We start from the raw sequence: 44353 nt of genomic DNA on the forward strand, positions 1-44353 counted from the left end.
GTGGCGGCGGCGCGGGTCCGCGTGGTCGTGGAACGCGTCGCGGCCGGGCGGCTGGCGGCCGTCCGGGTCGTCGTCGCGCGGGTGGCGGTGGCGCGAGTCGCGGTGCCGGCGGTCGCGCGCTTCACAGCGGTGGCCTTCGGCAGCTTCTTCGAACCACTGATGACGTCCTTGAAGGTCGTGCCGGCGCGGAACGCGGGCACGTTGGTCTTCTTGACGCGAACGGTCTCACCGGTGCGCGGGTTCCGCGCGGTGCGGGCGGCGCGGGCGCGCTTCTCGAACACACCGAAGCCGGTGATGTTCACCTTCTCGCCCTTGTTGACCGTCCGGATGATGATGTCGACAAGGCCATCGACGGCCTCCGACGCGACCTTCTTGTCGCCCAGGCGCTCCGACAGCGCCTCGATCAGCTGGGCCTTGTTGGCCATTCCAGTCCTCCAAGAAGAACTACTTGTACACGGCCCCGTCGGCCGACTTAGCGCACACGGTATTACCAATGCAGCACAAATTCCAAACGACGCGCGGAAATTTCCCTTGTCTCGGGGGCTGTTCCGCCTCCCGAGGGACCCCTTGAGGGCCTCCGGAGGTGCCGTTCGGTGTGGTTTCGGGGCTGTGCCGAGGACTCCCGGCCAGGGTGCGGATTCCCTGCTCAGCAAGGGAATCCGCCCCCTTTGACCTGCCCTAGGAGGAGGCTGCCGGGAGGGTCACCGGCTTCCAGGAGGGGCGCCCGGTCTCGAAAGTGTCGATCTCATCCGCGTGGCGGAGTGTCAGGGCGATGTCGTCGAGCCCTTCGAGGAGCCGCCAGCGGGTGTAGTCGTCGATCTGGAAGGGCGCGGTGAAGTCCTTGGCCCGTACCGTCTTCGACTCGAGGTCCACCGTGACCTCCGTGCCGGGCTCGTTTTCGAGCAGCTTCCACAGCAGTTCGACGTCCGCCTGCTCGACCTGAGCGGCGACAAGGCCCTGCTTGCCCGAGTTGCCGCGGAAGATGTCCGCGAACCGGGAGGAGATCACGACCCGGAAGCCGTAGTCCATCAAGGCCCACACCGCGTGCTCACGGGAAGAACCGGTGCCGAAGTCCGGGCCCGCGACCAGGACCGACCCGCTCTTGAAGGGCTCTTGGTTGAGGATGAACGACTCGTCGGACCGCCAGGCGGCGAAGAGCCCGTCCTCGAAGCCGGTGCGGCTCACGCGCTTGAGGTAGACCGCCGGGATGATCTGGTCAGTGTCCACGTTGGACCTGCGCAGCGGGACCCCGACGCCGGTGTGGTGGGTGAACGCGTCCATGTTGGGAACTCCTTCGCGGATGTCAGCGATGTCAGTGCCGTCAGCGAGCGGCGGCGGGCTGGAGGTCTTCGGGGCTGGACAGCGTTCCCCGCACGGCCGTGGCGGCCGCCACGAGCGGCGACACCAGATGCGTCCGGCCGCCCTTGCCCTGCCTGCCTTCGAAGTTGCGGTTCGAGGTCGACGCGCTGCGCTCGCCCGGCTTGAGCTGGTCCGGGTTCATGCCGAGGCACATCGAGCAGCCCGCTTGACGCCATTCCGCGCCCGCTTCGGTGAAGACCCGGTCCAGCCCTTCGGCTTCCGCCGCCTGGCGGACCCGCATCGAGCCGGGGACCACGAGCATCCGCACCGAATCGGCGACCTTGTGGCCGCGCAGGACGCCCGCGGCGGCCCGCAGATCCTCGATCCGGCCGTTCGTGCACGAGCCGAGGAAGACGGTGTCCACCGCGATCTCGCGCAGCGGCGTGCCCGGCTTCAGGTCCATATAGGACAGGGCCTTTTCAGCGGCGATGCGCTCGTTCTCGTCGCCGATGCGCTCCGGGTCGGGCACCTCGGCGCCCAGCGGGAGCCCCTGGCCCGGGTTCGTGCCCCAGGTCACGAAAGGCGTGAGCTCGTCGGCGTTCAGGCGCACCTCGGCGTCGAAGACGGCGTCGTCGTCCGTGCGGAGTTCGCGCCAGTTCTCGACGGCGGCGTCCCAATCGGCGCCCTGCGGCGCGTGCGGACGGCCCTTCAGATACGCGAACGTCGTCTCGTCCGGCGCGATGAGCCCGGCGCGCGCGCCGGCTTCGATGGACATGTTGCACACCGTCATCCGGGCTTCCATCGACAGCTTTTCGATGGCCTCACCGCGGTACTCGAGGACGTAGCCCTGCCCGCCGCCGGTGCCGATCTTCGCGATCACCGCGAGGATGATGTCCTTCGCCGTGACACCGGGCCGCAGTTGCCCGTCGACCGTGATCGCCATCGTCTTGAATGGACGGAGCGGCAGGGTCTGCGTGGCCATCACGTGTTCGACCTCGGAGGTGCCGATGCCGAACGCCATGGCGCCGAAGGCACCGTGCGTCGAAGTGTGACTGTCACCGCACACCACGGTCATCCCGGGCTGGGTCAGGCCCAGCTGCGGGCCGATGACGTGCACGATGCCCTGCTCGGCGTCGCCCATCGGGTGCAGCCGGACGCCGAACTCCTTGCAGTTGGCGCGAAGGGTGTCGACCTGGGTGCGGGAAACGGGATCCGCGATCGGCAGCTCGATGTCGATCGTCGGGACGTTGTGGTCCTCGGTGGCGATGGTGAGGTCGGGGCGGCGCAGTTTCCGGCCGGCCAGGCGGAGTCCGTCGAACGCCTGGGGGCTGGTGACCTCGTGCAGCAGGTGGAGATCGATGTAGAGCAGGTCGGGCTCGGCCCCCTCGCCGCGCCGCACCAGGTGCGACTCCCACACTTTCTCGGCCAGTGTCCGGGGCATTTCCGGCTCCTCACATGCGATGGAATAGGTGCTTCCCACCATCTGGACATCTCAAACTTCGGGAAGATAGTATCGGCTTGTGGGACAGCATAGCGGTATCGGAGTACTCGACAAGGCCGTGGCCGTGCTTCAGGCCGTGGCCGAAGATCCTTGTGGCCTGGCGGAACTGTGCACGCGGACCGGTTTGCCGCGCGCGACGGCGCATCGGCTCGCGGTCGGCCTCGAAGTGCATCGCCTGTTGCGGCGCGGCCCCGACGGCCGCTGGCGCCCGGGTACCGCACTCGCGGAACTGGCGGGCGGTTCGACCGACCCGCTGCTCGACGCGGCGAGTTCGGTGCTGCCGAAACTGCGCGACATCACCGGCGAAAGCGTTCAGCTGTACCGCCGCGACGGCGTCCAGCGCGTCTGCGTTTCGACGGCGGAACCGCCGAGCGGGCTGCGTGACACGGTGCCGATCGGTTCACGGCTGCCGATGACCGCGGGCTCCGGCGCGAAGGTGCTCGCCGCGTGGTCGGATCCGCACACCCAGCGCACGATCCTCACCGAGGCGGTGTACGGGGAGCGCACCCTGCTCGAAGTCCGCCGTCGCGGCTGGGCCCAGAGCGTGGCCGAACGGGAACCGGGTGTGGCGAGCGTCTCGGCGCCGGTACGGGATTCGACGGGCACCGTCGTCGCCGCGGTGTCGGTTTCCGGGCCCATCGAACGTATAGGGCGTAAGCCGGGGGCACGCTGGGCCGCGGACCTCCTCGCCGCCGCGGACGCGCTGCAGGAGCGCCTCTGACCCTCGAAACGAGTGAAGGCCCCCTGCGGCGCAGGGGGCCTTCACTCGTTTCCGTCCCGAAAGGACCGGCCGGCTCAGAACTCGTCGGCCTCGGTCAGCTCGTGTTCGAGGGTGTCGGCACGTGTGACGAGGGACTTCAGCGGATGTTCGAACTCGTTGACCAGGTTCAGGTCGACCAGCGGGACCGTGTGCTTGAGCAGCGCGACGCCGTCCACGACGGCCGCGCCGCCGACCGAACCGCCACCGGCCAATTCGAGCAGGCGCCGCAGATCGATCTTGTCGGCCCAGCCGACCGGAGACGAGATCTCCACCCACTCCGCGCCGTCATGGTCGGGCAGGTGGTGCAAGGACACCTGCTGTCCGCGGCCGTCCTCGGTGTCGACCCGGAACCGGAGCCAGTCCCCCCGCTCTTCGAGCACTTCGTACCGTGCCCGGACGAAATTGATCACGCCTGCCCAGATGGACACCCTCGTCACCTCTCGGTTTCGCCGCCTCGTGCGCTGTCGAGCATGGCACATCCGGGACGCGCGGGGTGTCGACGGTCTCATTCGGGCGGGGTCCCGGGAGGGACGGCACGCGTGATCAGATGGACGACACGCGTGACTGGACGGACGACACGGGGCGCGGCCGGGTTCGCGCCGAGCCGTCCGCGCGGACACGCGTGGCGTCCATCTGATCACGCGTGTCGTCCGTCGGATCACGCGTGCCGTCCCGTCGCCGCGGCTCCCCTGTGACTCACGAGGCGCCGGGGACAGGTGAGGCAACGAATCCTGCGGCCTACTGAAGCGGCGCCATGCGGTAACCCGACCCTCGCACGGTGTGGATCAGCGGCGGGTCCTTGAGCTTCCGCCGCAGCCGCGCGATCACGACGTCCAGCACGTTGGACGCCGGATCGGCCATCTCGTCCCACGCGTACCGGATCAGCTCCCGCCGCGAGACCGGCCGCCCGGTCGCGGCCATCAGCCGCTCCATGACGAGATACTCCTTGCGGGTCACGGTGAGCAGCACGCCCGCCCGCGAGATCTGGTGCCTGCCGGTGTCGAGTTCGACGTCGGCGCAGCGCAGGATCACCGCCTGCCCGGCCATGTCCCGGCGGCACAGGCTGCGCACCCGCGCGATCAGTTCCGGCATCGCGAACGGCTTGACCAGGTAATCGCCGCCACCGACACGCAAACCGTCGATCCGGTCGGCGACGCTGTCGCGCGCGGTCAGGAACAGCACCGGCATCGGCCATCCGGCGCTGCGCCGGTTGCGGACATAGGCCAGCGCGTCACCCGAAGGCAGCATCCGGTCGAACACCGCGCAGTCGTAGGCGTTCACCGTCAACGCCTCGTCCGCGCCCGGCAGATCGGCGGCGGTGTCCACCGCGAAGCCGTCGCCGCGCAGCGCGAATTCCAGCGCCACCCGCAAGTTCTCGTCGTCCTCGGTCACCAGCACCCGCACACGGAAACGTTATCGCGTGATGGCGGCCTCCACGTCGGCCACGTGCAACCCGCGCAGTTCCTCGATCGCGGGCATCCGGCCCAGCAGCCGCAAACGTTGCGACTGAGCCGTACGCGCCTTCTCGAACAGCAGGCGCGCGTCCCGCGCGTTGCCGAAGTTGACGTCGCCGGAAACGCGCCGGAAATGGCCGGTCAGCACCGGGCCCGCGGCGGGATCGAGTTCGTAATCCCCGGCCGACGCCATCCGCCCGAAGATGGCGAGCAGTTCGTCGGGGCTGTAGTTCTCGAACTCGATCGTCTTGCCGAAGCGCGACGCGAGACCGGGGTTGGCGGCGAGGAAATCGACCATCTCGCCGGTGTACCCGGCCACGATCACCGCCACCTCGTCGCGATGTTCCTCCATCAACGGCACCAGGGTGTCGATCGCCTCCTGGCCGAAATCGCCGCCGGAACCGGCGAGCCGGGTGAGCGTGTAGGCCTCGTCGATGAACAGGACCCCACCCTTGGCCTCCTCGAAGACCGTCGCGGTCTTTTCGGCGGTGTGCCCGATGTACTGCCCGACGAGATCCCGGCGGGACACCTCGCGGAACTGGCCGACCGGCAGGACTCCCAACGCCTTCAGCAGTTTGCCGTAGATCCGCGCGACCGTCGTCTTCCCCGTGCCGGGCGCGCCCGCGAAGATCAGATGGTGCCCGGCAGCCCCGACCGGCAGCCCGGCCCGGCGGCGCCATTCGTTGACCTGCAACTCGTCGACCAGCGAACGGACTTCTTCCTTGACCCCGGGAAGGCCGATCATCGAGTCGAGTTCGGCGAGCATCTCCTCCAACGCGTCGTCCCCCACCGCGCCGGGCTCCGCGGTCTCCCCGACCGTCGGCGTCGCCCCCTCGGCGATGGCGATCCCCGGTTCCGCCGTGTTCGAGACCCGGCAAGCGGAGATCTCGCCACCGCAACCGGACGCGAACGAGATCCCCGGGCCCCGGGTGTCGGTGACCGTGCACCGTTTGATCACCGGCACCCCGTGGTGCGCCACGGCGATGCCTTCGTGACCGGTGTGCGAGACGGTGCAGCCTTCGACGACCGGCCGGGCGTATTGGTAGACGTAGACGCCCCTCAGCCCGCAGCCGGTCACCGTGCACCCGGTGACGACCGGATCGGCGCCCTGCCCGACGGTGATCCCGTCCCCCAGCACGTCTTCGACGGTGGTGTCCTCGATCCTCCCCGGCGAACCGTCGACGAGGATCCCCTGCTCCGCCGACGAAATCACGCAACCGGTCACGGCGAACGCCGTCGTGCCGCGGATCGCGATCGCCGGACCGCGGCCGCCGGAGACGGTGCAGTTCCGGACGGCCAGTTCCGTGTCGTCGGCCTGGATCGCGGACGCGCCGCCGGCCAGGACTTCGATCCCGTCGAGCGTGAGAGCTCCTCCTGTGGTGCGGAAAACCGGCCGGTCGGCCCCTCGGCCGTCGACGACGACGGTGGCGCCGTCCGCCGCGGCCAACGTCACCCGGAGACCGGCGAGTTCGACGGTCTCGGCGTATTCGCCGCCAGCGATGGTGATGACGGCGCCGTCGGACGCGTCCACCAAGGCGTCGCCGATGGTCGGGTACGCGCCTGGCCGCTGGGACACCAGCAGGACCCGGCCGGAGGTCGAGGTGGTCATCAGCCCGCCTTCGCCATCAGCCAGCCGCGGTCGACGGCCTTGGCGCCTGCCTGGAACCGGCTGCGGGCACCGAGCCGGTTCATGATGTCGGCGACCATCCGGCGCACCGTCCGCACCGAGACGCCGAGCCGCGCGGCGGCGGATTCGTCGGTCGTGCCGGAGAAGAGCAGCGTCAGCAGTTCCTGTTCGCGGCAGGTCAGGATCGAAGCGTTCTCGGGTTCCGGGAGGTCCAGCGGGACGAGCGGGGCGGCGGCCTGCCAGATCCGCTCGAACAGCCCGACCGTCGCGGTGACCACGCCGGGCAGGCGGAACACCGCGGAACCGGCCTGCCTGCCTTCCGCCGGAAGGACGACCGAGGTCCGGTCGATCACCAGCGCGTCCATCGGGACCTCGGCGTCGGTCCGCACCTCGGCGCCCGCCCGCGACATCCGGTTCAGCGCGCCGGACATCCGTGCGGAGTCGGGGAAGAGCACCTTGTGCCGGACGCCGGGGCGCACGCCTCCGAGCGCGATCCGCTGGAACGCGGTGTCCGTTCCCGTGCTCATGACGAGCACCTCGCCGGTCGCTTCCGCGAGCAGCTCGCCGAGCCCCGCCCGGTCGCCGCCCGGGCCCGCTCCCGTGACCAGACTGAGCTGGCCGGTCTGCACGGTCATCGCAGGTACCTCCCTCTTCCCCCGGCGCGGTGCCGCCGACGACGTCCTGTTCATGCCAGTTCCCCGCCACCGGGGCGGTCACGGGCACCCGACGCGTTAGCGTTCAGGGGCACCGGGAACTGCACGCGTCTACTTTCGCTGTCCGAACATGAGGTTTTGATGACACGGGTGATGGTCGTCGAAGACGACGGGAATCTGCGGCTCGCACTGGTCACGCAGCTGCGCGCGGCCGGCTTCGTCGTCGACGAGGCGGGCGACATCGCGACCGCGGACCGGCTGCTGCGCGGAACGCACCACGACTGCGTGGTGTTCGACCGGATGTTGCCGGACGGCGACGCGATCGAATACGTGCACATGCGGCGGCAGCTGGGCTGGCGGGCGCCGGTGCTGTTCCTCACCGCGCGCGACGCGCTCGCCGACCGGGTGGCGGGTTTCGAGCACGGCGGCGACGACTACCTCGTGAAGCCGTTCGTGATGGCCGAGCTGACCGAGCGGGTGGCGAACCTGTGCCACCGATCCGCGTTCGACCGGCCCTCGGTGCTGCAGCACGAAGACCTGGTGATGGACTGCGCGCGGCGTGAGGTGCGGCGCGCGGGCGTGCTGCTCACCTTGACCAACAAGGAGTACGCGGTGCTCGAATACCTGCTGACCAGGGCGGGCCTGCCCGTGCAGCGGGCCGACCTGATCGAGCACTGCTGGGACGCGCAGGCCGATCCGATGTCCAATGTGGTCGATGTGGTGGTGAAGCGGTTGCGCCGCAAGCTGAAGGAGCCCGAGCTGATCCACGCCGTCCGCGGCCTCGGCTACCGGCTGGGCGCCCGGTGAACACCCATTCCTCGGCCGACCGGCTGCGCAGGCTGCGCTGGACGCTGACCGTGTTGTTCACCGTGATGAACACGCTCGGCCTGGTCGTCTTCGCGTGGCTGCTCATCAACGAGGACGGTGACCAGGGCGACGAACGGATCGACGCCGCGCTGACCCAGGTCACGTCCTCGGTCAGCAGGCTGGTCGAATACGACGGCACCGTCGGCTTCGGTCTGGTCAACACCGACGTGCTGAACGACCGTTGCCCCCAGTTCGCGATCCTGTCCGGCGGGGCGCCCGCGTTCCAGCCGCATTTCTCCCGGGCGAACTGCGTCCCGATGAGCACGCAGCTGTTGAACGGCCTGGCGACCGAGGCGGTGAAGACCGGCAAGCTGGTGCAGGGTCACCAAAAGGCGTCCGACGGCGCCATGGTCAAGGTCCGCGCCGAACCGCTGCGCGACGGCGACGGCAAGACGTTCGCGGCCGTCGTCGCGGTGCAGTCCACCGAGGCCGAGGACTCCGCGCACACCCGGTTCACGTTGCTGGTGATCGGCGGCACCGTGCTGCTGGTCGCGATCCTCGGCTTCGCGGGCCACCTGCTGTCCGGCCGCTCGATCCGCCCCGCGGCCGCGGCCTTGCAGCAGCAGGAGGTCCTGCTCGCCGAAACCGCGCACGACCTCCGCACCCCGGTCGCCGCCCTGCGCGCGCTCGCCGAAACCGCCATGGCCAACCCCGCGCAGTCCGCGGAACTCCTGCCGCGCACCGTCCGGCTCGCCGCGAGAATGGGCGGGATCATCGACGACCTGCTCGTCCGCGCCCGGCTCGCCGCGGGCGTGGAACAGCTGAGCATCCAGCCGATCTGGCTCGATCAGCTGGTGGTGGGCATCGTCGAGGACACCGCGACCGAAGGCGCCGAAGTCACCGTCACCGCCGCGCCCACGAAGGTCAACGCCGATCCCGCGCTGCTGCAACGGGCGATCGGCAACCTTCTCGACAACGCCATGCGCTACGGCCGCCACCCGGGCGCGAAGGCGTTCGTGCACCTGACCGTCGCCGGCGGCACCGTGACCGTCGCCGACCACGGCCCGGGGATCGACACGACCATGGCGGGCGATGCCTTCGACCGGTTCGCCAGCACCGGCGGTTCTTCCGGGCTCGGGCTGTCGATCGTGCGGTGGGTCGCGCAGGCGCACGGCGGCACGCTCGCGGTGTACAACGCCGACGAGGGCGGCGCGATCTTCGAACTGCGGTTCCCGGTCAGCCCGAACTGAGGAGTGGCATGACCTTCGACATCATCGGCTTGTGCCGCGACGAACCCGGCGCGGAGGAGACCATCGAGGCACTGCTGGTGGCGGGCCCGGAACTGCTGGTCGCGGAGCAGGCGGAAGACGGTGTCACGCAACTGCATCATCCCGATGGGCGGCCGCTGGTGGTCATCGAGGACATCCGGTTCGTCCGGGTCGCCGGTGAAGCACAACGCCTGCTCGGCCTCGACGCCGAAGTGGAGGTCCCGCATCCGGTGTGGTGGGTGGAATGCCGCACGCGTGATGACGATGCGGAAGCGGAAACGGTCGCCAGGGCCTTCATCGGGGCTCTTGTCGAAAGAACAGGAGGACTGTCGTGGTCGAACCGCTGACCGGCACCCCCACCGCCGACATCGAGACGGCGGAGGCCATCGTCGTCGAACAGCTCCGGGCCGTCGTCTCGGCTTCTCCCCGGCTCATCGCCGCCGCGGGGGAAGCGGCTGCGAGCCGTCGGCTGCTCCAAGTGGTCACCTCCGAACACAGCGGTCTCACGTATCCACTCGAACTGCTTCTCGGCGAAGGACGGTGCGAATGGGTGGTCCGGGACTCCCGTGGTGGTCATCGCGACGGGACGCGCGGATTCCCCTTGCGCTGGAACGGAACCCGGTTCGCCCCCGAACCGGATGCCACGGCGGCGGAACCGGCGGAACCGATACCCGGCTCGGGCACGCTGGAGGTGCGGATCACCACCCTGCACGACGGCGGCGCGACACTCCGGCTCGGCAGGGCGGTCGAAACCGTGACGTCGGCGCTCGGCGACGGCGAACCAGCGGGATGGGGCGCCGCCGAACCGGTCACCGAGCCGTGGTCTGCGGCGACCCTCACGAACCTCTGCCGTGACCGGCTGCCCGCCCCCACGGAAGTGATCGTGACCGGCCCCGGAGTGGTGGGACGATTGCGCACGCGGAAGGTGGAGGCCGGTGTGCAGGAGGAGGTCGAGCTCAGCGGTCCTCCCGCGGGAACGGTTCCGCGGGCCGCCGTCGAGACGCTGGCCGCCGAAGCCGCGGGTTTCGCCCGGATGATGGTGGTCGCCGCTCACCCCGGCAGGCCGGACGGCTTGCGGGTCAGCGGCCCGACCCCGCCTGCCCTGCCCTACGGTGTCCTCATCGGACACGAACTGGTCGCCAGGAACGGTGCCGCACACGCCGAACGGACACCGGTCGCGAAGGTGGCGATCCTCGGCGGCGTCGGCCATGAGGCCGCATGGTGCAGGCTGGACGGCGGACAGCGCCCTCCGTACGAGCAAATGGCCGCCATCCTGCACCACTACGGTATGCCGGATCAGGGCTGAGGTCGGCGTTCAGAGGCCCCGCTGCCGATCATCGAAGGCGCCGTCGTCAGGTTCCAGGCCGGCCACCGGCGAGGCCCGCGCCCATCCCGCCCGCGTCCGACGGCGGCCAGATCCGCGGATACCGCCTCGCCCACTCGTCGGCGAAACGCTCGTCTTCAGCCGGAGAGCGAGCCGAGAAGTGCCAGAACGCGTCGCCGGCGACGGTTTCCACCAAGCCGGGTCTTCCCAGCCCGCCGAGCCACTCCTGTGGCAGCCCGGGAACCCCGGCCCGTGCCCCCACCACCGCGCCGGCGATCGCCCCGGTGATCGCGCTGCGCCCGGAGTGATTGACGGCGGCCCGCATCGCCCAGCGTGGATCGAAGAACCGCCGCGACACCGCGATCATGGCACGGCCCAGCGCGTCGACGGCGGTGTCGCCGGTTCCGAAACCGTCCAGTTCCTCGGGATCGGGACGGATCTGCTCTGCCTGAGCGCGCACCGCGGCGGCGAGTGCGGCCACCGCCGGGCCACGCGCGCCTTCACGCTCGGCCACCCGCCGGCAGACGACCTGCGGCGGCGGCGCGTCGGTGTGGAACAGCCCGGTGAACAGCTCGGCCGTCACACCGGCCGCCTCGGCGGTGGGTCCGTCGGCACCGGCACCGGCCGCGAGCAGCCTGCCGACCTGCGCGGCGGTCGCGGCATCGGAGTCGGGCCCGCCACCACAGAGCGCCGCCACCATTCCCAGCACCAGAAAGGTGACGTCGTTCGCGACCGGGGGCGGTTCCGACCGGCCGTCCTGGATTTCCGGGACACGGGAGAGCCAGCCTTCGGGGAGGTCCGGGCTCGGCCGCGAAAGCAGCGCGCCGAGCGCCATCAGCCTGCCTGAGGCGGCGCCACCGAACCGCGGCGGTAAAGCGCGCAGCAGCCCTTCGGTGTGGAAGAGCAGTCGCCGGGTCAACGGGCCGAGCCGTCCGTCGGAGACCGGTTCGACGACCCCTTCCTCGCCGAACCTCGTCTTGATTTCGGGCCAGGTCACCGTGTCCACGGCCGAACCCAACGCCTCCCCCGCGGCGAACCCGGCGAACGCGCCCGCGATACGACGCCAGGCGAACCGGACTCCGTCGGCGTCCTGGCGAAAGACCTTCCCGGATGCCGACGCGTGTGGCCGGACCCGGCCCGCGGCGTCGTATCCGGCGACGAGACCGTTCGCGCCGAGGTCCTCGGGCCAGGACTGTCCCTCGATGTCGTCGTCAGGGGAGGCGATCCCGCCGGATTCCACCCCGTTGCGCTGTTCCCACGCCCGGCCGAGCACGAACCGCTGGCAGTCCTCGACGGACAGTTCGAATCCGGCCGTTCTGGCCTTTCCCGCCGCGTCACGGAGCCCGGCTGAGGGGTCGATCCCCTCCGTTGCCGCACGGATCTGTTCGATCACGGCCACGACCGGCGCCGAGTACTCGGCGGGGACCTCCACGACCCGCGTGATCGCGCGGAGGACCGGCCACCGCGCTCGCGCCCAAGTGAGCTCCTCGACGGTGACGGAGTCCGAAGGAACCGAACCGGGGTTGACGACCAGGCCGGTCCCTGGGAACTCGGCGGCGAACGACAGCGCGTCCATCCGCACCCATTTCACCGTCCCCGCCGGAACCCGCCTGCTGGAACTGAACACCGCCAAGGCTCGCGGATTCTCCCGCCACAAAGAGGAAAGCGGTCGTTCCGTCCGCGGGTCGACCGGGATGTGGACCGTCGCGGTGAGCAGGCCGGCGAGGTAGCGCTCACGACTGAAGCGACGGGTCTCAAGGCAACCGAGGAGTTGTTCGAGCCGGGTCTCCATGACTGGATGTCCGAGCCGCTCGGGACCGGGCCGGTAGCCGGGATTGGCCCGGATCTCCTCTGTCGGCCGGCCCGCCTGATCGTGCTTCCGCCAGCCCAGTACGGCACTCGCCGGCACTCCGAGATAGGCCACCCCGCTGCGCGCGAACTCGGGTTCCAGGATCTCTCGCCAGTCCTCCTGTCCGGCGAAGGGGACCGGGACGCTCGGCCCGAGACCGTCCGGATCGGGATCCGGACGGCGCAGCTCCCCGTTTTCCCGCACGAGCAGCATCGGTCGCGGCACGAGCGAGGCGAGCCGGTCCCCGCCGTCCAGCGCGCGAATCGTGTTGTAGGGCACCAGCCAGCCGTCCGGAACCTCGCGCACCCGATCATGCTCGATCCGGACCGCGTGCTCCCCCGTCGTCAGATCCACGGGTGTGCCGAAGCGCAGCCACGCCTGTGCCTTCGCGATCGCCTCACCAGCGTGCACGATCACTCCTCCGTCTGCGTGTTCTTGGTGACCACGACTTCGAGTTTGGCGAAGTCGTCCTCGATCCGGACCCCCTGCGTCGGGTACCAGGCCCGCATCGCGACATTGGTGCCGTGCCATTTGGGCTTGATGTCGGTCCAGAACTCGACTCCCCTGCGTCCTTCCGGCAACGGGCCGCGGTAGGCCTGCACCACCGGCGCGCTGTCCCCGTAGACGGGTGCCCTGCCCCAGATCTCGCGGGACGCCGACTGCATCCCGGCCACGCCGGCGTTCTGGCTCGTGCTTTCCAGCCGATGGAACGGACCGTATCGCGCCGGGGCGCCCGGCGGCGCCGGATCGGCGTCCGCGATCAGCTCGAAATCCGGGCTTCCGCCGTATCTCAGGACCAGGTCCGCCCCGGCCTCGAGAAACCCGTCCGCCGGTTTCCCTTCCGCCCCCACGTAGAGGTACACCACCTTGCCACCGGGTGGTACGACCCCGCGGTCGAAGGGGCGGGAATCCGGTGAGACGGCACCTCTGGCGAAGACCCGGACCTCGGTCCCGTCGGCGAGCCGCCCGTGCAGGTCGAGCCCCGCCACGAGCTCCACGGTCTTCTCGATCTTCAGGCCCGGCAAGCCCAGCGCCGCCAGCCGCCGGGAGCTCAGTCCGCTCAAGCCCTTCGCCGCGCTTTCGAAGGGAACGTCGGTGAACGGCAGCAGGGCGAGGGCGACCGGCCGCTCGGGCAGTTTCAGCAACCAGCCCGTCTGCGGGTCGAGGAACACGATCCCGTATGGCCGCCGTACCACCAGCGCGACGTGCTCGCGTGCCAGTCCGTCGTCTCCGGTGTGGACGATGTCGATGGCCGCCATCGCGCCGACCGGACGGGAATTCATCGCGGCGATGACACTGTCGTAGCTCACGCCGTGACCGGTCTCCCACACGCCTCCGAGGCGGTCGGAGACATACGCCAGCGTCGCGGCTTCCTCCGGCAGGACCGGACCGGCCGTCACCTCTTCACCACGCAGGCGCAGCACGAAGGCGACCACCGCCTTGGTGCAGTTCGTCCGGTAGCCGTCTCGCTCGGCGTCGGCCGAGTGGGCGTTCGGATTCGTCTTGGGCAATTCGGGGAACTCCGCCGCGATGAGCCGTTCCGCGTCGGCCCGTCGCACGGAGCCGTCGTGGATCGACGGCGACGAGGTGAGCGGCGTCGCCTTGGCCAGTTTCGAGAAGTCCGCTTGTGACGACGCCGATGCCTCGGTGCGGTTCCGCCACGGCGGCAGCCAGCTCCCCGCACCCCGGGGCACGGTCCCCCAACCGGTACTGGCCGGCCAGTCCAGTGTGTCCAGTATCGGTGGCGAACTCCACGGTGCGGGGAGCGCCGCCGCGGCGCTGGTCTTGCCGGGACCGGACGGCCAGTCCGGGGCGGGTTCCTGAGTCGCCTTCGCCCAGTCCGCCGAACTCAGCCGCTGGTAGCTCACGATGGCGTTGTTCAGGTCCGCGTTCCCCACCCAGACCGGTTCGCCGTTGCCACTCCGGCGATGATGTTCCAGCAGCGTGACCACTCGGTCGGCGAGCCGCGCGAGTTCGACGACGGCCAGTCGCCGCGCACCGATCGTCTCGTAGTCGCCCCAGTCCTTCGTCGTGTCGAGCCGGGTGGATTCCGCCGCGATGGAGCGCCGCGCTTCGAGGAGTGCGGCCTCGTAGGGAGCCGCCCAGTCCAGGTTCGGCCACAGATACTCGGCGATCTCGAGCGGTTTCAGATTCCGGAGGGGCGTGGGCGGCTTTTCCGGCGGCCGGGCCGCCATGAACGCGGCGACCTGCCGCATGGCGTCGAACGCCTTCGGGGCCAGGCCGAGCACCGCGGGCCGGTCGGCCCGTCGTGCCTCCGCGGCGACCGCCTCGGCGGACATGGTCACCTTGGCGGTGACGAACCGCTCCGTCTCCGCCTGCTCCGCGGCCCTCTTGTCCGCCTTCTGCTGATTGGTCGCGGCGATGTTCTTGTCGCTCGCTTCGAGTTCGGCCTTCCGGTGCCACCATTTGCGCCAGCCGATCACCGGCCCGGCGGCCGCGACCGCGACGGCGGAGACCGCGAGCGCCGGACTCGCCCCGGACAGCTCGACGGCCCCGACGGTGGCCGCGGCGCCGATCGCCGAAACCCTCGTGTAAGCCTTCATGAAGTCCGCTTTCGAAGCGAATCCGGGACGGATCGCCGCTTCGTCCGATGTGGACACCGATCGCGGCTCCGTCCGCGGCGGCTTCGGCGATCCGAAGAGAACCGCCGCGTCACGCAACCGCCCCCAGAAGCCGGGCCGCGGCCCGACCGCCGACTCGGCCAGCTTCAGAATCCCTTCGCGTTCCTTCGCCACCTGTGGACTCGCGAGATAACGCAGTTGCCGCTCATCGAAGGTCCGTCTGGCGACGGTGTGCTCCAGTTCGGTCTGGTCGAGCTTGTTCAACTGCCAGACCGCGATGAACAAGGTGGCGAGACTGCGGCCTGCGCCATAGGCGAACATGGATTCGAAGAGGGTCAGATGCCGCGCGAGGAACGCGCTCTGGTCGAGCGTCCCCGCGGCGGTGCCCCGGAACGTCCGCCTGACGATCTCACTGAAGTAGGGCAGGATGTCCGGTGTGTTGGCCGCCTTCCCCAGCCCGAGCGGCTTCGGATCGCGGTGCGCGAGACTGAGGCTCTTCGGTTCTGGGCCGGGGTCGAGACCGAGACGCTTCGCCAGGTCCACATAGACCTGGACGTCGTAGGCGGCCAGCAGGTGGTCCAGCTCCCTGGCGTTGTCATCGATCTTCCTGAGCTCTTCTCCCTTCTGGATCTGCGTCCGCCGCCGTTCGGCGAAAGGCTGCAAGAGCGCGGCGACCCCCGCGAGAGCGACGATGCTGAGCACGGACGTCCCCGCGAGTCCGAGGGGGATGCCCACGCCGATCCCGACACCCGCACCGGTCAACGGCGGCAGGGCGAACCGCCGGACGTGCTTCCCCAGACTCTGGGCGAGATCGGGCCGCGGCCCCAGCCGTGCGAGACCCGCCTGTCGTTCGGAGGGCGCGGACGGCCCGTGGTGGGCGGGCACGCCGACCTGAGCCAAGTGACCACGTACCTGTCCGGCCGACGCGGCGCCGGCGTCGATCCTGCGTGCCGTGGCGTCGTACACCCGTCCCTTGGCTACCTGTTCGTCCTTGGCGATCTCCCATTTCCGGGCCATCCCCGCACCGAGCAGAGCGTTGACCAGACCGAAAACCGCCCAGGCGATGCCACCTCTCCCGGAGCCCAGCATCATGAAGACACCCGCCGAGATCCCCGACGGGAGGACACTCGTGTAGAGGCCGGTGACCGCGTGGGTCTTCGTCGCGAGGTAGCCGTCCGTCACCTTCGGCGGGAGGTGGCGCCGGACCTCCCACCTACCGGGTTCACCCGCCAGCGCCGCAATACGGTAGTCGCTCCCGCTCTGGTTCGGATCGAGACCGAGGCGGCCCAGCAGTTCCACGATCGCCTTGCGCGTGCGGGCACGCGCCGGTGGATTCAGCGCGGTCCGCTGGAATTCGCGGTCGAGGACGACGACCTGCGCGAGATGTCCGCGGTCGGTGGGAGTCAGCACCGGCCTGCGGTCGAGATCTCCCTCCGGGTCGAGATATCCCGGAGTGGCGGACCCGCCGTCGGCGAGATCGGCCGCGCCGGCGGCGAGGGCGTGAGCGAGCGCCCGGGGAACGGCACCGGGAGCGAGCCGTGCCGACACGACGATCCGGAGGACGTTCCTCGCGGGGTCCCCGACCGGTCCCCGGGCTGATACCGACCACATCGCCGCTCGGTCCCCGAGCCAGTCGCCGACTTCGGCGACGACCGTGAACCGCTGATCTCCGTCACCGGCCACTATGGACGATCGGACGTACTCCGCGAGCACCGTCAGCCCGGCGTCCTCGACGGCTTGGAAGAAGGCGCGCGCGAGCTCGCCTTCCAGTTCCGGCCGCCCCGGCGTCACCACGGCGGCACCGCCGATTTCGATCGACGTCCAGCCGCTACCGAGTGGCGGAGCCGGCCTGGCCGGGCGGGCCTTCGCCGCCTCGGCGGCAGCGCGGTCCAGCGCCGACGCGAGATCGCGGTGCTGTTCAGGTGTCAAGGAAGCGAGCAGCTTGGGGATTCGCCGCGGCTGGGGATGTTTGCTCGCCCCCGCCAGTTCCGCCGCGTGCGCACCCAACAGCCGGACGATGTCCGAATGCCCCGAAGCGGCCGCCTTCGCCATCGCCGCCTGACCGTCAGCGGAGAGTTGCTTCCACACCTTGGCCGGAACCTGGGCCGGCCTCGACGGAAGCGACGGCTCGGGAGGCCTCGCCGCCGGCACGGTGGTGGCTTTCACCGAAGAGGGCGGACGCTCGGGGTGCGGCCACTGGCGCTGCGGGTGCTTCTGCCGTTTACCGCCCAGCGGCCCGAATGGAGCCTGCAGGTCCATGTCGGCCAGACCGGTCGCGAAGAGCTGGTCCCGGCGTCCTTGATTCCATCTGATCGGAAGCGCCGGTTTGCTTTTCGCGACCAAATCGACGTTCTGCAGGGGATCGAGGTGCAGGACCGCGTGGGCGCCGTCCGAGATCACCTGCTTGGCATAGGGAACGTCGACCTTCGACGCGAACAGCACGAAGAGCTTCGTGGGGCGGGCGGTGAAGTCCTGATGAGCGCCCTGGTTCCGGAGCTTGACCGCCAGATCGTCCTCGTACCTTTTGGTCCCGTAGTCCAGTTTGCTGCGCTTGACCTCGATCCACACCCTCGTGCCGTCCGTGAGCTCGCCGAGGATGTCGATGTCGGACAACTCTTCGCCGTTCGGCCGGTAGATCTTGCGGTCCAAGGCGATGATCTTCAGCCCCGGCAGGCCGAGCCGCGCCAGCCGTTCCGGATCCGTGTGACTCAGGTCCGCGAGCCGGAGCGCACTGCGGAGAGTGGCTTCGAAACCCCTGAGGTTCTCCGGATTGCCGCCCACGTCCTTCGCGGCGATCTTGCCCGCCGGATCCAGACCGGTGAGTTTCTCGAACGTGAGCCTCAGGTTGCGGTGCAGCTCCTCGTACAGCTCGGCGACGTTGGTGACTCCGTGTCCGGCAAGCCTGTCTATGACCTGGTGAAGGACCAGCCACCTGTCGAGGATGGGACGAACGTCGTGGAAGAAGAGCGTGCGCCCCATCTCGGCGGCGGAAGTCGGCGTGACCTGTTCGGTGAACAGCCGGCGCAGGATGTCGAACCGGGTGGCGTCCAGGTCCGCGACCCGCTGCAGTGGGGTGCCTCGTACCGAGGTCAGCTCCCCGATCCGGTTGTTGAACTCGGACAGCGCGACCTGCAGGCCTTTCGTCTCGATCAGTTTCGCGAACGCTTGCTGCACGTCCACGGGCATCTTGTGCCAGGCCGGAACGAATTTGGGGGGCAGGTTGTCCGGTGGCGGAACCCTGGCCAGCCACTCCGCCAGCGAAGCGGACACGTCGCGGGAAAGCCCCTTCTCCTGTGCCAGCCAGGTCACGAAATTCGCCAGGGCGTAGCGGCCGGCCTTCGGTCCCACGGTCGCGGCCAGATCGGCGAGAGCTCGCTGTTCTCGGGCCTTCAGCTCTTCCCAGAGCGGGATCAGCTCGTCCGGCAGATCGGCGGGACGGGCGGGGGCGGCGGGCCGAGCCGGATGCGGCTCGTGGCGCTGGGGGTGGCGAGGCCGGACGTTGCGGGCGAAAAACGGGTCCAGCAAGGGAAGTTCGTCCGGTACCCGGCTTTCCCGCCCGTGGGGCAGCACCGCGTCGAAACCGAGCGCGCCCAGGTCCCCGGCGACCTGCTTGATCCCCGCGGTGCCTTCGAGCGATGCCGGGGCGCTGAGCACGAAGTACCGCTTGACGGCGGCGGACGACGGCGCGACCGACTTCGCCGCGCTGTCGAGCAAGCTCGCGGCGTCCTTCTCACTGGGCCCGGCGAGCCGCCCGACCGTTACCCACACCTCGGTTCCATCGGCGAGCCGTGCCTTGATGTCGATGGTGCCGAGTAGCTCGCCCTCGGCCGAGAAAACCGGTTCCCGGACGCCCTCGATCGCCATCCCCCGCGGTCCCTTCGCGGCGAGCTCCCAGGCTGCGACGAGGGCGGATTGCACGTTGTCCCGCAGGTTCCGCAGGAGTTCTTTGAGCCGCGGCAGGTCCCCGGTCGCTTCGAGCAGCTTTTCGACCTCCTCGGGCGGCAGGAATCCGGCCGCCCACATGAGCTGCTCGAGAAGTTCTTCGTGCTCCCGGACCGCCTTGCCGTAAGCGGTTATCGTGTCGGAGTTCAGCGAAATCGTGTAGGGGAACCAAAGCCCTTCGGGCGAACCGAGGATCTGGTACTCAGGCTTGGGCTTTCCCTCGGTCGCGGGTCGTGGCCTGACCGGCTGTGCGTCGAGGATTCCCTCCAGCCGTTCACGGAAGGCCGCCCGTTGCGCGTCGGTCAGCGACGCGAGCCGGTCCGGGAGTCCGGTTCGGTTCGGGATACCGGGCTTCCCCGTCAACTCCGTCAGGACGCGTTCCAGGATGAACGCGATGTTCACTCCGGCGGCGGCGAGTGCGTCGAGGAGGTCGCGCTCGGTTTCGGTCAGCAATTCCCGGATTTCGGGAGGAACCACGCTCGGCTGGTCTTCCCTGGGGCCAAGAGGGAAATCCGGCGCGATCGGCTGGTGCCGGGACGGGATCTCCACCGGCCAGGCGGGCACCGCGTGCTCGGGCACCGCGGACGGTCGCGGAGGTGGAGAGGTGACGGGCGCGCCGGGCCACGGCGGATTCGCCGACGGCAGCACGGGAACCGACTCGTCCGGCGGCAAGGGCAGCTCGACGGGAGCCGGGTCGACCGGGCGAACGGTGACGTCGGGTGGGTCGACGGGCGGGACGATCTCCACGGGCGGGCGATCCGGCCCGCCGGGGGTCAGCGGGGAAACCGGATCGGCGACGCGGTCCGGAACGGCGGGAAGCTCCAGCGGCCGCTCCGGTACACGCGGCGGTTCGGGGTACACCGGCCGGTCCGGGCCGACGGGTGCCACCGGGACCGTCGTCCGGCCCGGCGGGTTCCGCACTTCGCCGGGAGGACGTGGGAAGTCCACGGTGGCCGGTGGCGGGAAGCCCACCACCGGCGCTGGCGGGGTCCCCACGACCGGCCGCGACGGGAAACTCGTGGGAGGGCGGACCGGATCGCCGATGGCGGGCAGCTTCGGATCGGTCACCCGGGGGAGGCCCCCTGCTTCACCCGAGCGCACCTTGTCCGGATCGGGCTTCACCGTCAGCGGCTCCGCCTCCGGATGTGAAAGCGGCTTGGGAGCGCCCGAAATCACGTCGCCGATGGTGGCCTGTTCGGCGAGCCGAGCGGTGGCCGGGCTCGGCGAAGACCGAGTGGTGTGGGCCGGTGGCGCGTGCTCGGCCCGCGCCGCGGGTGCCTCCGCCCGCGCGCCCGCGGGCGACGGCTCGGCCGCGCGTTGAAGCGCGGGGGTGACGGGATCCGGCCGCACCGCGGTCGCGACACCGCCTCCCCCGGTTTCCGGTGACAGACCCGACCCGTCGTCGGTCCGTGCGTGACCGGAACCACCGGGACCAGCGGGCGGCGGCTCATCAGGCGTCCTGTCGAGCGCGCCGGGCGGACCTTCCTCCGGTGAGTCTCCAGGACGGCGCGGCCCGGGTTCGCCGTCGCCTTTCCACTGCCCGCTCGCCCGCGCCTCCTCGATGCCCACGTGCCCGGCTTCGCCCAGCTTTCCTCGCGCGAGGTCGTCCAGGCGGAGGACGTCCCGGGGGTTCACGGGAGGTCCGTCGTCGCCGTGGCGAGGACCGTCGCCGTCGGCGTGCTCCCCCGGCGCACGGCCTCCCTCGTGACTGCTGTGCTGGGGAACGGTCCTGCCGTTGTCACCGCCTCGCGGGGTGAGCGACTTCGCCGGTGGCTGCCCTTGTTTGCCTTGATCACCGAGTCGCTCGGTGTTCGCCGGGGGACGCTCACGATGCACGGGATGCGCGGCGGCGTTGTCCGACGGCGGCCCTGAAGGGTTGTCGGCCTTCCCGGTGTTCGGAGTGGACGGTTCCACACCGCGAGGTACCTCGGGCGGCGGGTCTCCCTTCCACCTTCCGCTCGCGTGGGCCTCCGCCGCACCGGCACGGCCGGCCTCGCCCAGCTTGCCGTTGGCCAGCTCGTGCATGCCGACGGTGTCGAACACGTTCGTCGGCGGATGCCCGGCCTTCACCGGGGATTCCTGTCGCTGCGGCGAAGGCGGCGGAGGCGGTTTGTCGCCCGGCCCGTTGGGGGCGTGGTGTTCCGGACGGCCGCCCGGCCCGGGTGTCTCGGCGAGATCGGCGTTCCGGGCGGGTTGACCGGCATGCGGCGGCTCGGCCGCGAGTGACTGTTTCGGCGGGGTCGACGGCGGATCCGGTGTATGGGGCGGGCGGCCGCCGGCGCCTGCGACGCCGCTGTCCGGATCGCGCGGACTGTTCCCTCCGGTGTCGTGCGGCCGGGCCACCGGGACATCGGCGCCGGGGCCGGCATGCCTCGCCAGGCTTTCCCCGACCGAACCCGGCAGCGGTCCGAGCGGGTTCCGGATGACCTGCGCGGCGGTCTCCGCGCTGATCCCGCGGTCGCCCCTGACGACGCTCCGGACCTTCTCGAGAGCCTGGGGCGCGTGCCTGATGGCCAGTTCGGTGACCGTGGGGACCTTGACCAGAGCCTCCCCGCCCCGGCCCAGCCGCGCTCCGGCGCCCGACAGTGCCTTGCCGACGCCCGAAAGGCCGGCGACCCGGCCGGCCTTTGCCCCCACCCAGGAGATGCCCGCCCCGGCGGCACGCGTGGTGGCTCCGGCTCCGCGCAGGCCGATGAGGGCGCCGACGTTCACGACAGTTCCACCGAGGGCGTGCCAAGGGTCCTCGCCCCACTCGCCGTAATGGATGAACTGCTTCCCGAAGTCGAGCAGCACCCCGCCCAGCTCGCCGCGCTCTCCCCCCGGCAGACCGACGGCGAGATCCACCCAGCCGAGGCCATGGGTGTACGCCTGCACGGCCGCGCCGAGCTTGGCCATCCCGCCCCAGGCGAGCACGGCGTTCGACAAGCTCCAGCTGGAACCACCGAAGGGACCGTCCGCGTAGCCGATCAGGCCACCCATCATCTTGGCCAGGTTCACCAGGCCGTCGTAGATCCCACCGACGAAACCCGGGTTGGCGATCTTGGGCGTGGCGGCGGGTGCGCTGTCCGGGTCGGTGATCAGCGCCGCCGCGGCCGTCACCAGCTCCGCGATGTTCTTCGCTATGGCTCTCGCGAAGAACCGCTGTGCCGCCTCACCGCCGGGATTGAGAAAGGAGCCGCCATCGTCCAGATGGCTGTAGATGAAGCTGTGGTAGGAGATCGTTTCCCGGATCTGGGTCTTGACGAAGCCGAGGATCTCCGCGTAGCCGTCGTAGGCCTTTCCCAGCCCCTCCATGGCGGGCGGGACCTCCCTGACACCGCCTTGACCTTCCAGGGTGCCGTTGTTGATCCTGGTTATGCCGTCATACAGCGCATAGCCGTTGGGATCGGGCCAGGACGTGCGCAAGCCCTGCGCGATGAGGTTCGAGGAGTCGACGGCCGTCTTCAGCGCGGCCGCGCCGTCCTTCCACGCCGTGGCCATCGCGCGAGCGGCCGTCTCGCTGTCCGGCGGCCAAAGGCTGTCCTTGGCGTAACCGCCCTCGGTGAGGACGGCGTTCCACAGGTCTCCGCCCGGCTCGCGGATGTCGCCCTCGCCGCTCATGGTCTCGGTGGTCCCTCAGGAAGACAGGGCGTCGGTCGCCGCGGCTTCGCCGTCCAGGTAGTACCCGACGGCCTTCTTCCCGCCGTCCGCCGCTCCCTGATAGAAGCCGGGCATCTGGTCGACGATCTTGCTCAGCTCGTTCGACGGCGTCTCCAATACGCCTTTCAACGCGATACCCATGGGGCCGCCGAAAAGCGCGCCCGGCGCCTTGATCCGGTCCTGGGCGCTCTTCCACCCGTTCGCGAGATTCGTGCTCGCGGTACTCAGTTCGTTCAGCTTGCCCTGGGTCTCGACGGGATAGATGTCGATGAACCCGTCGGCGTTCCAGTCGACGCCCGTCATCGCGTGCCTCCGGCGACCTGCCGGTCGAGTTCGTGCAGGAACGGGTCGAGCCGCAGATCCGTCGTCTCGGCGGTGGCGTCCGGCGGGAGGTAGTCCGCGGCGATGGCGACTCCCTCTTCCTTCGCCAGAACGACCGCCCGCTGGAAGGTTTCCACGATGGCCCGCGCCAGCGCCACCGAATCCGGAGTGCGGTAGATACGGGGGTCGAGCCAGAGATCGTGCACCTCGCCGGTGCCACCGATGGTGATGCTGATCAGTTCGTCATCGGATTCCGCGGTCGCCCGGATCTCGGCCATGCGCTTCTTCATCGCCCTGACGTCCTCGGCCATCCGCTCGTACTCGGCGTACATGCCGAGGCGCAAAGATGTGTCCACCGGCCCTCCTCGATCGGTTCCGGTCCAGTGTCGCCACGACGACCGGGGCCGGGGCGTCCGTGGCCTGTTTCTGCCACGAGTGCGTGAACCGGTGCCCCGCAAGCGGAACATGACGGCGATGAGACGACTTCGGATGGCGGCTGCCGTCGCCGTGCTGACCATGACTGTCCCTCAGACGCTCGGCGGCACGAGCGTGGCGAACGCGGCTCCGCCCGCCGGGGCCTGCCATGACGCCGCTCCCGCCCGCGCCCAGGTACGCGCGCAACCCTGGGCGCAGCAGGTCCTCGCCCCCGAAAGAGCCTGGCCGCACAGCCGGGGAGCCGGTGTTTTGGTCGCGGTGGTCGATTCCGGGGTGGACGCCGACCATCCCCAGCTGCGCAGGCCGGGGAAAGTCCGCGCGGGAAGGGATTTCTATCTTTCGGGTGGCCACCCCGGCGCTTTCGACTGCGTTTCGCATGGCACGGGTGTGGCCGGCATCATCGCCGCGGATCCCTTGCCCGGCATCGGTTTTCGCGGGGTGGCCCCGGACGCGGAGATCCTGCCGGTCCGGGTGAGCGACCGGGATCTCGGCGATCAGGGAGAGCAGTTGCGGATCGACCCGCAGGTCGTCGCCAACGGCGTTCGCTACGCCGCGGACCAGGGTGCGAAGGTGATCAACCTTTCGCTGGCCGGATTCGACGACTTCGCCGTCATCCGGGACGCCGTCGCGTACGCGGTGTCCCGGGACGCTCTGGTGGTCGCCGCGGCGGGCAACGGCCAGCGGGACGCGACGATCGCCTTCCCGTCCTATCCGGCCTCCTACGACGGCGTACTCGGCGTCGGCGCGGTGGACATCAACGGCGCCAGGATGACCGGCTCACAGATCGGGTCCTATGTGGACCTGGTGGCCCCCGGCGCCAAGGTTCTGACCGTGGCGAGAGTGGACGGCCACGCCTACGTCGACGGCACCAGTTTCGCCACCCCGTTCGTGGCGGGCACCGCGGCACTGGTGCGCGCCGCCTGGCCCCGGCTGTCCGCACCCGAGGTCGCCCGGCGGCTGATCGCGACGGCCGCACCGTCGCGCGGCGGGAACGGCAGCGCGGCTTACGGCCATGGTCTGGTCGATCCCTACCGTGCCGTGACCGACGGTCTCGACACCCGTGCACCGGACGTGCTGCCCGCCCATGCCCCCCGCCCACCGGATCAGGCGCGGCTCGACCGGGCCGCGTCGGAAGAGAGCATCGCGGAAACGGCGCGATGGTGCACCGTGGCCGTGGTCGGCGCACTCGCCCTGGCCTTGCTGATGGCGCTGGTGGTGCCGCGCGGCAAGCGTCGCCGCTGGCGAGCGGGCCGGGCCCGAGCGGTGCCCGTCGAACCGCGGATCATCGAGCCACCGGAGCAGGTTTTCCTCATTTCCGGCCGGTAGGAAGGGCTTCCGTCCTACCGGCATGCCGAATGCCCGGCGCTGCGACGCGCCGGGCATTCGGTGTTCCGTGTTACGCCATACCCGCGTTCCCGAGGGCGTTGCACGCGCGGCCGAGCGCGTCCTGGCATTCGACGCCGGCCTTGCCCCAGCCCTGGCTCACGGCGCGGTGTCCGTCGGCGGTTTCGAGGTTCTGGTTGTGGCTGCGCTGGTTCACCTGAAGGTACTGCTGGCCGCTTTCGTCGTACCAGCCGTCGGTGGCGAGGGCACGCGCCCGCTGAAGTCGTTCGGCGGAGGCGTTCTCGATGCTGTCACCACCGTCGCGATACGTCCGGCCGCCCGCTTCCCCGCTGGCGAAGTCCCATTTGAAGTGACCGTCTACCGACATTTCCTACCCCTTTCAGGCCTGGTTCCCGATGACCTTCGAGACTTGCGAGACGCTGTTGTGCAGCGAGTTCTGGGCACCGTCCTGACCGCTGCCGAGGATGTTCACCGCGGTCGTCGGATTTTCGACGAGGGCCTGCTGGCCCCAGTTGAGGAGCCGCCTGTGGCTGTCCCCGGTCACCTCGTTGGTGCTGAACGCCGCGGACTGGACGACGCCCGCCATCCCGCCGGAGGCCAGCTCGGTGATCTGCCTGCCGAGGGAGTCGGCCCCGGCAAGCTGTTCGCTTTGACTGGTGTCACCGAAGCTGATGCCACCTCGCGCCATCGCGAAATCGATATTGACTTCGGGCATTCTTCGCCCCTCCTTGTTCTGACGTGAAATGTCTGTGTCACCGAAGCTAGTTCCGGGAGAGGCTCCGCCCCGGCGGACGGCACGTTCCTGCCACCGTCCCCTTTCGCGGCCCTCGGACGCGAACCATCGGGTGGGTGGCGACAGTCGTGGTGAAGAGACCGATGCGCAGGCCCGCTCCGGAAATGCCGGCGGGCGAGCTGATCCTGCAGGCCCCGCCGGAGATCCCGCCCCCACCGGGCAGGCAGTGGGCGCAGGTGCTCACGGTGCTGCCGATGGTGGCCATGATGGCGGCGATGCTGCTGATGTACTCCGGTAGCATGACCGGATCCCTGCGCTTCGTCATCTACGGGATGATGGGTGTCGCCATGCTCGGCATGGTCGTCATGGGTTTCCTGCAGGGCGGCGGCCCGAGCAAGCGGGAGATGGCCTACGCCCGGCGCAAATATCTGCGCCACCTCGCCCAGCACCGTCTGCGGCTGCGGCGTTCGGTGCGCCGCCAGCGGGAGGCGATGGAATATCTGCACCCGGACCCGGCGTCGCTGTGGTCCCTGGTGTCGAGTTACCGGCTTTGGGAACGCCGCAAGGACGATGTGGATTTCGGCGTCGCACGGATCGGACGCGGCCCGCAGAACCCGGCCGCCACCCTGATCGCGCCCGACACGAAACCGCTCGAGGAGCTGGAACCGCTGTCCGCACTTGCGTTGCGCCGGTTCCTCACCACCTACTCCAGCATCCGCGATCTGCCGATCGCCATCGCGGTCAACGGGTTCAGCCGGGTCTACCTCCGCGGCGACCGGGACGCGGCACTCGGAGTGCTTCGGGCGATGCTCGCGCAGCTGGCCGCCCTGCACTCCCCGGACGACCTGCGGGTGGCCGTGTGCACCGGCGAGGATCGCCGCGCGGACTGGGAATGGGTCAAGTGGCTGCCGCACGCCCAGCACTCCGAACGCACCGACCTGCTCGGCCCGTTGCGGTTGGTGGCCCCCACCGTCCCGGCGCTGGAATCCATGCTGGAGGAGGAACTGGTCAAACGGCCTAGATTCGACCCGGAGTCCGACGGCCGAGTACCCGGCCCGCATCTGGTGGTGGTGATCGACGGTGGTTCGGTAGCGGGCTCGGACCATCTGATGACCGGCGGCGGCGTCGAAGGCGTGACCGTCGTGGACCTGACGACCATGCCGCCGAGGGCGCTGGACCGGACGACCGTGGTGCTGGCCGTGGACGCCGGAGGAGAATTGCTCAGCGAGACCATCGACGGCGAGGCCACACTCGGCAAGGCGGACCGGCTGGGCCAGGCGGCGGCCGAGGGACTCGCCCGTCAGCTCGCCCCGCTCCGCCTGACCGCGGGACTGCGCGGCGACGCCCCGATGACCTCGGAGCTCGGTCTGGCGGAGCTGCTGGAACTGGGTGACCCGTACCGGTTCGACCCGGACGACACCTGGGAGCCGAGGCCGAACCGGGACCGCCTGCGGCTCAAGGTCGGTATCCAGCCGGACGGGTCCCCGATCGAGCTCGACCTCAAGGAGTCCGCACAGGACGGGATGGGCCCGCACGGATTGTTGATCGGGGCCACCGGCTCCGGGAAGTCGGAGCTGCTGCGCACCCTGGTGCTGGGCCTGGCCATCACCCACCCCCCGAGCTCGTTGAACTTCGCGCTGGTCGACTTCAAGGGCGGGGCCACCTTCACCCGGCTGGACGCGCTGCCGCACACCAGCGCGGTGATCACCAACCTCGCCGACGAACTGCATCTGGTCGACCGGATGACCGACGCGATCAACGGCGAGCTGATCCGCCGTCAGGAACTGCTGCGCGCGGCGGGAAACTTCTCTTCCTTGCGCGACTACGAGAAGGCGAGGACGGCGGGTGCGCCACTGCCCGAGGTCCCCACCCTGCTGGTGATCTGCGACGAGTTCTCCGAACTGCTGTCCGCGAAACCCGACTTCATCGACATGTTCGTCCAAATAGGACGGGTGGGTCGTTCGCTCGGAGTGCATCTCTTGCTCGCTTCGCAACGGTTGGAGGAAGGCAGGCTTCGTGGTCTGGAAACCCATCTGTCCTACCGGATCGGCCTGCGGACGTTCTCCGAAATGGAGAGCAGGGCGGTGCTCGGCGTCGCCGACGCGTTCAAACTGCCACGGGCTCCCGGACACGGCTTCCTGAAGGTCGGGACCGAACAGATGGACCGATTCCGCTCCGCTTACGTCTCCGGGGTGTACCAGCGCGGTAGCGACGGCGGAGCCGCTGTCGCGATGGGCGGGGAGCACCTGGTGCTGCACGAGTACACGACGACCTACGTCGCCGCCGAACTCGCCGCCGACGAGGAGGAACCGGAACCCGCGGAGGATCCGGACACCGCGGTCGGCGAGACCCTGCTGGACATCCTGGTCGACCGGCTTGAGGGTCGCGGCACACCTGCCCACCAGGTGTGGCTGCCGCCGTTGGACGCGTCTCCGACGCTCGACGGGCTGCTGCCCGGCCTGATCGCCCATCCCCGGCGCGGGCTGGCCCCCGGCGGGTCCGACGCGGTCGCGAATCTGCGGCCGGTGCTCGGGATCGTCGACCGGCCCTACGAGCAGCGGCGCGACCCGCTCACCCTCGACCTCTCCGGCGCGGCCGGGCACGTGCTGATCCTCGGCGCGCCGCGGACCGGGAAAAGCACCGCGCTGCGCACGCTGATCCTCAGCCTCGCCCTCACCCACACCCCGCGCGAGGCCCAGTTCTATTGTCTGGACTTCGGTGGCGGCACCCTCGCCTCGATCGGTGGCCTGCCCCATGTCGCGGGCGTGTCCGGCAGGCTGGACACCGGCGCGGTGCGGCGGACCATCGCCGAGGTCGCCACTGTGCTGGCCAACCGGGAAAAGCTGTTCGCGGAGCACCAGATCGACGGCATCGCGACCTATCGCAAGCTTCGGGCTGAGGGCCGTTTCGGCGATCAGCCCCACGGCGACGTGTTCCTGGTGATCGACGGCTGGCAAACACTCAGGGGGGACTTCGAGGGCCTCGAAGACATGGTCGGTGACATCGCCGCCCGCGGGCTGTCGTACGGCGTACACGTCGTGACGGCCACCGCCCGTTCGTTCGATCTCCGGATGAACGTCCGGGATCTGTTCGGCAGCAGGCTGGAACTGAAGATCGGCGATCCCATCGATTCGATCATCGACCGGCGCGCCGCGATGAGTGTCCCGGCCGACGCACCCGGACGGGGGGTCTCGATGAGCAAGCATCAGGTTCTCCTGGCCCTGCCGCGAACGGACGGCCGGAACACCACCGAAGACCTCGCGGAGGGCACGGCCGAACTGGTCGGGGCGATCGGCGCCGCGTGGCCGGGGCCGCCGGCCCCGTCGGTGCGGCTCCTGCCGGGTTTGCTCGCCTACGAGGAACTTCCCGCCACGGATGAGCTGAGTGGCGCCGACGCCGGACTCGCGGTCGGCATCCACGAGCGGGACCTGTCCCCGATGCGTCTCGACTTCGCCGCCGACCCGCACTTCTTCCTGCTGGCGGACACCGAAAGCGGGAAGACGGCCTTCCTGCGCACGGTGGCCCGCCGGATCGAAAACGCGTACCGGCCCGACCAGGCCCGCATCGTCGTGGTCGACCACCGGCGAGGACTGCTCGGCGAGATCGGCGACGACCACCTGCTCGGCAGCGGCACCAACGACGCGCACAGCCGCGAACTGCTCGGGGAGGTGGCCGAAGCGATGACCAAACGCCTGCCGGGCAAGGACGTCACGCCCGAACAGCTGCGCGCGCGCAGCTGGTGGGAGGGGCCGGAGATCTTCGTGCTGGTGGACGACTACGACATGGTCGCCACGCACAAGCAGCATCCGCTGATGCCGTTGCTCCCGCTGGTCGCTCAGGGCTCCGACATCGGGCTGCACGTGGTGCTCACGCGCCGCTCGGGCGGCGCCGGAGCCGGGTTGTTCGAGCCGTTCCTGTCTCGCCTTCGCGAGGTCGGCACGCCCGGCCTGATGATGTCGGGCGACCGGGACGAAGGTCCGTTGCTGGGCGGTATGCGCGCGCAGGTACTCCCGCCGGGACGGGGCTGGCTGGTCGATCGCCGTGGCGGCAAGGGACTCGTCCAGCTCGCCTGGCTCGAGCCGCGGGCGTAGACCGGCTGGCCGGAACCGGCCGCCCACCCCCGGCGGCCCGGCTGGGGTGGTGGGCTTGATCAGCAGACCGACGCGAGCACGGAAAGGGAGGGAACATGAGTGGCAGGGTCGACGCTTGGATACCGGCGCTTCGGACGTTCGCCAACAATTTGCACCAGCAGGTCAACGCCATCCCGGCGCCCACGATCGACCGGGAACCGGGTGCCGGTTGCACGCTCATGCAGGAATGCGAGGCACTGGCCGCCGCGGACAAGTTCGTGACCGGCGAACTCAAAGCCTTCATGACCGCGGCCGCCGAAGGATTCCAAACCTTCGAAGACCTCGCCCGGCGATGCGCGAACGAATACCAGAGCGCGGGCGAAGCGGCCGCGACGGCGATCCAGGGATTGTCCGACAAGGTGAACCGTGGCCCGCAGCCACCTTCCGCCCCCGCGCCGGACATCCCCTTGCTCGGAAACCCTTACGCGCCCAGCCTCTGACCGGGACGAGAAACGAAATGGCCAGTTATACGAGGTTTTCCCTCGACGAGCAGCTCAACATCCTCCGCGGCGAGATCGCGCACACCTATCCCGCGCTCAAACAGGCGAGTGAGATGTGGAAGTCCGTGCAGACCTGGCTCAACCCCGCGAGCCGTTCCCTGCGTGACTCGACCAACGCATTGGAACCGTTCTGGGACGACGAAGCCGGGCGCCGGATGGTCCAATGGCTGCGCGACACCCACACCGGCTCGCTGGGTCCGTGGGAACGCGCGGCCGCGGAATCCCATGTCGTGGAACATATCGACAAGCTCACCGCGATGCTCATCCTGAACGCGTTCACGTTCGCCTCGGAGGCTACGAAAGCGGTCAACGACCCCGACTACGAAGAAACGGCCAGGTCGGTCGTCGGCGCGAAACTCGACGAAATGGCCACGCAGTATCTACGCACCGGGCAGGCCATGCTCGCCGCTCGCAGCCGCCCCTGGAACGGGGCACGGGGCGAGGTCGACCCCGGCGTCGACACCAGTTCGTCTCCGGCAGGCCCGGGCACGCAAAACCCGGCGTCCCCCACCTCGCCGTCGAATCCGGCCCCCGGCCAGGAAACGCCGGCGAACCCGGACCAGCCGCAGAGCCCCACCGAGGACCCGCTGCAGGACGCACTCGAGGCGGCACCTGGGGCACTGGACGCCTTGACCAGTGCGCTCGAATCGTTGCAACAGCTGGCAGGTGGCGGACAGAGCGTCCCCGAGCCGGCGGCGCTGCCGGATCCGACGGGCGGGCTGCCCTCGTGGGATCCGTCGTCCATGTCGCCGTCCGGGCTCGGTGACCCGTCGGGAATGCCGAGCCTGGCAGGCGGTGGCGGCGATCTACCCGGTGGCGGCGGCGGTGCCGGCGGGCCGGGTACCGGTCTGGGAGCGGGCACCACGGCGGCGAACCCGGTATCGCCTTCCGGAACCGGTCCAGTCGGAACGGCCCTGCCGCCCGTCGCGACAGGGACCGGTGCGCGGTCCGCGGCCGGGACGGCGGGCTCCGGCGCGATGCCGCCGATGTATCCACCGCAGTCGGCCGGAGCGCGGGGAAGCGGCGGCGGGGTGAATCCCGGAAACGCCGACCGGGCCACCGGCAGGCAGCGTGAGCGGAAGCCCGGTGGCACGCCAGGTGTGTCCCTGATGGGTCGTGCGGGAAAGGGCCGGGCGGCGAAGGGGGCGGCGGCACCGTCCGCCCCACCCGGCGCACGGCGGGATTGGGACACGGAGAACGACGGCGTCCAGTTGCTCGACGAAGAACTGTGGCAAGTGGACCCGGTGCACAAGAACCAGGAAGAGCCGCGGTTCCACGCGGGACGATGAGGAGGGGCAGATGCCCGCAACCGAGATCAACGGCAACACGACGGCGATGAGCGCGTATTCCACCAAGCTCACCGCTCCGGCCCAGCCGTCGTCACTGACCCGGCCGGGGACGGCGGACATCGCCGGGATGTTCGAAGGGATCGCGATGTCCCTGTTGGACAAGGCCGCCGCCGCCGAGATGGCGGCGCTGCTGGCCAAGATCACCGAGGACATGGCCACCGATTCGACGACGGTCAAGGCGATCGCCGCCGACTACACCGCCGCGGACGCGGCCAGCGCGCTGACGCTCGCCACGTCGACCATCAAGCTCGCAAAGCAGGGATTGAGCCTGCTGAAGCAGGCGTCGGGCTCCATCGGCCAGGCACCCGGATCCACCGAGGAAAAGACCGACACGTCCGCGGCCGACGGCTCGCAGACCCAAGCGTGAGGAGCGATCGATGATCCCCTACCAGCTGCTCCCCATCGAGATGCACGATGTGATGGCCCGCGCCGAAGCCAAAAAAGTCCCGGCCCTGCTCGAAGCCGCGACCATGTGGCGGGACGTGCGTGGCTGGATCGACACCACCGCCGCGGAGATCAGCACCCGGGTCGGCGAACTCACTCCGGAGTGGACGGACGAAGCCGGACGGAAGCACGAAGAGAAGGTCCAGCGGACCCTGGCCGAGCTCAAGTTCTGGGGAGACCGGATCGATCTGGCCGACCCCGCCGGGAAACTGACGACGCTCGCCTCCGACGTTTCGGCGACCGCGGCCGCGGTGGCGACACTCTACGCGGAGTACCGCATCGCCACTCTCACCCCGTTCGGCGCGGCAGCGGCTTTCGCCCTCCAGCAGGCGTCAGGCATGAAAATGACCGAACTGGGCGGGAACTTCGACTTCTCGATGCTCAGCGTCTGCGCGGCGGCCGGTATCCAATCACCGGCCGATCTGCTGCCCGCGCAGCAAGCCGTCTCGGCGGAGGGCAACTCCCCCGCGGACTTCATCGCCGCCGCCGAAGCCGGAATGACCGCGCTGACCGAACTCCAGAGCCTCGCCGAAACCGCGGGGTCGTTCGCCGACGGCGGATCGTCGGGCATCGACCTGCCGACGACCGGCGACGGGGCCGGATCGGGCACCGGCTCGTCCGGGCTCTCGCTGGCCGGTCTCGGCTCCCTGCCGACGGTGCCCACGGCGGGCGTCGTTCCCCCGATCGGCGGGCTGCCGGGTGGTACCGGCACTCCGCCCATGCCGGCGGGACTGCTGGGCGGGATCGGGGCGGCCGCTGGAGCCGGTGGTCTTCCCGTCTCCGCGAAGCCGGTCGTCGGCAAGCGGGCCCCCAGCCTGGCGTCGGAGGTCCAGCCGGGCACGGCGAGCCCCACCGGAGCGAAGTCCGCGAGCACGGCGATGCCCCCGATGACGCCACCACACGGCGGCGGTCAGGCCACCGCGGGCACGCTGCGGCCCGGCTCGGGCGACCAGCCGACCGGACGCAACGGGGCGGCGCGGAGGGAGTCTTCCGGCCGGAGCGACGGTGTCCCGGCGAAGCTGCGCGGCCGGGCCGCCAGCGGTAATCCGGATGGCGAGTTCACCTTGGCGCGCGGTCGCCGGTCGGATGAGTCGGACACGGGTTCGGTGCAGCTGCTCGACGAAGATCTGTGGCGGCGCTGAACCCGGACATGGCTGAAGGGAGCTTTCCCCGCATCACATGCGGGGAAAGCTCCCTTCATCGCGTCAGGGATCCCTTCAGCCGCCCAGGGTCTGGCGCCGTGCGGCGGCCGGGTCGAGGCTCGGGCCCTCGGGCAGCCGCGCCACCAGACCGGCGGGAAGCCGCACCGGACGCGCCGACGGGTACCCCAGCATCTTCAGCACATCGGGCGAAGCCAGCGGATAGCGGCGCCCCATGTCGGTCACCACGGTGAGCGTTCCGACAGCGGCGGAAGGGGAGGGCATCGCTTCGACGACGATCGCGCTGCCGGGCGGCACGTGGACGCGGTCCGCGAGCGGGGTTCCGGAGGCGGTCCGGCGGGCGGTGGTGGACATCGGATCCGCGGGCGGCATCGAGGGGTCGACGGTCAGCGAAGGAGCCGCGGAACCGTCGCCGAAGGTCGCGCACACGGTGGTGTCCTGGTCACGCAGGCGCGCGATGGCCGGACGCGTGGCGGGCGCGGCGCCCACATCGGCCTGGACGGGGTCCAGTTGCCGGGACATGGTCGCCAGTGAAGGCGGCAGCGGCACGGTTTTCGGCTCACTGCCGGGATACGCGGCGAGCATCTGGGCGCTCGCGCGCTGGACGTCGTACTGCAGTTCGCTGATCGGCCGCAGGGCGTCCCGTTCGGCCAGATAGTGCTGCTGTCCCCCGCCGGAGGTCTGCACCATCAGCAGCATCCCGTTCCGGATGTCGGTCCGGCCCGGCACAGCGGTGGACACCTCGCCCGGCGCCGCCACCGGCAGCGGGCCGATCGGCGTGCCTTCCGGGAGCACGTCGAGCCACGCGCGGCCGACCCGCGCCCACGGCTCGGCGGTCAGCGCGAGTCCGGTGCCGACGGCGCCGTAGTCGGTGATCCGGTGCCGGTGCCCACGCCAAACGACGAACCGGTCGCCGGTCGACGTCGATTCCACCAGCAGCGCCTGGTCTCCCAGTTCCGCGCCGCCGGACGGCGAGGCGCCTGCCAGCAGCACCGATTCCTCGATCCTGCTGCCCGCCAGGTCGCTCGCGGGCGCGGAGCACAGCGACCACGATCCGGTGAGCAGTTTTTCGGGGCCGGGCAAGCCGTCCGGCGCGTCGGCGATGCCGATCCGGGGTCCTCGCGGGACTCCGGCGAGCGACTCGCGCGAAACCCGTTCCGTGGTGCCGTGTTCGCCGAGCAGCAACAGGGCGGACGCGTAGTTCGCGACGGGATGCAGCCGTTCGTCGAGGTAGACGTACCGGGTCCCGCTCTCCTTCTCCACGATGACGGCGGCGTTCTTGCGCCACGCGTTGTTCCCGCCGGGCACGATCATCCCGTAGACCCCGACGCACGCCAGCGCCACGATCGCCAGTGCGACACCGGCGAAAGCGGCACCGGACGGGCGGCGGAACGGCGGCTGCTCCGGGTCGGTCTCCCTCGTCACGAGCGCGGAAATCGCGCGCTGCACCAGGAATTGGTAAGCCTGCAGCTGATCCCGTTTGGACGCCATGGTTTCAGCCCCCCAGTCCGCGCACGTAGCCGTACAGGCCGAGCACCGAACACGCCACCGGGACGACGGCGATCGTCACCAGGATCTCGAAGTACTCGGCGATCCGGCCGAGATACGGGTTGGCGGCGCGGGTGCTCAGCACGACACCGGAGGCGATCACGCCCGCCGCCACCGCCAAGGAAAGCGGCCCGGCCAGCACGAGCAGCAGCGAGCGGTCCGCCATGAGCGGGCCCGCCAGCAGGCAGCCGGCGCCGAAGATCCCGGCCACCAGGATCGGCGTCCGTTGCCGCAGGATCGGATACAGCCGCGCCCGCACCAGGAATCCGGCCGCGAGCAGGGCGACGAGGACCACCGCGGCCTCGCTGTCGCTGCGGATCAGGTGCAGCTGGCAGTACATGGCGACGATCGCCGCCCCGCCCAGCATCCCGGTGAGCAGCGCGTCCGCTCTGGCGACGGCGGCGTGCACGAGGTCGAGCGGTGGCTGGGGATCGTCGCGGACCAGATCCGCGGTCGACCGCGGCAGCACCGGCATCGGCACCCGGCCGAGCCGCAGCGACAGCGGCGCGAACGTGGTCGAGAGCACGAGCACCGCGCCGCCGATCACCGCCGCCGACCGGTAGCCCGCCAGATCGTCGAAGGTGGCCAGCCAGCCGCCGAGCACGCCGAGCAGACCCACGGTGGCGGCTCCGGCGAACAAAGCGGGCGCGGCCGTCACCCCCAGGTGGCCGACGACGGCCGCGAGCAACAGCGCCGCGCTCGCCAGCAACAGGTGCCCGGCGGACAGCTCGCCGATCGGATCGTCGCCCGCCAGCAGCAGACCGCCGCCGGTGAAGGCGAACGGAAGCGCGACAGCGGCGAGTACCGCCCCGGCACCGGCGTCGCGCAGTGCCCGCGCGAGCAGGACACCCGCCGCCAGCAACAGCGCGGAAACCGCCAGCGCCCAGGCCGCCGGTGACGTCCACGGCGGACCGGCGCGCAGTACCGCGAGCAGGCCGAAGGACATCGCCACCGCGCCGACGGCCAGTCCGGCCTGCCGCGTGTGCCGCGGCCCCCAGGCCTTGCCGGTGCGGCCGGAGCCGGTGGCGATGGCGTCCACGAGGTCGTCGTACTCGGGCTCAGGCCATTCGGCGCGGCGCGGCGTCAGATGGAGGATCTCCCCGTCCCGGACCCGGTGCGCGCCCAGCGTCCGGTCCAGATCGAAGGCCGTCCCGTCGGCGCGGCGCAACTGCCAGCCGCCGCCGGCGACGCCGTCGTCCGCCATTCCCTCACCCGCCCGCGCGAGCAGGCCGGGAAGGATTTCGGCGACGGACGCGTGTTCCGGCAGCGCCATGTCGATGCGCCGGTGCGGAGTGGTGATGGTGACCCTGACCAGGCCGGCAGTCTGCATGGGAAAAGGGTCGGCCAGCGACGGGCCCGCCGGGCACCGGCGGCAGGAACCTGCCGCCGTGAAAGTACTCCGGATCCGGACTTCTTGCGCGACAATGGGGTCATGAGCATCGAGACAGGGCTGCTCGCCCAGGGCCCCATCGCGACCGTGTACGCGGGCAAGGATCCCGCCACGGGCAACGACTTCGCGATCAAGATGTTCCCCGGCACCTTCGACCGCGAGACCTCCGCGTGGCTCGAACGCGAGCGGAAGGCGCTGGCGGCGGTGCGCTCGACGCGTTCGGTCCTGCAGATCGACGACGTCCTGACCCACCCCGACGGCCGGTCCGGTGTCCGCCGCGAACTGTGCCCGGGTTCACTCGCCGGTGTACTGGATTCCGGTGCCAGGCTGGGTGTTCCCGATGTGCTCGCCCTCGGCGCCGCGATCGCGTCGGCGCTCGCCGCGGCGCACGGCGCGGACGTCCTGCACGGTGGCGTGAGCCCGCACAACGTGTTGTACCGGGCGTCCGGCGAGTTCGTGCTCGCGGACTTCGGGGTGGCCCTGCGGCGGCGATTCCCGCGCGACCCGATGTACGCGGTCGAGTACACCGCGCCGGAAACCCTGCGCGACGACACGCTTTCCCCCGCGTCCGACCTTTATGGACTCGGCGCGGTGCTCTACGTCGCGTTGACCGGGACGCCTCCGTTCCCCCGCCACACCGGGCAGCAGCCCGGCGAGCGGATCCTCCAGGTCCTGCGGGAACCGGTCGCGCCGATCCAGGATCCGGCCGTCCCCGGCGAGCTCGCCGCCACGATCCTGCGGTTGCTGGCCAAGGAACCGGCCGACCGGCCGCAGGACGTCGCGTCGCTGGCACGGCTGTTCACGAAGCTGAGCCGTCCCGGCGGCGAGATCGTCACGGGCGATTCCTCAGACCTGCCAAGCGAAGAAGAAGACGTCGAGGTCGAATTCGACGACTTCGCCCAGGTCCACCGGCCCGCGGCCCCGGTCCACGCGGCCCCGGCGCCGGTCCAGGTGGTGCAGGCGCCGCCGAGGGGTGGCCGCACCCTGATCCGCGAGTTCAGCGGTCCGCTCAAAACCGAACGCGGGTTTCCCTGGAAACCCGTCGTGCTGGCGGGCGGCGGCGTGCTCGCCGCCGGGCTCGCCGTGCTGCCGCTGGTCCTCGGCCCGGCGGAGATCGGCGGGCAGGCCGTCCCGGTGGCGGCCGCGATCCCTTCTCCCGCAGCGGCTTCCGCGCCGGCGCCGGACGTCAAGCTGGCGCTCGCGCCGCCGCAGGACCAGAGCGATCACGTGCAGCTGACGTGGACCGCGGAAGGCGAACTGGATTTCGTCGTGATCATGGCGGGCGAGCGGCTCGAGACGAAACAGCTCGTCGCCCACCGTCAGCGCAGCCTGGACGTCCCCGTCGACCCGGCGCGCCGGTACTGCTTCCAGCTGAGGGCGACCGACGGACGGCACATCTACACCACCGAGCCGGTCGCGATCCGCGGCGCCCGCTGCAACCCGTGAGCGTTCCGTCTCGTGAGTGATAATGGTCGTTCTAACGCTCTTTATCACTCACGACCCCCACCGCCTATGGCCTGCTTCGGTCCGTGAAGGTCCGGGAGGTGTGTCGCGAAAGTGGCTTTCGCAACCCCGGTCAAGGCCGGCACCCAGCAAGAGGTCACGCCCGTAGGAATCCAAGACACTCAGGGCCTTCACTCCTCGCGAGAGCCCCGGCCGCGGATCGGCACCAGGGTCCGCGGCTCGAGTGCCGCCAGCACCCGAGCCGCGAACGGTCTGGTGGCCAGCCCCCGGCGTAGCTCGCCGACCTCCTGCCACGCCCGCCGGACCGAACCGTCCCCCACCGGGACCCCGGACCACAGCGTGACGTCCAGCACCTTGGCCAGCCGCGCGACCGGCTCGCGGATCCCGTCCCCGGCAAGCGATCCGGCCGATTCGGCGAGATCGCGCGGGGTCATCCCGATCCGGAACGGCACGCCGTGCGCGCGCAACCGGTCGCGGATCTCGTCCCACGCGCCGAGCACGCCTTCGGCACCGGACCGCCGACGACGTCGCCGGGCGCGGACGACCTTCGCCGCCGGAACCCCGACGAGCCACAGGAGTCCGAAAAGGACGATCGCGGCGACGAGCGACGGCCACCACCAGCTCATCCCCGCTTCGGTGCTCTGATCCTCGCCGGAGTCCGCGGGCGTGCCCGGTGGGAGCTGGGGCGGCCGCAGTTGCTGTTCGGCGGGCAGCTGCGCCCGCGCGCGGGCGACCGCCTTGCCTGGACCTGCCTGGCTCCGTTCCGCCTTGCCCGCCGCGGCGGTCGGGTCGAGTGCCACCCAGCCCGCTCCGGCGACCGCGACTTCGGGCCACGCCAGGACATCGCGGTTGCGGACGACGTGCATCCCGCCGTCGGTCTCGGCCGAACCCCGGAACCCGACGACGAGCCGGGCCGGAATGCCGCTCATCCGCGCCAAAACGACGTACGCGGCGGCGAACTGCTCGCTCGTCCCCCGCTTGCTCTCCAGCAGGAAGTGCCTCAGCTGCGGCCAGCCGTGCCCGGTCGGCAGCTCCTCCGTGCCCGTCGCGACCTGATAGTTCGTGCTGAGGAACCGTTCCAGCTGCAAGGCGGACTGGAACGTCGGGCGCAGGCCGCGCACGGCGTCCTTCGCCACGTTCTCCACGTCGGGCGGCACCGCGCCGAGCCCGCCGAGCGGCGCCCGCGGGTCGATCTCCCCGGAGCCGAGGTCGACCTCGGGGGACGACCAGCTGAGCCGGTAGTTCCGTTCCTGGCCCGTCGACGGCGATTCCGTCATCAGGGTGCCGGCGGACTCGTCCACCAACGGCGTCAGACCGTCCACACCGGTCAGATCCTGATGGCTCGGCAGCCACGGTCCGGAGAGCCCACGCACCTTCAGTTCCGCGCTGCCACTCACGCCGGGAGCGCCTTCGAGGCCCGCCCCAAGCCTCCGGAGCCGGGAGTCGGACAGCCAGTTCGCCCCGTCGAAACCGTTCAGCACGATCAGGCGCCACTGGTCGACCGGGGTGTCACCGCGGTAACGGAACACCTCCTCGCCCGGCCGGATGAGCCGCTGGGCGATCTCGTCCAGCGGGTTGCCGATCCGGCTCCTCGGCGGCGGCGCGGCCTGGGTGTCCTTGAGGGTCAACGGATCCCGGCCGACCGGATCGAGCCCGGCGAGCGCGACCGCCCCGGCGACGAGGGCGACCACAGTGGACAGTGCGGGCCAGACCGCCGAGCCGGTCAGCCGCCAGGAGAACCGAGGTCCACCGGGTGCCCGGCTCACCGACCGGACCCGACGGCCCGACCACAGCAGGAGCCCGGCGGGCAGCGCGTAGCCCAGCGCCGCCACCACCGCGAAAACCCCCGTCAACGCCTGATACGCCTGGGCGAGGCAGGCGACGGCCAGGCTGGGCACAAGCGCCACGAGCGGCTTCTTGAGACGCAGCAACAGTTCCAGTCCGAGCACGACGGCGAGCAGCACCGAAAGTGGCACGAACAACAGCTGTTCGGGGATCGGCCGCGCGGGCCAGGTGGACTGCAGCGTGAGCCGCCAGCCTTCGGTGAGGCCGCGCGCCAGCCCCTGCAGCGAAGCGCCGGTCGGCAGGAAGGCGAGCGTGGTCGAGGTCAGCACCGTCTCGATCAGCCCGAGCAGGCCGAGCAGCGCGACGAGCAGCGGCCGGTACGGGGTCAGCTTGGGGAATTTCGCGGTCAGCTCGGCGCAGCCGTACGCGACGAGAACGACCACGAGCACCGGGACGAGCAGCGCCGCCCAGCCGAACACGGGCGCGAACAGCAGCCCGGCGATCCCGGTCGCGGCGAGCAGCGCGGCGACCGCGATCCGGTCGAATCGGTCGCTCATGACTTGCCCACCAAGGAATTCCACTGTGCCGCGGCACCGGCGGCGTCGACCGCGACGATCAGGCCGCGGGAGCCCGCCGACGGCCGGAGATCACCGATCCGGACCACGGTGTCGGGCCGCCAGCGGGCGGCATGACCGAGATCGGCGTCGGGTCCGGTGATCAGCACCAGCACCCCGCCGGGACGTTCGGCGGCGGCCAGCGCCGAGGGAAGCAGCGGCGCGTCGTCCGCGGCGTCCTGGGTGACGAGCGCGAGTTCGTCCAGCAGCGCCCTGGCCGCGCGCACCCCGCTGTCGGTCGGCGTGTCCGCGCCGGCGGAGGTGATGAAGCGGCAGTGCTGCCCCGCCGACGCCGACGCGTAGAACAGGGAGGCCGCCACCTCGACGGCTTCTTCGAAAACGGCAGGGCTCATCGACGCGGGCCGCGTGTCGAGCACGGCGGTGAACCGGGGCTGCGCGGGGTCGGCGTATTCACGCACCATGAGCCGCCCGGTCCTGGCGGTCGCCTTCCAGTGCAGATGCCGGACCTCGTCACCGACCACGTACTCCCGCACCGCGCGCAGATCCGCCGAACCACGCAGCGGCGGGTCGGTGATCGGGCCTTCGTGGTGGTGGCGCGGATGACCGGCCTGCGCCGCGCGTACCGCGTGCCGTCGCGGATGCACCCACAACCACGCGGAATCCCCGACGGTCTGGTCGCCGCGCGCGAGGTCGAACAGGTCGGGCCGGTACACGACGAGCGGGCCGACCCGGAGTTTCCCGCGTTTCGTCGTCGGAAGTTCGTAGTGGTACGTCGCTTCCGCGCCGGGCGCGAGCGGGCGGACCCGCAGGCTATGCGCCTCGCCGCCGATGCCGTCCGCCGCCGCGAAACCGCCGTGCCGCCGCGAATCGGTGTTGCGCACGACGAGCGAGGCCAGCGCGGGTTTCCCGCGTTCGACCCGGTCCGGCTGGACGGTCCGGCCGATCTCCACCTTCGGCCGGAACCTGGTGGTGGCCAGCGCGATCAGCACCGCGCCGGCCGCGATCCCCGCGAAGGCACGGAAAAACGTGTACCCGGCCAGCTCGCCGAGGGCGTAGAACCCGGCAGCGAAGGCCAGCACGATGACGCCGCGGCGGGTGAGCCGCACGCCTACCTCCCCATCGCGGCCATGGGAGCGGCCGTCGCGCCCAGGAGTTCGTCGACGATGTCCGCGGTCCGCCGCTGGTTGAGTTCGGCGTCGGGGGTCAGCACGAGCCGGTGGTCGAGCACCGGATGCGCGACGTCCTTGACGTCGTCCGGGGTGACGAAGTCGCGGCCGAAGGTGGCGGCGAGTCCCTGTGCCGCCCGGATCAGCGCGATACTGCCGCGCGGGCTCGCGCCGTAGCGGACGTCGGGATGCGATCGGCTCGCCGCGGCCAGCCGGACCGCGTAGTTGACGATCTCGGGTGCCAGATGGGATTTGCGGACCTCGTCGATGACCGACTGGACGTCGGCGATGCTCAGCACCGGCTTCAGCTCGTCCGGCGTCACCCCGGCGCAGTCCCCCATCACCACCCGCATCTCGGATTCCAGATCCGGGTAGCCGACCGAAATACGCATGAGGAACCGGTCGAGCTGCGCTTCGGGCAGCCGGTAGGTGCCCTCCAGCTCGATCGGGTTCTGCGTGGCCACCACGAGGAACGGCCTCGGCACCGCCTGGCCGACCGAATCGACGGTGACCCGGCGTTCGGCCATCACCTCCAGCAGCGCGGCCTGTGTCTTGGGCGTTCCCCGGTTGATCTCGTCCGCCAGCACCACGTTGGCGAAGATGCCGCCGGGGTGGAACTGGAAACGTTCGTTGTTCTGGTGGTAGACCATCACGCCGGTGATGTCGCCGGGCAAAAGGTCCGGGGTGAACTGGATCCGGCTCCACCGGCCGCCGATGCTGGCGGCGACGCAGCGCGCGATCGTCGTCTTGCCGACGCCGGGCACGTCCTCCATCAGCAGGTGTCCTTCGGCGAACAGCGCCGCCACGGTGAGCCGGACGACCTCCGGTTTCCCGCGCACCACCGATTGCACGTTCTCGGCGATCTGCTCGAAGGCGACCCTGGGTGTGAGCGTCACAGAAGTTCCTTTTCCTTTCGTCGGCGCAGGCCCACCAACGCCATCGGGCCTAGCCAGACGAGCGCGCCGCCGTTCACCGTGGGCACACCTCGCCAAGTGTCCGTGGCGGTACCCGCGGAGGTCTTGATGGTCGCGGTGATCGTGATGGAGCCGATCCAGGCGACGTTGGAGATGGTCAGGGTCGTTGCCCCGGAACAGGCCGTCGGCTTGGTCTCGCTGAAGAACTCGGCCGTGCAGGTCGCGGAGACACCTTTCCCGTTGGCGTTCACGGAAACCAGCAATGCGTTGTCCTTGCTCCGCACCTGGGTGATCGTGATCGTCGGTGGTCCCGAGGCCACCGGCACGGTGACCTTCCGGCTCCCGGCGGCGCCGTTGATCGCCGCTCCCGAGCCGAACTTCGTCACCGCGCGGACCGTGACGGTCGCGGTGCCGGTGACCCCGGTGAACTCGGCGGAGGTGGCCGAAACCGTGCGCTGCCCCTTGCCCGTCACGCTCACCAGGTAGTGCACGAGCGTGCCGCCGCGGAGGTCGGGCTGGGTCCAGCTCACCGAAACCTTGCCGGCGGCGGTGGCGTTCGCGGTGACGACCGGTGCCGTGGCAGGCCTGTTCACGGGTCCCGGGATGACCGCCTTGGCGCTCGCACCGACCCCGAGGCCCGCCGAGTTCTCCGCGACCACGGTGACCACGTACGGGGTTCCGTTGGTCAGCCCCGAAATCGTGGTCCCCCGCGACGATCCGCCCACCCGGGTCGAACCGCCGGGCCAGGACACCCGGTAGCCGGTGATCCGCGCGCCGTTGTCCGCCGCCGGGCTCCACGAGACCTTGATCGAGCCGTCCCCCGAACTCGCGCTCAGCTTCCTCGGCGCGCCGGGCGGAGTCGCCTTCGCCACCGGCGGGGGCGCCTGCTGGGTGTTCGGCGGCGCCTGCTGTCGCTGGTCCTGCTGAGGCGGGGGCTGGTCGCCGGACGGTTCCGGATCGGCCGACGGCGCACCGGCGGTCTGGGTGTTGGCCGCCTTGTCGACGTCGACGTCGACCACCGAGCCGTCGTCACCGTTGACGACCAGCACGTGCGAGCCGTCGGAACTGTCGACGTAGATGCGGTTGTCCTCGCCCTTGGCGAGCCTCGGCGGCGTGCCCTGGCCCGGCACCTTCGCGGTGGACTTGAGCTTGCCCGCGGCGTCGTAGGTCAGCACCTCGCCGCGGGTCTCGTCGACCATGGCGACGACGTTCGAGGACGAGAGCGGGCCGTTGAACCGGCTGCCCTTGGTGAGCTCGACCGAAATCGGCTTCGCGGAGGGGCGGTCCTGGTCGAGGCCGCTGATGTCGATGAGGTGGAGCTGGTTGCGCTCGGGGTCGGCGATGGCCAGCCGGTCGCCGACCGCGCTGTTGGCGACCTGTGCCGACGGCGAAAGCTTGATACCGAGCGGAAGTCCGTCGCCGAGCCCGTCCGGGCCGACGCGGTGGAGGCTGTCGCCGGTGGTGTCGAGCACGACCGGCCGGTCGCCGACGAGGGTCAGCCCGCCGCCGTGCCCTGGCGGAAGCTGCGCGGGACAGGTCATGACGGCGGCGCCCTTGGGCAGATCGCAGATCGCGCCGCTGTCGACGCGGTGCGCCCACACCGTCCCGTCGGTGGTCGCGACCGGCCGGGACAGTGGCCCCCCTGCGGGCACTGTCGCGGCCGGGTCCCCGAGCCGCACGATCTGCCCGGCGTTGCGGTAGACCAGGTACGGGCCGCCCGCGATCTCCATCACGAACGGCGTTTCCGGTGCGGGCGGCGGCGTGGACTCCTCCACGCTCAAGGTCGCCTTGTCGAACTCCGTGATGCGGTTCCGCTCGACCACGTAACCGGAGCCGTCGCCCTGCGCGACCTGGCTGCCGTTCGCGCCGGGCACGTCCGCGCGCGCGTCGACGCGGTTCGTCGAGCCGTCGACGTGGAACGCGGACTGGGCGGCGTCGTTGTAGACCCAGTGGCCGACCTGGACGAACTCCAGCCGTTCCGGCGTCGCCGCCTGTCCGGTCACGGCGAGCCCGATCAGCGCCAGGCAGCCCGCGACCACCAGCGCCACGGCCATTCTCGTCCTGGCGACCACGCTGAACCGCTTCGTGCCCCGCTCGTCGGTGTTCACGCGATCAAGCTAGAGAGCGACCATGAAATTTCGATGAAACAGCCTGTCCCGTGCTCGCGGGCGCCGTGTCATCGAAACCTCATGTTCGCCGGGGACGCTGGGACGACCCGGTTCGAGGAGGCAGGACGATGACCGATCTCGGCGCGGCGAGGACGGACGGGCGGTATCCCACGGCACCCCCGCCGCTTCCCCCGATCGCCCCGGCCGTACCGCGGGCCCAGGCCGTGGCCGATCCGCTCGCCTACGCCGCGCCCGCCGCGCGGGCCGCCGCCCGTGAGGCCG

General features: G+C 70.5%; 31 protein-coding genes. 12 read left to right on the plus strand and 19 right to left on the minus strand.

The window, feature by feature from the left end:
• The 3 genes from ACSMFO_RS38010 to leuC form a co-directional block, all read right to left on the minus strand.
• On the minus strand, positions 1 to 425 hold a 425-nt coding region (locus ACSMFO_RS38010), incomplete at its 3' end, for an HU family DNA-binding protein (RefSeq protein WP_436462283.1).
• Positions 426 to 678: 253 nt separating this feature from the next.
• A complete protein-coding gene (gene leuD, locus ACSMFO_RS38015; protein ID WP_073848058.1) occupies positions 679 to 1281 on the minus strand; it encodes a 3-isopropylmalate dehydratase small subunit in 603 nt (200 codons plus the stop codon).
• Between the two features lie 40 nt (positions 1282 to 1321).
• On the minus strand, positions 1322 to 2740 hold the full coding sequence (gene leuC / locus ACSMFO_RS38020; protein ID WP_436462284.1) for a 3-isopropylmalate dehydratase large subunit: 1419 nt from the start codon (positions 2738 to 2740) through the stop codon (positions 1322 to 1324).
• A 79-nt stretch (positions 2741 to 2819) separates the two neighbouring features.
• Here leuC and ACSMFO_RS38025 point away from each other — a divergent pair, with 79 nt between their 5' ends.
• A complete protein-coding gene (locus ACSMFO_RS38025) occupies positions 2820 to 3521 on the plus strand; it encodes an IclR family transcriptional regulator (protein ID WP_007031477.1) in 702 nt (233 codons plus the stop codon).
• 74 nt (positions 3522 to 3595) lie between these two features.
• On the opposite strand, the gene ACSMFO_RS38030 is transcribed toward ACSMFO_RS38025, so the two are convergent.
• From ACSMFO_RS38030 to ACSMFO_RS38045, 4 genes are all read right to left on the minus strand, one after another.
• Entirely contained in the window at positions 3596 to 3988 is a 393-nt protein-coding gene (locus tag ACSMFO_RS38030; protein ID WP_436462285.1) for a hypothetical protein, read from the minus strand.
• 310 nt (positions 3989 to 4298) lie between these two features.
• Positions 4299 to 4964 (minus strand): winged helix-turn-helix domain-containing protein, encoded by a 666-nt coding sequence (locus tag ACSMFO_RS38035; protein ID WP_037342057.1) that lies wholly within the window; start codon positions 4962 to 4964, stop codon positions 4299 to 4301.
• Positions 4965 to 4973: 9 nt separating this feature from the next.
• Positions 4974 to 6623, minus strand: a complete 1650-nt coding sequence (locus tag ACSMFO_RS38040) for a right-handed parallel beta-helix repeat-containing protein (RefSeq protein WP_436462286.1) — start codon at positions 6621 to 6623, stop codon at positions 4974 to 4976.
• Entirely contained in the window at positions 6623 to 7276 is a 654-nt protein-coding gene (locus ACSMFO_RS38045) for a helix-turn-helix transcriptional regulator (protein ID WP_073848060.1), read from the minus strand. Before ACSMFO_RS38045 ends, ACSMFO_RS38040 begins: the two co-directional genes overlap by 1 nt.
• A 159-nt stretch (positions 7277 to 7435) precedes the next feature.
• On the opposite strand from ACSMFO_RS38045, the gene ACSMFO_RS38050 reads away from it, so the two are divergent.
• From ACSMFO_RS38050 to ACSMFO_RS38065, 4 genes are read left to right on the plus strand one after another with little or no spacing between them, the layout of a single operon-like run.
• Positions 7436 to 8101, plus strand: a complete 666-nt coding sequence (locus tag ACSMFO_RS38050) for a response regulator transcription factor (RefSeq protein ID WP_395869933.1) — start codon at positions 7436 to 7438, stop codon at positions 8099 to 8101.
• Positions 8098 to 9351 (plus strand): sensor histidine kinase, encoded by a 1254-nt coding sequence (locus ACSMFO_RS38055; RefSeq protein ID WP_436462287.1) that lies wholly within the window; start codon positions 8098 to 8100, stop codon positions 9349 to 9351. Before ACSMFO_RS38050 ends, ACSMFO_RS38055 begins: the two co-directional genes overlap by 4 nt.
• Positions 9352 to 9359: 8 nt before the next feature.
• Positions 9360 to 9716 carry a hypothetical protein gene (locus tag ACSMFO_RS38060; protein WP_436462288.1) on the plus strand — a complete coding sequence of 119 codons (357 nt, stop codon included), beginning with the start codon at positions 9360 to 9362 and terminating at the stop codon, positions 9714 to 9716.
• Positions 9701 to 10675, plus strand: a complete 975-nt coding sequence (locus tag ACSMFO_RS38065; RefSeq protein ID WP_436462289.1) for a DUF6177 family protein — start codon at positions 9701 to 9703, stop codon at positions 10673 to 10675. Before ACSMFO_RS38060 ends, ACSMFO_RS38065 begins: the two co-directional genes overlap by 16 nt.
• A 46-nt stretch (positions 10676 to 10721) precedes the next feature.
• On the opposite strand, the gene ACSMFO_RS38070 is transcribed toward ACSMFO_RS38065, so the two are convergent.
• The 4 genes from ACSMFO_RS38070 to ACSMFO_RS38085 are packed head-to-tail and all read right to left on the minus strand — an operon-like array spanning position 10722 to position 23382.
• Positions 10722 to 12953 carry a YrhB domain-containing protein gene (locus tag ACSMFO_RS38070; protein ID WP_436462290.1) on the minus strand — a complete coding sequence of 744 codons (2232 nt, stop codon included), beginning with the start codon at positions 12951 to 12953 and terminating at the stop codon, positions 10722 to 10724.
• A gap of 2 nt (positions 12954 to 12955) precedes the next feature.
• Positions 12956 to 22666: a toxin glutamine deamidase domain-containing protein gene (locus tag ACSMFO_RS38075; protein ID WP_436462291.1), complete on the minus strand. Its 9711-nt coding sequence runs from the start codon at positions 22664 to 22666 to the stop codon at positions 12956 to 12958.
• 15 nt (positions 22667 to 22681) lie between these two features.
• Positions 22682 to 23008 carry a hypothetical protein gene (locus ACSMFO_RS38080; RefSeq protein WP_436462292.1) on the minus strand — a complete coding sequence of 109 codons (327 nt, stop codon included), beginning with the start codon at positions 23006 to 23008 and terminating at the stop codon, positions 22682 to 22684.
• Entirely contained in the window at positions 23005 to 23382 is a 378-nt protein-coding gene (locus ACSMFO_RS38085; protein WP_436462293.1) for a YbaB/EbfC family nucleoid-associated protein, read from the minus strand. Before ACSMFO_RS38085 ends, ACSMFO_RS38080 begins: the two co-directional genes overlap by 4 nt.
• A 118-nt stretch (positions 23383 to 23500) precedes the next feature.
• Here ACSMFO_RS38085 and mycP point away from each other — a divergent pair, with 118 nt between their 5' ends.
• Positions 23501 to 24787: a type VII secretion-associated serine protease mycosin gene (mycP, locus tag ACSMFO_RS38090; RefSeq protein ID WP_436462294.1), complete on the plus strand. Its 1287-nt coding sequence runs from the start codon at positions 23501 to 23503 to the stop codon at positions 24785 to 24787.
• A gap of 70 nt (positions 24788 to 24857) precedes the next feature.
• Here the strand turns inward: mycP and ACSMFO_RS38095 are convergent, their stop codons facing one another.
• Together ACSMFO_RS38095 and ACSMFO_RS38100 are read right to left on the minus strand one after the other, a co-directional pair.
• The gene (locus ACSMFO_RS38095; protein ID WP_038509473.1) at positions 24858 to 25172 is read right to left on the minus strand and encodes a hypothetical protein; all 315 of its coding nucleotides are present in this window, start codon (positions 25170 to 25172) and stop codon (positions 24858 to 24860) included.
• Between the two features lie 12 nt (positions 25173 to 25184).
• A complete protein-coding gene (locus ACSMFO_RS38100; RefSeq protein WP_038509471.1) occupies positions 25185 to 25520 on the minus strand; it encodes a hypothetical protein in 336 nt (111 codons plus the stop codon).
• A 134-nt stretch (positions 25521 to 25654) separates the two neighbouring features.
• Here ACSMFO_RS38100 and eccCa point away from each other — a divergent pair, with 134 nt between their 5' ends.
• The 5 genes from eccCa to ACSMFO_RS38125 all read left to right on the plus strand — a co-directional run bounded on the left by eccCa (position 25655) and on the right by ACSMFO_RS38125 (position 33103).
• Positions 25655 to 29629, plus strand: coding sequence for a type VII secretion protein EccCa (gene eccCa, locus ACSMFO_RS38105; protein ID WP_436462295.1), 3975 nt, complete (start codon positions 25655 to 25657; stop codon positions 29627 to 29629).
• A gap of 95 nt (positions 29630 to 29724) precedes the next feature.
• The gene (locus ACSMFO_RS38110) at positions 29725 to 30108 is read left to right on the plus strand and encodes a hypothetical protein (protein WP_038509468.1); all 384 of its coding nucleotides are present in this window, start codon (positions 29725 to 29727) and stop codon (positions 30106 to 30108) included.
• Positions 30109 to 30125: 17 nt separating this feature from the next.
• Positions 30126 to 31457: a hypothetical protein gene (locus ACSMFO_RS38115; RefSeq protein WP_436462296.1), complete on the plus strand. Its 1332-nt coding sequence runs from the start codon at positions 30126 to 30128 to the stop codon at positions 31455 to 31457.
• Between the two features lie 10 nt (positions 31458 to 31467).
• Positions 31468 to 31884, plus strand: a complete 417-nt coding sequence (locus ACSMFO_RS38120) for a hypothetical protein (RefSeq protein ID WP_038509464.1) — start codon at positions 31468 to 31470, stop codon at positions 31882 to 31884.
• A gap of 10 nt (positions 31885 to 31894) precedes the next feature.
• Positions 31895 to 33103, plus strand: coding sequence for a hypothetical protein (locus tag ACSMFO_RS38125; RefSeq protein WP_436462297.1), 1209 nt, complete (start codon positions 31895 to 31897; stop codon positions 33101 to 33103).
• A 75-nt stretch (positions 33104 to 33178) separates the two neighbouring features.
• On the opposite strand, the gene eccB is transcribed toward ACSMFO_RS38125, so the two are convergent.
• Both eccB and eccD read right to left on the minus strand, forming a co-directional pair.
• On the minus strand, positions 33179 to 34612 hold the full coding sequence (gene eccB / locus ACSMFO_RS38130; RefSeq protein ID WP_436462298.1) for a type VII secretion protein EccB: 1434 nt from the start codon (positions 34610 to 34612) through the stop codon (positions 33179 to 33181).
• Positions 34613 to 34616: 4 nt separating this feature from the next.
• The gene (gene eccD, locus ACSMFO_RS38135; RefSeq protein WP_436462299.1) at positions 34617 to 35999 is read right to left on the minus strand and encodes a type VII secretion integral membrane protein EccD; all 1383 of its coding nucleotides are present in this window, start codon (positions 35997 to 35999) and stop codon (positions 34617 to 34619) included.
• A gap of 102 nt (positions 36000 to 36101) precedes the next feature.
• Between eccD and ACSMFO_RS38140 the strand changes: the two genes are divergently transcribed.
• Positions 36102 to 37505, plus strand: coding sequence for a serine/threonine protein kinase (locus ACSMFO_RS38140; protein WP_436462300.1), 1404 nt, complete (start codon positions 36102 to 36104; stop codon positions 37503 to 37505).
• Between the two features lie 188 nt (positions 37506 to 37693).
• Here the strand turns inward: ACSMFO_RS38140 and ACSMFO_RS38145 are convergent, their stop codons facing one another.
• The 4 genes from ACSMFO_RS38145 to ACSMFO_RS38160 are packed head-to-tail and all read right to left on the minus strand — an operon-like array spanning position 37694 to position 44071.
• A complete protein-coding gene (locus tag ACSMFO_RS38145) occupies positions 37694 to 39865 on the minus strand; it encodes a transglutaminase TgpA family protein (RefSeq protein ID WP_436462301.1) in 2172 nt (723 codons plus the stop codon).
• Positions 39862 to 40989 carry a DUF58 domain-containing protein gene (locus tag ACSMFO_RS38150; RefSeq protein WP_436462302.1) on the minus strand — a complete coding sequence of 376 codons (1128 nt, stop codon included), beginning with the start codon at positions 40987 to 40989 and terminating at the stop codon, positions 39862 to 39864. The genes ACSMFO_RS38145 and ACSMFO_RS38150 overlap by 4 nt, the downstream gene beginning before the upstream one ends.
• 2 nt (positions 40990 to 40991) lie before the next feature.
• Complete coding sequence (locus ACSMFO_RS38155; RefSeq protein WP_038509449.1) at positions 40992 to 41945, minus strand: AAA family ATPase; 954 nt, start codon at positions 41943 to 41945, stop codon at positions 40992 to 40994.
• Positions 41942 to 44071 carry a fibronectin type III domain-containing protein gene (locus tag ACSMFO_RS38160; protein ID WP_436462303.1) on the minus strand — a complete coding sequence of 710 codons (2130 nt, stop codon included), beginning with the start codon at positions 44069 to 44071 and terminating at the stop codon, positions 41942 to 41944. Before ACSMFO_RS38160 ends, ACSMFO_RS38155 begins: the two co-directional genes overlap by 4 nt.
• Positions 44072 to 44353: the final 282 nt, after the last annotated feature.

The sequence above is a fragment of the Amycolatopsis sp. w19 genome (assembly GCF_051373225.1).
In the GTDB taxonomy this organism is placed as follows: Bacteria; Actinomycetota; Actinomycetes; order Mycobacteriales; family Pseudonocardiaceae; genus Amycolatopsis; species Amycolatopsis japonica.

Excerpts from the sequence above, each read along its gene's own strand:
- ACSMFO_RS38050 (WP_395869933.1), top strand. The coding sequence starts at position 7,436 with ATGACACGGGTGATGGTCGTCGAAGACGACGGGAATCTGCGGCTCGCA.
- ACSMFO_RS38045 (WP_073848060.1), bottom strand. The coding sequence starts at position 7,276 with ATGACCGTGCAGACCGGCCAGCTCAGTCTGGTCACGGGAGCGGGCCCG.
- ACSMFO_RS38110 (WP_038509468.1), top strand. The coding sequence starts at position 29,725 with ATGAGTGGCAGGGTCGACGCTTGGATACCGGCGCTTCGGACGTTCGCC.
- leuD (WP_073848058.1), bottom strand. The coding sequence starts at position 1,281 with ATGGACGCGTTCACCCACCACACCGGCGTCGGGGTCCCGCTGCGCAGG.
- ACSMFO_RS38115 (WP_436462296.1), top strand. The coding sequence starts at position 30,126 with ATGGCCAGTTATACGAGGTTTTCCCTCGACGAGCAGCTCAACATCCTC.
- eccB (WP_436462298.1), bottom strand. The coding sequence starts at position 34,612 with ATGGCGTCCAAACGGGATCAGCTGCAGGCTTACCAATTCCTGGTGCAG.
- ACSMFO_RS38040 (WP_436462286.1), bottom strand. The coding sequence starts at position 6,623 with ATGACCACCTCGACCTCCGGCCGGGTCCTGCTGGTGTCCCAGCGGCCA.
- ACSMFO_RS38140 (WP_436462300.1), top strand. The coding sequence starts at position 36,102 with ATGAGCATCGAGACAGGGCTGCTCGCCCAGGGCCCCATCGCGACCGTG.
- leuC (WP_436462284.1), bottom strand. The coding sequence starts at position 2,740 with ATGCCCCGGACACTGGCCGAGAAAGTGTGGGAGTCGCACCTGGTGCGG.
- ACSMFO_RS38080 (WP_436462292.1), bottom strand. The coding sequence starts at position 23,008 with ATGACGGGCGTCGACTGGAACGCCGACGGGTTCATCGACATCTATCCC.
- ACSMFO_RS38095 (WP_038509473.1), bottom strand. The coding sequence starts at position 25,172 with ATGTCGGTAGACGGTCACTTCAAATGGGACTTCGCCAGCGGGGAAGCG.
- ACSMFO_RS38060 (WP_436462288.1), top strand. The coding sequence starts at position 9,360 with ATGACCTTCGACATCATCGGCTTGTGCCGCGACGAACCCGGCGCGGAG.
- mycP (WP_436462294.1), top strand. The coding sequence starts at position 23,501 with ATGAGACGACTTCGGATGGCGGCTGCCGTCGCCGTGCTGACCATGACT.
- ACSMFO_RS38100 (WP_038509471.1), bottom strand. The coding sequence starts at position 25,520 with ATGCCCGAAGTCAATATCGATTTCGCGATGGCGCGAGGTGGCATCAGC.
- ACSMFO_RS38145 (WP_436462301.1), bottom strand. The coding sequence starts at position 39,865 with ATGAGCGACCGATTCGACCGGATCGCGGTCGCCGCGCTGCTCGCCGCG.
- ACSMFO_RS38075 (WP_436462291.1), bottom strand. The coding sequence starts at position 22,666 with ATGAGCGGCGAGGGCGACATCCGCGAGCCGGGCGGAGACCTGTGGAAC.
- eccD (WP_436462299.1), bottom strand. The coding sequence starts at position 35,999 with ATGCAGACTGCCGGCCTGGTCAGGGTCACCATCACCACTCCGCACCGG.
- ACSMFO_RS38125 (WP_436462297.1), top strand. The coding sequence starts at position 31,895 with ATGATCCCCTACCAGCTGCTCCCCATCGAGATGCACGATGTGATGGCC.
- ACSMFO_RS38120 (WP_038509464.1), top strand. The coding sequence starts at position 31,468 with ATGCCCGCAACCGAGATCAACGGCAACACGACGGCGATGAGCGCGTAT.